Origin of the sequence: Bacillus sp. A260, from assembly GCF_009861435.1 — a bacterium.
In the GTDB taxonomy this organism is placed as follows: domain Bacteria; phylum Bacillota; class Bacilli; order Bacillales; family Bacillaceae_G; genus Bacillus_A; species Bacillus_A cereus.
Genome location: NZ_CP046398.1, coordinates 4,131,396 through 4,189,066 on the forward strand (window position 1 = coordinate 4,131,396; position 57,671 = coordinate 4,189,066).

The window sequence follows — 57,671 nt, forward strand, 5'->3', positions numbered from 1 at the left end:
TAATCTCTTCTTCTGTTACACGACTTCGCTGACGCTCGTCTAATTCTTTATCATCAATTTTTTTATCTTTAAACTCTTGACGATCTTTATTCGTAATTTTTTCTTTAGCTTCCTCTTTATGCATAGCAAGCCAATAATCTTTTTTATCGCGATCTGTTAATTTATCTGTCGGTACTTCAATCAAATCTGCTAGCTTTTTCGCTGTTTCTAAGCGATCTTCTGCAGTTGATCCTTTCATTTTTGTAAATGTAATAGTACGAACGGCTGCATTATCTACTACAGGTCGCCCATAACGGTCAAATATTTTCCCACGCGGTACAGGATTACTTATCGTTGAGTTTTCTTTCTTCTCCACTTCATTCTTATATTCTTCACCGCGAACAATTTGTACATATCCGAGCCTTACAATAACCGCGGAGAACATTAAAAACACGCAGAAAAACAGCACGTTTAACCGAAAAGGAACGTGGGTCTTTTTCTTATTTTGCTTCTGCTTCTTGCTCATACAAACCCCCTCTACCAACAGCTATGTAATGTGAAAGGGACACCTTCATACAGGTGTCCTCACTGCTGTCTTACATCTTTTTCTATTCTAGCATAAAACAAACGAGAAGTTAACCTTCTGGTTCAGTTTGATTTTGCGCGTTCCCTTGCGTTACAACACTTGCTTTACTCGCATTTCCCTCATCATATTTGACATTTTTAACTGCAAAATAAATAAGAAAATGTCCAGCACCTAAAATACATAATAAGTAAGGTAAACTTTTTTCAGGTGGAAAGAATAGTACAGCACATAAAAAACTTAAAATGGAACAGATTCTTCCGGCGTTTAACCACAACTCCCGAACAACGACATATTCCACACGCCATTCTCTCGCATTTTTCGCTCTACCAATTACGTCATATGTCATTGATCCGTACGGAACAAGTAAAATAGGATATGCAATTGCAATACATGCCGCATAAATAAGTAATTTCGTGTATGTAACATTGAAAATAACTAAAAAGACGACAGCATATAAAATAATGCCTCCAAGTAAAATTGCTTTTTTTCGCCACTCCTTCTTTAACATACGAGCAACTAAGTAATAACATACAAAGGATACAGCAGAGTTCACTAAACTGTATTTCCCTAATGCAAACTCACTATTAGTTGCTAAATAAACATATACTGAAATGACAAAAATAAACGTTCCTTCTCTCAATCCTTGGAAAAAATGAGCTCGTGTAATCTTTCCCCAATTTTTATCAATCCGTCGTTCTTTCAATACTTGCACGATTTCATAACGCCCTTCACATTCTCTTTTAGATAAAAAGAAGCTTAAGACGACAGCAATTGCAAATAGAACTAATGAAAGAAAGAATATAACAGTATAGCCACTCCATTTCTCCATACGTGAAATTGTGTATCCTGCTGCTATTGGTCCAATCATTCCAGAGAAGGATGTAAGAAGTCCAAGAAACCCATTAAAGAAATCTCTTGTTTCTGGTTCTGTAATTTCAAATGTCAATAAGTTAAAAGCCAACCAGTAAAAACCGTATCCTACTCCTAAAAGAGCCCCCATTAATAAAATATACTGAGAAGCACTTTTCCCTGCTACTAAGACAACAATAAAAAAAATTGCGAGCGTCCCTACTCCTATTCGTAATAAAATCGAGCGATCGATACGTTTCGCTAATTTTCCCCCTACAAGAAATGTGAGAGGCTGTAATACCACGCTGGCTAAATTATACAAGCCAAGATTCACATAATTTTGTGTTTGTTTCCATAAATAAATATTTACAAACGTATTCGATAAAGAAATTGCGAGCGTGTATAAACCTCCTATAAGGAGCAATAACACTAAATCCCGATTCACTTCAACGTCACCAATTATATGTTTCCATTTCATACACAACTCTCCTTTACTTCATGTTCTAGTCTTCCAAAGACAAGCCCAATTATGTAAAAGGAAAGCATAGAAAAAAGCTAGGAGCTCTCCCCTAGCTTTTTCTATATTTATTACGATTATTTTGCTTCTTGGTAACGTTTTTCAGCAGCGTTCCAATCTACAACGTTCCAGAATGCGCCGATGTAGTCTGGACGACGGTTTTGGTAGTTTAAGTAGTAAGCATGCTCCCAAACATCTAAACCGATAACTGGAGTTTTACCTTCAGTTAAAGGAGAATCTTGGTTTGGAGTGCTTGTTACTTCTAACTCACCATTGTTTACTACTAACCAAGCCCAACCAGAACCGAAGCGAGTTGCGCCAGCTTTTGCGAATTCTTCTTTGAATGCATCGAAGCTACCGAATTTTGCTTCAATTGCAGTTGCAAGTTCACCTACAGGTTGTCCTCCGCCGTTTGGAGATAGGATTGTCCAGAAGAATGTATGGTTAGCATGTCCGCCACCATTGTTACGTACTGCTGTACGGATTGCTTCTGGTACTTCGTTTAAGTTTGCAACTAATTCTTCTACGCTTTTGTCAGCTAATTCTGCATGACCTTCTAAAGCAGCGTTTAAGTTTGTAATGTACGTGTTGTGATGTTTTGTATGATGGATGTTCATTGTTTCTTTGTCAAAGTGAGGCTCTAAAGCATCATACGCATAAGGTAAATTTGGTAATTCGTGTTTTGCCATTGTTATATTCCTCCCAGTTTATGTATTGCCACTTAAGTGACATACAACTTCATTCTACCCTAATTGCCATAGGGTGCAAACAAATAAATCACATTGTCTTGCTATCATTAAAGTAGCAAAATTCCCACTTCTTTTCAATTAAAATGCTCATATATTCCGTAAAAAAAGCTTCCTTCTACAAGGAAGCTTCCTGCTAACATAATAAACATGCGAAATGGATATGGACCCTGTAGGACTCGAACCTACGACCGGACGGTTATGAGCCGTCTGCTCTAACCAGCTGAGCTAAGGGTCCACAATTATGTATGTAACAACATATCAAATAGAGGAATTCCTATCGGATATGCTCTTTAAGAAATGTAAGATAAATTTACCATATAGAAAAGAAAAGTGTCAATTGTATTTTTCTTATTTAAAAGAAGAAAGTTAATAAAAGAAATTTAGTTATCTCCACTATATGTAAATATAATATATCTTGAGATTCTCTAGATTCCTACGTTACAATGATTTTATACATACATAAAGGAAGTGAATCTATGTCCATATTTACCCAATTCGTAAAAAGCATATACTCGCCTAAAGATATGGCGCTATTCCGTTTTCAAAAAATCGGTAAAACCATTTTGTATATTATGCTACTTTGCTTAATTACTACTATTCCAAGAACTTTTTTGTACGGTAGTTTTATCCAGGATGGTGTTGGCATGGTAAATCAAGTCATCGATAAAGATTTACCTGATTTTAAAATCGAAAATGGCGAACTAAAAGCCGATATTGATCAACCTATTGAAAAAGAAGAAGGAAATACACTTTTCGTATTTGATCCAAATTCAACAGACCTAGAAAAATATCAAAATAAAACAGGTTTATTTGTTTTAAAAGATAAAGTAGTCTCTATGGGAAATGGTCAAACACAAACGTATTCTTATAACGATTTGTTAGGTGCATCTCTTGAGAAAAAAGATCTACAAGAATTTATTTCTTTATTCGATAATATTTATCCAATTTTATTATTTGTTATTGGATTCTTAGTGTATCTATTCCAATTATTCATAACTTTTGTAGGCGTGACTTTACTTGCGTTCATCGGTTCTGCTATGAGCGGTCAACGTAAACTATCCTATAAACAAGTTTGGACACTAACTGCATACAGCTACACGATCCCAACCATTTTCTTCATGATTATGGATTTATTCAAAATCGTCGTACCTGGAGCAACGTTCATTTATATCGCTGTTGTTTTAATCGTTCTATACTTAACGATTAAAGAGGTACCCAAACCGAAAGAAAAATAAAAAATGCCTAAATAGGCATTTTTTTTTTGGACAAGCATATATTCCTAGCAAAGGAGTGAAGAATATGAAGAGATTAGGTATATTCCTATTCGTGCTTGTTCTCGGTTATATATTTTATTACGATATAAAAATCGGTACTTTACCGATGTTAAGTTCATATAAAAAAACAACTGCTGCTCAAACAATTAAAAAAGAAAACACAGACAGTCAACAAAATAAAGCGAACAAAACAGAAAAAGAAACGGATGTATCTTATAAAACAATTGAAGTAAAAACTGGTGAGACAGTTCTTTCTATTACAGAACAAATTAACAAGAAAAAAATTCCTTCCATAGAAAAAGTCATTGACGACTTTAAACAATTAAACAAAAGTACATCTGCTACAAAAATACAAATTGGAAAGTCTTATAAATTCCCGTTATATCAATAAGCTATCACTTAATCCTTGTCAATTACATAAAGGCGCTGATACAATAGTAAAAGTGAAACCGAGTACTTCGGTTTCTATAGCCCTATATCACGTATACTATCATTGATATGAGGGACTAAATAAGAAACTTCTTTTATAAGGAGAGCGATCTATTCGTGAATGAAATGACTCATCGTACAAAAACACGTCCAGTTAAAGTCGGTAATTTAACAATCGGCGGTAATAATGAATTAATTATACAAAGTATGACAACAACAAAAACACATGATGTTGAAGCAACAGTTGCTGAAATCAAGCGTTTAGAAGAAGCCGGCTGTCAAGTCGTCCGCGTTGCCGTTCCAGATGAACGCGCAGCAGATGCTATTGCTGATATAAAAAAACAAATCAACATTCCACTTGTTGCTGATATTCATTTTGATTATCGCCTTGCTTTAAAAGCAATTGAAGGTGGCATCGATAAAGTACGTATCAATCCAGGTAATATTGGTCGTCGCCATAAAGTAGAAGCTGTTGTAAATGCAGCAAAAGAGCGCGGTATTCCAATCCGTATCGGTGTAAACGCTGGTTCATTAGAGCGACACATTTTAGAAAAGTACGGGTACCCAACTGCAGATGGTATGGTTGAGAGCGCGCTACATCATATTAAAATTTTAGAGGACTTAGATTTCCACGATATTATCGTATCTATGAAAGCCTCTGATGTTAACTTAGCAATCGAAGCATACGAGAAAGCTGCTCGTGCTTTTGATTATCCATTACATTTAGGTATTACAGAATCTGGAACATTGTTTGCCGGAACTGTAAAAAGTGCTGCTGGTCTTGGAGCAATCTTAAATAAAGGCATCGGAAATACACTACGTATTTCATTAAGTGCTGATCCAGTTGAAGAAGTAAAAGTTGCTCGCGAATTATTAAAATCATTCGGTCTTGCGTCTAATGCAGCAACACTTATCTCTTGTCCAACTTGTGGTCGTATTGAAATCGATTTGATTAGCATTGCTAACGAAGTGGAAGAATACATCTCTACACTTCAAGTACCAATTAAAGTTGCAGTACTTGGTTGCGCTGTAAATGGCCCTGGTGAAGCTCGTGAAGCTGATATCGGTATTGCCGGTGCACGTGGAGAGGGATTATTATTCCGTAAAGGGCAAGTCGTTCGTAAAGTACCAGAAGAAACAATGGTAGAAGAACTGAAAAAAGAAATCGACGTAATTGCTGCTGAAATGGCTGCTGAACGAGAAAAAGAAAAAGAGACACAAGAACAATAAAAAGAAGGTTGCCACAATATTTGTGAGCAACCTTCTTTTCTACGTAAAAAAGCTCGTCAGTTACATAACCGACGAGCTTTTACTTTGCACATTTTGGACAACGACCATATATTTCAAACTTATGACCCGTTACTTCATAACCAGTAAAATCTTTATTCATAAAATCCATTGGGCAGGAAGTAATCTCTTTCGTCCCCCCACAATCCAAACAAATAAAATGATGATGATGTTCCATAATAGAACAAGTAAAACGAAAATGTTTTTCGCCATTTAATTCCGTTTGTTCTAAAACACCAATCTCAGCAAAAACTGTTAAGTTACGATAAATCGTATCAAAACTAAGCCCTGGATAATCGTCTTTCATATGTTCTAAAACGTCTTTCGCAGTTAAATAACGATTATGTGCTGCAAATAATCTGAGCATCTCTTCTCTTTTTCCAGTATGTTTATATCCTTTTTCTTTCATTAGGCGTAAAGCTTCTGTTAGATTCATACCTATCCCTACTTTATGCAGTTTTTTTCTTCTTCCATAAAATCGCACCGATTAAAATAAGAACTGCTATCATAACAATTGTACCACCTGGCGCTAGATCAAGTTGATACGAAGCAAACATTCCACCAATTACTGCAATTTCACCAAATAAAATGGAAAAGAAAATTGTTTGTTTAAATCCTTTAGCAATACGAATACTTGCTGCAACTGGTAATGTCATTAATGATGATACGAGAAGAACCCCCACTACACGCATTGATACTGCAATGACAAGAGCAACTAATATAATGAAAATAAAGTGAATCCATTTCGCTCTTAAACCAGTTGATACTGCGTATTCCTCATCAAATGATAATAGAAACAGCTCTTTATATAATAAAATAATTGTCGCAACAACAACAATTGCTACAATCCCAATAATAATTAAATCTGTACTTGTTACAGCACTGACACTACCAAATAAATAACTAAATAAGTCTGTGTTAAATCCATTTGCAAGTGAAATGAAAATAACTCCAACCCCCATCCCTGCCGAAAGGATAATTGGAATTGCTAATTCTTGATAGTGCTTATATACAGTTCGTAACTTTTCGATTAGTAGCGCTCCACCAATCGAGAAAATCATCCCCATATATAAGGGGTTTAAAAATCCACCTGTAAAAATGGTTTTTTCAAGTAATAAACTTGCTGCAATACCCGATAACGTCACGTGACTTAATGCATCCGCAATAAGAGATAAACGACGAATAACAACAAACACACCAATTAGCGGTGCAACAAGTCCAATTAAAATACCTGCGTATAAAGAATTACGTAAAAAGTCATATTGTAAAAAATCTTGTATCATTATATCCTCCCGTGATGCTCATGTTCGTGTTCTAAACGATGAACATGATGTCCATATAAGACGGACATTTCTGCATCTTCTAACTCTCGGAACTTCTCTACATTTCCATGGAAATGTAGATGTTGGTTCAGGCATGCAACATGTGTTACTTTTTCAGTAACAGCTCCCATATCATGAGTAACAAGAATTAATGTGATCCCGAGCCTTTTGTTTAAATCCTCTAATATTTCGTAAAAACTTTCCACATTTTTCACATCGATTCCAACAGTAGGCTCGTCCAAAATAAGCAATTCAGGATCACTAACGAGCGCACGAGCAATAAATACACGCTGTTGCTGTCCACCAGAAAGCTCTCCAATGTTACGACCTTGAAACTCACTCATCCCTACATCAGCAATTGCTTTTTCTACCTTTTTTTTATCCTCTTTTGTAAAAAAGCGAAAAAGCCCTTTTTTCGAAACAAGTCCCATTGAGACAACTTCAGAAACAGTTGCTGGAAAACCAGAATTGAAACTATTTGCCTTTTGGGATACATAACCAACTTTGTTCCATTCCTTAAACCTCTTACTATCAACGCCAAACACGCGTATACTTCCTTCTTTTGGCTTTAAAACGCCTAATAAACACTTAAGTAAAGTTGATTTACCTGAACCATTCGGTCCCACTAAACCTAAAAAAGCTCCCTTCGGAACTTGCAAATTAATATTTTCTAACACATTCCGATCTTCATATCGGAATGTTAAACCTTCAATTTCTAATATATTATTCATAGCATCTCACCTATTTTAATTCAGAATGATTCCGATTTATATCTATTTGAATTATAGTACAGCTTATTATAGTTGTAAACCAATCTGCCTAAAATATATCTATTTTTTCAAGAAACCTTACTATTATAACAAAAAGCAGAGAAAAATTCTCTGCTTTCAAAAAATATTCCTATAAACTTTTAGTGAATAGCCGATTTAAACTTACCACCATTTGTCTCTTGCGTGCTCATAATCGTAACAAACGCATTTTCATCAATTTCATGCACAATTGACTTTAATTTCGTCACTTCTAGACGCGTTACAACTGCATAAATAACTTCTTTTTCTTTATCCGTGTAACCACCTTTTGCTACAAGCTTTGTCGTTCCACGGCCAAGACGATGCAAAATCGCGTTTGATACTTCCTCATATTGATCAGATACAATTAAAACCGCCTTCGTTTCATCTAGCCCTTGAATTACTGTATCGATTGTTTTAAATGCGATATAGTACGTCATAACAGAATACATCGCTTGTTCCACACCAAACACAAATGCTGCCCATGCAAAAATAAATAAGTTCACAAACATTACGAATTCACCAACAGAGAACGGTAGTTTCTTCGTTAATAAAATCCCCATAATTTCAGTTCCATCTAACGACCCACCATGACGAATTACAAGTCCTACACCAAGACCTAAAATAAGCCCACCAAACACTGTCGCTAAAATAGGTTCTGTTGTAAATGGTGGCACCGCATGTAACGTTGACTCAATGAAAGCTAACGCTACAATACCAAATGTCGAAGATAACATAAATGTTTTTCCAATTTGCTTATAACCGGAATACATAAATGGGATATTGAGAACAACGACTAAAGTAGAAAAACTTAACCACCAAATGTTAGGAGTAAGATAATCTAATATAAGAGAAATACCAATAATTCCACCATCAATAATTTTATTTGGCATTAAAAATAGTTCAATCGCCACCGCCGCGCATGCTGCTCCAAAAATAATCATAACTAAACGATAAATAAGATGAATAACACTTTCTTTTCGATGTTGCTTTTGCTCCATAAGCCCTCCCTGTACTCTTTTTCTGTAGTTTCGTCCTTATATTATAACATACGCTTCTTTTCCTCATGAAAAAAGAAACTCCATACGAATATGTACAAGCTACATGCTCATATATTTCGATAGAAGAACGCGTGAAGGAGGATAATAAGATGAACCTCATTAAACAAATTGTTAATAAAAAATTAAATCATATTTCTACAAAAGAGTTATTAAAATATAGCAAAGAATACGAAGTTCCTATTACAGCCGCACAAGCTGACCAAATCGTTTTACTTATGAAGGGTAAAAATATTAATATTTACGATAACAACGAGCGACTAGAGCTCTTAAAACAGATCGCAAAAGTAACTTCCCCTGCCACTGCCCAACAAGTAAATACATTATTTCAGCAACTACTAAAATAAGGAGGGGATTTCCCCTCCTTATTGCGCTTTAATTTTTTCAAGAAGCCCTTCATCAAAAGTGCCGTTTTTCAGCATTTCGATTTCCAATTTATATGGTGGCTTCTTATCTTTTTTATCTTCCCCTACATACGGTGTTTCAAGAATTTTTGGTACATGCATTAACTGTGGATGATGTACAATGTGATGCAATGCTTTATACCCAATGTGACCAAATCCAATGTTTTCATGACGGTCTTTTCCTGCTCCGCGTACATTTTTACTATCATTAATATGAAGTACTTGTAAACGATCTATACCAACGATCTTATCAAATTCGTTTAATACGCCGTCAAAGTCATTTACAATATCATATCCTGCATCGTGCGTATGACACGTATCAAAGCATACGGATAGCTTTTCATTATATTTTACACCATCAATAATCTTTGCAATTTCTTCAAAGCTACGACCGCATTCTGTTCCTTTTCCTGCCATCGTCTCTAACGCAATGTTAACCGTCTGTTCTGGCGTTAACACTTCATTAAGCCCTTTAATAATTTGTTGAATACCAGCATCTGCTCCAGCACCAACGTGCGCTCCTGGGTGAAGAACAATTTGTTTCGCTACACCTAATGCCGATGTTCTTTCAATTTCCATGCGAAGAAAGTCTACGCCTAATTGGAATGTTTCTGGCTTCGTCGTATTCCCAACATTAATAATATACGGCGCATGGACGATAATTTCCTCAATTCCGTTCAGCTCCATATGTTTTCTTCCTGCTTCTATGTTCAATTCTTCAATTGGTTTTCTTCGTGTATTTTGCGGTGCACCTGTATAAATCATAAACGTTGTTGCACCGTATGAAACAGCCTCTTCACTTGCTGCTAATAACATTTTCTTACCACTCATAGAAACATGAGATCCAATCTTTAACATACAATCACCTCTTCAATATACAATAGATATAATGATAGCATAATTTGTAGAAATATGTAGTGAATTGTTTGTTCACAAAAGACGCACTACACAAATTCATATGACTATTTAGACAGACTATACTCTTCATTTAAATTAGCGGGATTAAAAAAAGATAAGGGAAACCCCTTATCTTTTTTTATTGCTATATTTTCTCTTCACTTTGTCACGTTCTGTTGCAAGTTTACGTTTATAGTTTGGTTTTACTTTTTTCGGTTTTTTAATAACTTTCGTTGCCATAACATCAAGTTCGTCATTTGGTTTTTTACGGCTCTTACGACGACGACGCTCACCTAAATCTGCCCACTCATCTCCACGTAAATCTACATGTTTAAACTCGATATGACGTTGTTTTTCTAAGCTATCTAACGCTTCTTCGTTTGCTGGATCATAAATCGTCACTGCAATACCAGAATGCCCCGCACGTGCTGTTCTTCCAACGCGGTGAACGAAGAAATCTAAATCTGATGGTAGCTCATAGTTAATAACATGGCTAATCCCTTCAATATCAATACCACGTGCTGCTAAATCAGTCGCAACAATATATTGGAATTCAAGGTCACGAATTTGTTTCATCATTTTTTTACGATCACGTGGTGATAAATCCCCGTGAATTCGTCCAACTTTTAAGCCACGTTCCATTAATCCATCAGCAACTTGGTCTGCCATCTTTTTCGTATTCGTGAAAACAACTGCTAAATACGGTTTAAATTGAAGTAGCATTTTATGCACTAAATCAATTTTATTACGATGTTTAGAAGGCACTAAATAGTGTTCAATGTTTCCAGCTGCAACTTGTTTTGGATTGATATGAATATGCTCTGGATTCTCCATATATTTCTTCAGAAACGGTTTTAGTTTTTGAGGAATTGTTGCAGAGAAAACTAACATTTGCAAGTTTTTAGGCATGCGTGCTGCAATTTTGTCTACATCATGAATGAATCCCATATCAAGCATTAAGTCTGCTTCATCGACAATAATCGTATTTGCTTTATGAACAAATAATGCTTGTTCTTCAACTAAGTCTTTAATACGTCCTGGTGTCCCAACTACGATATGAGGTTGTTTTTTCAATTTCTCAATTGAACGTTGTTTATCAGTTCCACCAATTAAACAACGTGCTGTAATCATTTGGTCTTCCGCACAAAACTTTGTTAATTTCACGATTTCTTCGTAAATTTGTTGTGCTAACTCACGAGTAGGCGCTGTAATAACAAGTTGTACTTCTTCACGACTTGCATTAATTCTGTTTAATGTAGGAAGTAAGTATGCATGTGTTTTCCCAGAACCTGTTTGGGATTGTCCAATTACACTTACACCTTTTTTCACGACTGGGAAAATTTTCTGCTGAATTCCTGTCGGCTCTGTAAAGCGTAGTTCACGAACTGCATCTATTAAAAATGGTTTAAAATCATACTGTGTAAAAGTTTGTTGTGTCATAAGTTACACCTTCTTTCTAAAATTTCTACTGCGCGCACAAATCAGTCAAGTCTACATTATATCGAAATCTACAAGTAAAATCCATCTTTAGTTTAGGTTTTCACTTCAAAAACTAACCTTCTTCCCTTTTATTGCATATTGTATGTGTATATACCTAACTGAAGAAAGGAGGATTTCTCACATGTTTCCGAAATCCCCTACAAGGCAAATGTATCCGAATCCAGGGCAGCAACCTTATACACCATATCCAATTCCACAACTACCACCAATGGCACAAAAAAAGAAAGGTTTTCTTGCTAAGCTTTTTAAAAAACACGATCCAACCGAGCCTTTTATGCAAATGGTTCCACCTTACCGACAAATGGAAGGGCAACCGATGATGCATCAGCAACCACCACCGCCCCAATATCAACAGCAATATCCGCAGCAATATCAACAACAATATCCGCAGCAACATCCACAATATCAACCATACATGCAGCAATATCCTGAGCAAATGATACCGCCTCAAATGTATGAATCAACTGAAACGCGCGGGGGCACAACTACAGCTGCGGCAACAGCAAGCAGTGGCATCGGCAGTTTTTTTTCGAACTTAATTTCAAATCCAACTAATATGATAAATAACATCGAAAAAGTATCCCAAGTCGTTCAATCTGTAGGTCCTGTCGTCGAACAGTACGGTCCTATTATGCGTAGTCTACCAAGCATTGTTAAAATCCTCACCTCTGGAAAAAGCACGGAAGAAAATCAAACGGAAAATGTAACAGAGCCAGTTGAAGTAGAAAGTCCGCCTCCTGCACCTCAAAAAAAGAAACGAAAACGAAAGAAAATAGTGATTGAACCTGTAATAGAAAAAGAGTTACCGAAAGAACCAGTTCAACAAACAGCAACAAAACCAAAACTATATGTGTAACAATCCTTTGTTTTCTATCCACTCCTCCTTTATAATGTAAAAGACTATGCACAAAAGTATCCCTTGTTTAGAAGGAGAGGATTACTCATATGAAAATTGTTAAAATTTCCCCTCGTGGTTATTGCTACGGTGTTGTCGATGCAATGGTAATTGCACGTAATGCCGCATTAGATAAATCATTGCCGAGACCCATTTATATTTTAGGTATGATTGTTCACAATAAACATGTTACAGACGCTTTTGAAGAAGATGGAATCATCACATTAGACGGTCCAAGTCGCTTAGAAATTTTAGATAAAATTGATTCTGGTACTGTTATTTTCACTGCACACGGTGTTTCTCCAGAAGTTAAACAACGCGCAAAAGAAAAAGGTTTAACGACAATCGATGCTACTTGCCCAGATGTTACCAAGACGCATGACCTTATCGAAGCTAAGAAAGCGGAAGGGTATCATGTCATTTATATCGGTAAAAAAAATCATCCAGAGCCAGAAGGCGCAGTTGGTATTGCACCTGACATCGTTCACCTTATCGAAAGAGCCGATGATTTAAAAACATTAGAAATCCCAACAGATAAAATTTTAGTAACAAATCAAACAACGATGAGTCAATGGGATGTTCAACATTTAATGGAGGACATTCAAAAAAAATTCCCAACAGCAGAATTCCATAAAGAAATTTGTTTAGCAACTCAAGTTCGCCAAGAAGCTGTCGCTAAACAAGCTGATGTTGCAGACTTAACAATTGTTGTTGGTGATCCGAAAAGTAACAATTCAAATCGCTTAGCACAAGTATCACAAGAAATCGCGGGTACAAAAGCATATCGAGTTGCTGATGTAAGCGAAATTCAATTAGAGTGGCTACAAGGTGTAGAAAACGTAGCTGTTACAGCAGGTGCTTCTACTCCAACGCCAATTACGAAAGAAGTTATCGCTTTCTTAGAGCAATATAACCCAATGAATCCCGCTACATGGGAAAGAGTTCGAAAAGTACCGTTACAAAAAATATTACCTCGCGTGAAAGTGAAAAAAGAACAATAATAAAAACCGTTGCTTGCATGAGCAACGGTTTTTATTTTTCTTATACAAATATAAATGGATCTGTATGTAACTGCGAAGCATGAATGTGTACATTGAGTTTCTTTGCATCCACTTTTTCTTGTAATTGCTTTTGTACACCTTGTTTCATTACTTTTTCAACATTATGTCCTGGGTCAACTATATTTAAACCGAGCATCATCGCATCATGAGCAACATGATAGTACATGTCACCAGTTACATATACATCTGCTCCTTTAAATTTCGCTTGGTTTATATATTTATTACCATCTCCACCAAGTACAGCTACTTTACGCACTTTATCGTCTAACTTACCGACAACTCTTGCGCCCTTCACGTCTAATGATTGTTTCACATGTTCTGCAAATTGACCAAGCGTCATTTCTTCTTGTAAGTATCCTATTTTTCCTAGGCCTAACGTTTCACCTTTATTATCAAGCGGATACACATCGTATGCTACTTCTTCATAAGGGTGCGCCGTTACCATTGCTTTAATCACTTTCCGCTGTAATGAAACTGGAATAATCGTTTCGATTCGCACTTCTTTTACACGTTCTAACTGTCCAGTTTCCCCGATATAAGGATTTGTCCCCTCTTGAGGTACAAATGTGCCTGTACCCTCGCTACTAAACGTACAGTGGCTATAATTGCCGATATGACCAGCACCTGCGTCTCCTAATGCATTCCTTACTTCTTCTGCATGAGTGACTGGCACAAACACAACAACTTTTTTCATTTCTTCTGCATATGTCGGTGCCAAAACTTCTGTATTTTGCAATCCTAACGCCTCAGCAAGTAAATCATTTACCCCGCCCTTAGCAACATCCACATTTGTATGCGCTGCATAGATTGCAATATCATTTTTAATACACTTTTCAATAATTTTCCCATACGCCTTATCTGTATGAATCGCTTTTAACGGGTTAAAAATTAAAGGATGATGAGCAATAATGACATTTGCCCCTAATTGAATTGCTTCATCCACAACTTCTTCCGTTACATCTAACGCAATCAATACGTGCCGCACCGGTTTATTAAGCGCTCCAATCTGCAGGCCAATCTTATCTCCTTCCATCGCCAAATGCTTCGGATACATACTTTCAAATAAAGAAATAATTTCATGGCCATTTGGAATTTTACTCATGATAAAACCTCCCCTATCATTTTCATTTTCGCTTCTACTTCCCCACGCTTCGCTTTTGTTTCTTCAGAATCAGCTGCACGTTCTAACTGTTTTAAAATATTTTGGAAGTTTTTTAATTCTCCTTCCCATTTTTCAACGAAGGCTTCACTTTTTTCTGTTATTAAAAATGGTCCCATAAACAATTCAGCTTGTTTATTTTCAGAGTAAGGCGCTGCAACATTTCCTCGCTCCCCTACTAAAATTTCGTAAATTTTCCCATCTTCTTTTACGATTTTTTCATGGATAAGCTCCCAACCATTCTCAATAAACCATTCACGAATATGATGCGCTGCAATATTAGGCTGTAAAATTAAACGTGTTACACCTTCTAATTTTTCTTTACCACTTTCTAAAATGTCACGAATTAACGCTCCGCCCATTCCGGCAACTGTAATTACATCTACTTCTCCTGGTGCGATAACAGCTAATCCATTCCCTTTACGCACATCTACTTTATCTTGTAAACCACTTTCAGCTACAGTTGCTTGCGCAGAGCGAAATGGTCCATCTACGACCTCTCCTGCAACTGCTTTTGTAGCAATATTATTTATAATTGTATAACACGGTAAATACGCATGATCCGATCCAATATCAGCGACTGTAGATCCTACTGGTATTTCACGTACAACTTCTTCTAATCGTTTTGAAAGCTTTACTTCATTCATGTATTTCCATTACTCCTTCTCTTGTCAGTCTGTCTCCATGATAATGAATTTATAGTAGTTGTTGCAAGCCCATAACAACAATTCACTGCTCTATCATTCATCGTATTTTAGAAAATATAGAAAAACAAGCCCTTTGCATAAGCAAAAGGCTTGTCATACGGAACTTTATTTTTTCTTCGATAACCAATCAGCTACTTTAGCGGCTTGATCAGCTGGAACTATATTGGCAGGCATATTGCCTTTTCCTTTCGAAAGAATTTCTTTAATTTCATCCTTTGAAAGTTTCCCACCAATTTTTTGCAAGTTAGGTCCAACTGCCCCTTGTAACTGATCACCATGGCAGCTCGTACAGCTTTGCTTCACAATATCTTCTGGTTTTGATGCCGTTTGTGCTGGCTTCCCGCCATTTTTTGCATCAGCTAACTCTTTAGATTTATTTAGCCCCTGAAATGAAAATACAAACATAACGATAATACCCAATGCTGCAATAAGAGCGAACGGAATCAGCGGATTACGTTTCATATCTCTTCTCCCCCCTCTATACCCCTAAATAGTTAGATGATTCAGTCATTTCCATTGTACTTGAAAACGCTCTATCAGAAAAGAGTAAACTACCACTTGTTAAAAATATTCCATAAATTCAGTTTATTGTTTTTTATTGTCATATCGCTTATTATTTCGATAATTATTAACGTTTCTCATCATATTTTTCGCTTTTCTACATATATTTTTGTATAGAATAAACAAAATTAATCGAAAAATCGAAAAATGAGCATTTGCAAATCAAAAGACAATTCTGTAAAATAAATTACAAGAAATTGTAATCGTTGCCGATAGCTAAATTTTAACAAAAATTAACAAAATAAAAAAGTTTACTTCACAATGGTGAAGTAAACTTAAAAAATAACCTATTCTAAGAAATCCTTAAGACGCTTACTACGGCTTGGATGTCTTAATTTGCGAAGTGCTTTTGCTTCAATTTGACGGATACGCTCTCTCGTTACGCCAAATACTTTCCCAACTTCTTCAAGCGTACGAGTTCGTCCATCATCTAAACCGAAACGAAGACGTAGAACATTTTCTTCACGATCTGTTAGCGTATCTAACACATCTTCTAATTGTTCTTTTAGCAATTCATAGGCTGCATGGTCCGCAGGCGATGTTGCTTCTTGGTCTTCAATAAAGTCACCTAAATGGGAGTCATCTTCTTCACCAATTGGTGTTTCAAGAGAAACTGGCTCCTGTGCAATTTTTAAGATTTCACGTACTTTTTCTGGAGCAAGATCCATTTCTTCACCAATCTCTTCAGGAGACGGTTCACGACCTAAATCTTGTAATAATTGGCGTTGTACACGAATTAACTTGTTAATCGTTTCAACCATATGGACTGGAATACGAATTGTTCGCGCTTGGTCTGCAATGGCACGTGTAATAGCTTGGCGAATCCACCAAGTTGCATACGTACTAAATTTGAAACCTTTACGATAATCGAACTTTTCAACAGCTTTAATTAGACCCATATTACCTTCTTGAATTAAGTCTAAGAAAAGCATACCACGGCCTACATAGCGCTTTGCAATACTTACTACAAGACGTAAGTTTGCTTCTGCAAGACGACGTTTCGCTTCTTCATCGCCTTCTTCAATACGCGTTGCAAGTCGAATTTCTTCTTCTGCAGATAGTAAGTCTACACGACCAATTTCTTTTAAATACATACGAACAGGATCGTTGATTTTAACCCCTGGTGGTACACTTAAATCATTGAGGTCAAACTCTTCTTCTGTTTTTGAAATTTGGCGATTATTAGGGCCTTCTTCGTTGTCATTATCACCAACTAAGTCAATGCCTTGTTCACCTAAATATTCATAGTATTCATCCATTTGATCGGATTCAATTTCAAATCCATTCATGCGTTCTGCAATCTCTTCATATGTAAGAACGCCACGTTTTTTTCCGAGCTCAGTGAGTTGTTCTTTCACTTGCTCAAGGGTCATTTCAGTTTCAATTTGTTTAGAACGAGCTGGTTTGTCAGCCATCTGTTCCCCTCCTTACGCGAGATACAAACATTCATTATACTAAAACTTTATCAAAAAAGCTATTTTCTCGCTTTTTGATTTTGTAAATATGCTACATAATATTTAGCAGCCTCTACAGGATCTGTTTTTTCCATTTGTTTCACTTTAAAGATGATCTCCATCTTTTCAAGTTTTTCCTGATGCCGCCTAAGCGTCTCCAAATGGCCTTGCAACACTTCTTCTGTGTATTCTGGATTAATAAATTCATCCGTCGAAATATCAGTGATAATATTTTTCAACTTTTCATCAGAGAGCCAACTTAAAAATGTTCCGACTGAAGGTTCATTTCCCTTTTCATAATATGCGTATAGTTCATATAAAATCCCTTTATGTTCTTCTGTATGAAAATCTTCTATATGGGATTCCATACGAACAGCTACTTCTGCACTTTGCAACATATGGTAAATAATTTCTCTTTCCGCTCTTTCAAAACCTGTTAACTTCGGTTTTGTTTGAACGACTTGAGACGGTTTAGCAACCTGCTTTATTTGTTTTTGCTGTACCTTTTGTTCTTTGCGATATTGGTGCAATTGATTCAAAAGTGTTTCCATTGAATACGAAAATTCTTGCGATAATGACTTCAAATATGACTCTGCCTGCATCGCATCTTGTAACAACGATAACTCTTTTAAAACACTTTTCACATATTCTTCTTTGCCAGACTCATCTTGCAAATTTTTCCCTAAACGCAAATAATTTATTTTAAAACCAACAAAACTCACACTTGATTTCACAAGATTTTCAAAAGCGGTAGTCCCATATTGTTGCACATATTCATCAGGATCAAGCTTATCTGGCAAGGATGTGACTTTCACTTGGCAACCAACTTTTAGCAATAATTGCCCTGCTTTCATCGTCGCTTCTCGCCCTGCTTTATCACCATCATAGCAAAGAACAACAGTTTCAACGTTACGTCGCAGAAGTTTTGCTTGTTCTTCAGTTAAAGCTGTTCCCATTGTCGCAACAGCTTCTTCCACACCACTTTTTACCGCAGCTAGTACATCGGCATATCCTTCAAAAAGAACCACTTGCCCACGCTTTCTAATAAACGGTCTTGCTTGGTGGAAGTTATACAACAATTTACTTTTGTGAAAAATCGGTGTTTCAGGGCTATTTAAATATTTCGGAGTGTCATCCCCTAACGCCCTTCCACTAAACGCTATCACCTTACCTTGTAACGTATAGATCGGGAACATAACTCTTCCACGGAAGCGATCGTAATGACTACCATCCTTCTCACTTCTTATTAGAAGGCCAGCTTGTTCCATACTAGACAGCGATAAACCTCTTTTTTGTAAAATTTTCGTCGCCGCATCCCAAGCAGGTGATGCATAACCAATTTCAAACTTCTCAATCATCTCTTTCGTAATACCACGGTTTAATAAATATGAAAGTGCTTCATTTCCCTCTTCCGTATTTACTAATAAATGATGATAATACTTTTTCAATAATTCATGAGCTTGTTGCATGATGACAGTGTCATCAGATATGTCTTCTTGTTGTCCTTGTCCTGATGTGTACTCTGCAACCGCAATTCCATTTCTTTCGCCTAGCTTTTGAACAGCCTCGGTAAAAGCCAGTCCTTCCATTTTCATTAGAAAGGAAAATACATTTCCACCTTCTCCACATCCGAAGCAATGAAAAATTTGCTTATCAGATGAAACAGAGAATGAAGGAGAATTCTCACCATGAAATGGACAAAGGCCGAAATAGTTACGCCCCTGTTTTCTAAGTTGAACGTATTCACCAATGACTTCTACAATATCGGATGATGTCCGAATCTGTTCAACAACTTCTTCGGGAATTCTGTTCCCCATAACTCCATCTCCGTGTCGTATTTTGTATTCGATATAAATTAAAAAATTCCTTTATAATTCGACAATATTTTTCTAAACTTGTTAGAAAGTGTTGCCGATTACATTGTATAAACGATTTTGAACCTTTCCTATAGGTCCTTTATCTGCATAAATCGCATATACATACTTGCTATATAAAATTGTATACATTTGCTCATCTGTTACAAATGTATCTCTTAGAAACAATACATATACACCTTTTTCCAAGAAGAGTAGCAAGCCACATATACTGTTTGATCTTGAGATCTGTAACTTTTTCATGTTGATCCATATAACAATCAACTCCATTTTGTTCAGTATCTACAATGATCCAATTGCCTTGCTATTTCCTTAAAGGATGAGCATATGATGCGACAAACAAAATTCCGACATGAAATTCCGCTCCAACTTGCACAATTTCAGCCTTCACGGGATATACATCTACACCAACTAATATGTTGTTGATGTTTTGCATATTTCTGTATTCTACATCCCTTCTGTGAATCCTTCCATAATGTGCGTTTTCTTGTATAGATTTTGTCGATTTAACGTAATTACATGTCTTTTTCGTAAATCCTATCCCTAGTTTATTCTGAAAAATTAAAGTCTAAACGTAAAATATAGGTTTTTATCACAATTTTTTATTATAATATATTTTCTTCAACTACGCTACATATCCCTTTATTTTTTCATCTTACATTTCAGGATGACAAACTCACACCTTGAATATACTAAAAGACAAAGGAGTATAAGTATAACCATTACACTACAATCTATTACAAAATCCATAGGTATCATATTTCACACGAGCGAAAAAAGCACATTCACCTTTGGTAAATGTGCTAAAACATTTTTTGGTTTTGCACTGCATTCACAATAATATTTGCTGTTTCTTCAATCGCTTTATTCGATACATCGATTACTTGGCAATTTATTTTACTAATTACTTCCTCAAAGTGATCAATTTCTTCTTGAATACGATTAATATTTGCATATGTTGCTCCATCACTTAATCCAAGTGATTTTAATCGTTCTTTTCGAATATGATTTAACTTATCTGGCGTAATTTTCAAACCGAAACATTTTTCTTTTGCCACTTGATATAGTTCTTCAGGTGGGTCAACTTCTGGCACGAGTGGTACATTCGCAACTTTCAAGCGTTTGTTATGAGCTAAATATTGGGAAAGTGGTGTTTTTGATGTACGCGAAACACCAATCAACACGATATCTGCTTTTAAAATACCTCGTGCATCTCTGCCGTCATCATACTTCACAGCAAACTCAATCGCTTCAATCTTTTTAAAGTATTCTTCATCTAACCTACGGACAACACCTGGCTCATATCTCGGCACTTGCCCCGTAATTTCTTCAATTTGATCAATAAGAGGGCCGATAATATCGTATGCCTCTACCCCTTCTTTTGCAGCCTCTGTTACTAAATACTGGCGCATATCAGGCTTAACTAACGTAAAACATATAAGTGCTTGATTACTCTTAGCAATCGAAATCACTTCTTTTAATGTCCCTGTATCTTCTACATACGGTACACGTCTAATATCAGGAGCAAACGGGAATTGCCCCATTGCTGCTCGAACAACCAAATCAGCCGTTTCCCCTACAGAGTCAGATACGACATATACGATTTTATTATCCATTACATTACCTCACTTTAAACAAATTACACTTATTCGTTATTTACTAAATTTACAAACGCACGTGTAATATTTGTTTTTGTAATTCGCCCAATCACTTCTAAACCTTGTTTCGTATCTTTTACAACTGGCATTGCATCAATCTGTCTTTCTATTAATTCCATCGCAATATCATATAAAGAATCCTCTCTACGACACATCGCAATGTTTGGCATCCTTGTCATGATAATATTAACCGGAAGAGAGGTTAAATCCTGCTTTCCTAAGCTCGCTCTTAATAAATCTTTACGAGACACAACACCAACTAATAGAGTCATCTGATCTACAACGAACAATGTACCAACGTCCTCTAAAAACATCGTACAAATTGCATCGTATACGGAAACATTTTTATCAATTACAACCGGTCTAGATTGATAATCTTGTACTTTAATTTTCTTAACAGCTTCAGATAATAGCTGCCCCCCAGTTTTACCCGTATAAAAATAACCTACGCGTGGACGTGCTTCTAAATAACCAGCCATCGTTAAAATTGCTAAGTCTGGTCTTAGCGTCGCACGTGTTAGACCCAATTGCGCTGCAATTGATTCCCCTGTAATAGGACCGTGATCTTTTACAATCTGAATGATATGTTCTTGCCGTTTATTCAGCTCTATGATAATCACCACCTTTAATGCACAACGAAAAAAGTTATACTATCTCTTAAATATTATATACTAAATATGCTATTCGAAAAAGAAAGTATGTAAAAAGGACCGTATACGGCCCAAAATTATATTTGAAACTTATCAAGTTGTTCTAAAAAACGTCTTGATTTCAAATAAATTCCGCAATATTCATCATAATATGTATTCAATACTAAACGCATTTGTTTTTTTGTGCTATCCTTTACCGATACATTTCCGAGCCTATGTAAATCGAAATGGAAGAAAAGACGTAATAATTTATGAACAGCTTCTCCTACCGGTATACGATATGGGTCTTGCTCTGCATGACGTGAGCACAGAAAACCGCCTTCCCTGACGGAGAAGGCGACAAAGTCTGTTTCTTGATGACAAATCGCACATGTATCAAAGTACGGGCGCATCCCTAATACCGGAAGCATTTTCGTTTGATAAATTAATGATAATACTTCTGGATCAACACCCTCACACATATAATGCAACGTTTGATATAACATTTCAAATAAATACGGATTATGTTTTTTATCTTCTGTTGCTTTATCAGTTAACTCAACAATAAATGATGCATAAGCAGTTAAAAATATATCCTCGCGAATTTCTTTCATAGTTGAAATAATCTCGCCTTGTTGCAATGTTCCAAGCCCAGATCCCATTTGAATTAGAAAATGGCCATGTGTCATTAATTGCGACACAGATGCTAATCGGCTTTTCGGTTTTTTTGCCCCTCTTGCCATTGCACTTACCTTACCAAGTTCTCTTGAGAATATTGTAACAATTTTGTTCGTTTCTCCGTAATCTGTCGTACGGATAACGATGCCCTCAACTTTTTGAAACATGTTCGTCACCATCCAAGGTTTGAACAAAACGGGTCAAGAAATTGGAGAGTCTAGATGCGCTAGCTCCTCTTCATGTTGATCCATCTCATCGTTTACGTCTTTTTCCATTTCTTTCAAAAGCAAGTACGTTTCAATGCTTCCTGTTTTGGAGAAAAACTTCCAGGTAAAATCTAGCATAAGAATCCACCTTTCTCAATAAGCGTAGCCTATAAACCAATTTCCTTTGTTGTTATTAAATTGACCCATTTTGTCCATTTTCATGTGAGAAAAATTTTTCCTAATTTATCAAAGTTCATAAAAACCAATAATCAGTGGATGAACCAACCATCCACTGATTACAACTTTACTCTATTTTAGTACTCATCCTCGCGGAAACCTAGGTCACGAAGCTGAGACATTTTATTACGCCAATCTTTTTGCACTTTTACCCATACTTCTAAAAATACTTTAGAACCAAGTAGCGCTTCAATATCAAAACGAGCTCGCTTACCAACTTCTTTTAACATTTTTCCTTGTTTTCCGATGATGATTCCTTTTTGTGATGCACGTTCAACAACAATCGTTGCATTTATATAAACTGCCCCGCCCTCACGCTTTTGAATCGCATCGATAACAACAGCCACAGAATGCGGCACTTCTTCACGTGTTAAATGTAGTACTTTCTCACGAATAAGCTCTGCAATAATAAATCTCTCCGGATGATCCGTTACTTGATTCTCTGGATAGTATTGTGGTCCTTCTGGTAAATACTTTTTAATTGTCCCAATTAAAGCGTCCACATTATTACCGTCTAACGCAGAAATTGGTACAATCTCTGCAAACTCATGTAGTTTACGATATTGATCAATTAACTCTAGTAATTGCTCTGGATGAAGTTGGTCAATTTTATTAATGACTAAAAATACTGGTTGTTTTGTTTCTTTTAATTTCTCAATGATGAATTCCTCACCACGACCAAATCCTTCAACTGCATTAACCATAAACAGAACAATATCAACTTCTTTTAATGTCGTTTGCGCCATCTTTACCATGAAGTCGCCTAATTTATGTTTAGGTTTATGTATTCCTGGTGTATCAATGAAAATAACTTGTGCATCATTTTCTGTATATACACCTTGAATTTTATTACGAGTCGTTTGTGGCTTATCACTCATAATAGCAATTTTCTGGCCGATAATACGGTTTAAAAATGTAGATTTTCCAACATTCGGTCTGCCAATAATAGAGACAAAACCTGATTTATAACCTTTTCTATTCATGTAAATCCTCCGCTAAAAATGCTCCTGGTAACAATTCTCCGACTGTCGTCTCTTGAACGTCACCATGTAAGTTTGATAAGTATACTTTCGTATCCTGTTTACATAATTCTACCATAACTTGTCGACATGCTCCACAAGGAGGTACTGGACGCTTTGTATCTGCTACAACCGCAATGGCTACAAATTCGTTATCCCCTTCAGAAACCGCCTTAAATAAAGCTGTTCTTTCAGCACAATTACATAAGCCATATGATGCATTCTCAACATTACATCCACGATACACTTTTCCATCGCGCGTTAATAATGCTGCACCTACTTGAAATTTAGAATATGGTACGTACGCTTGTTTACGCGCTTCGATTGCTTCTAGAATTAATTGTTTACTATTCATATTCCCGCATCCTTCCTGTTCACAGCTATGAAGAGATACACTCTCTCATTAAAGGCCCTTACGGCACTTCCAAAGCTTAATAAAAGCTTCGGAATGCAACTATACCATATACGGTAAAAAGATAATAGCACCAATTATAACAGCTATAATTGCAAACAATAAAACCGCTCCTGCCGCAACATCCTTTGCAATTTTTGCAAACGGATGAATATCGGCAGTCGCTAAATCTACCGTTTTTTCCACAGCCGTATTTACCATCTCTAAACTCATTACACTCCCTATTACAATAAGTAATATCATCCACTCTATTTTCGTAATATGGAAATAAAAGCCGCAGCATATAACAATGACTGCGGCTAAATAATGGATTTTCATATTTCGTTCATGACGAAAACAAAAGAATATACCAGCTATAGCATATCCAAAACTATCTATAAGTTTTCCTTTTTTCATCGTCCTAATCCAAAAGCTTCTAAAATTTCTTTTTGTCTTCCGAACATTTCTTTTTCATCTTCTTCTGTCATGTGATCATAACCAAGTAAATGTAAAAAGCCATGTAACGCCAAAAATCCAAGTTCACGATCGAAAGAATGTCCGTACTCTTCAGCTTGCTCTTTCGCCCTTGGAATAGAGATAATAAGATCCCCTAACATGCGCGGCATCTCTGCACCAACAATCTCCATTTCTCCTTCTCCCATCTCTTCCATGGCAAAGGATATTACATCTGTAGGTTGATCTTTATCTCGGTAATCACGATTAATTTCTCTAATGCGCTCATTATCTACAAATGTCACCGATACCTCCGCACCATCCTCGATATTTTCCATTTGAGCTGCTTTTTCTAACACTTCACGAATTAAACTCATATACTCTTCTTTTACTTCTTCTGTTTCATCAATAAAATCAATTAACAAACTCATTCTTTCTCCTTTTCTTCCGGAGGTTCCGGATATGTAATACGCGAATGGAAAATACCATTTAACGTTTCACACAACGTTTTTCCAACGATTTGTAGTTCCTTAAACGTCAAATCACATTCACTAAATTGACCGTCTTGCAGTCGATCTTTAATAATACTTTGCACCAAATTATTAATTTGTTCTGGCGTTGGGTGATTCATAGAACGTACCGCAGCTTCTACACTATCAGCAATACCAACAATTGCCGATTCTTTCGAAGTTGCTTTTGAACCTGGATAACGGAACATCTCTTCTGTATATTTTTCTTTATCTTCTTTAATAGCTTTATAATAAAAATATTTCAGTAACGTTGTACCGTGATGTTGCCCAGCGATATCAATAATTTCTTGTGGAATATGATATTCTTCGAGCATTCTTACTCCATCCGTTACGTGAGCAATTATAATATCTTTACTCGTTACAGGATCTAATTTATCATGCGGGTTTTTAATTCCCATTTGGTTTTCAATAAAGAATTGCGGTTGTACTGTTTTTCCTACATCATGATAATATGCCCCTACACGCGCTAATACACCATTTGCCCCAACTGCTTCACAAGCAGCCTCAGAAAGATTCGCTACCATTACACTATGATGATATGTCCCTGGCGCTTCTAACAAAATTCTGCGTAAAAGCGGATGATTTGGACTTGATAGTTCCATAAGCTTCATACTTGATACGATTCCAAGTCCACTTTCTAAATATGGTAAAATCCCCATAGCCAAAACGGATGATATAATCCCTGAAAGTGAAGCCATTAATAATTGCGTACCAATTTCAAGAGGCGAAAAATTCCCATTACGTAATAATAAAAGCGCCGCCAATACGACTACATTTAATACAGAAACGAGTATACCAGCTTGTAAAATCATTGTACGACGATTTTTTTCTCGCAAGAAAATACTAACCGATAACGAACTTAACAATACGTAAATCCCTACACTATAATTTAATGTACTCGTTACTCCTTCATTAAACATAATACTTCCGCATACAGAAAAAATCATACTCGTTAAAAAGACAAATCGATCACCAATCATTAGTTTTACAAGTATTGTTCCCATCGCAACTGGGACAACATATGCAATCCCTGCGTATTCAAGTTTTTGAAACAAACTAATGATTTTCATTAAGACGATTGTGATAGACAAAATTGTAATATACGCTAAAACATACGGTCTATCTTCTCTTTTTCTCTTTAAAAATAATTCAAATTGTTTATGCATAAAGTATAGTAACACACCAATGAGTACCGCTAATCCAACATAAGGTTGAAAACCGTTCCCTTTTTCTAACAAACCAACTAATTTCAACTGATTATACACATCACTTGAAATTGTTTCACCTTCTCTAACAAGAACTTGTCCTTGAAGAATATAAACAGGTGGAACTAAATCTTCCTCTGCTTTTCTCTTCTCTTTCGTTAAGATTGGGTCATAAAAATAGTTAGCTGAAATTGCATATCTTCCTAGCGCCTTAATTGATTCTTTTAAACCATTATCAACATTAACACTATTCATCTCACTTACATATCGTTCTTTCGCATCTTTCAATTCGTCCATTTTAATATGCTCAGTCATGATACTATTAATCGCTGTGACCGCAGCATCTTTCGCTAATACTAATTGGCTCGGATCTGCATTAATCAAATTCAGTAAGTTTGAATCAGATAACTCTTTCGTTAAGTCAGCGGGTAGTTTCTTTTTTAACTTGTCCACTTTCTCAGCATCAGTCATCTTTTTTTGATCATCCGGTCCAACAGCTTTAATCTCTTGCACCACTTCATCCACTTTAGCAAAGACGTCATTCACAATATCAACTTTGTTTTGTTTATACTCACTTTTATATGTATATTGATCTTCAACTTTTGTAGCGGCTTCTTTTTTCTTTTTATCCGTTGTAACTTTATCTTCAATTTTTATAGGAGAATGGATTGTCTTTTTCGCAATAGAATACATATTAACATCTAATTGTTCTGGTTTTACATTATTCATAAGCGCAAAAAACAGCACTGCTCCTAACACAACGTAAGAAATCCAACTTAGTTTTTTCGAATGTTGTAAATTACGAAACCACTTAGAAATTTCTTGAGATCTTGACATGATTTCAATACCTTCTCCTCTCCAGAAATAAAGTGAAACTATTTATAGCTTTCATTTCTTCTACCAAACGATACTTTGAGGCAATATTTTATACACTAGTACCAATAGTTTATTTTCCTTATCTTTCATGATAGTAAAAAATATGACGTTCGCCAACCTTATCATACAAAAAGAAATGATCCTGACAAATAGGATCATTCCATTTTATCATATGCCTCAATAATACGTTGCACCAATGGATGTCTCACAACGTCCGTTTGTTCTAATGTAATAAATGACAGACCTGATACACCAGATAAAATATTAGCAGCTATAGATAGCCCTGATTTTACCCCTTTTGGCAAGTCTACTTGTGAAGGGTCCCCTGTAATAACCATTTTAGAACTAAAACCTAATCTTGTTAAAAACATTTTTATTTGAGCACCCGTTGTATTTTGAGCCTCATCTAAAATAACAAATGAATCATCAAGCGTACGCCCCCTCATATAAGCAAGCGGAGCTATTTCAATTACTCCTCGCTCCATCATACGCTGCGTATATTCTTGTCCAAGAATATCATGTAAAGCATCATATAACGGGCGTAAGTATGGATCTACCTTCTCTTTCAAATCCCCTGGTAAAAAACCTAAATTTTCTCCAGCTTCTACAGCAGGTCTTGTTAAAATAATTTTCTTTACATATCCTTGTTTTAAAGCCCTCACAGCCATTACTACAGCTAAATATGTTTTTCCAGTTCCTGCAGGCCCTATCCCAAAGACAATATCATTCTTCTTCATCGCATGAATATATCTTCTTTGCCCCATTGTTTTTACACGAATGGATTTACCTTTTGCAGTCTTGAAAATTTCTTCCTCATATAACTCTTCAAATTGAGCAATTTTCCCTTGTTGTGCAAGCTGAATCGCATACGCAACATCTCTCTCTGAAATTGATATACTTTTACGAATTACAACAAGTAATTGCTGTAAGATTTTTTCTACGAGTGCCACCGTTTCAACTGCCCCAGATACATGAACAGTTTCTCCTCTAGTTACGATCGATACATTCAGTTCTCGTTCAATTACTTTTAAATGCGCATCATTAACTCCAAAAAGAGCGATTGCTTCGTTAGCATTTTCCAATTGTTGGTTCATTTCTACTAATTGTTCTGCCATTACTCAGTCTCCTTGAATATCGGATTCGGATATTGGTTGTGGCTCTGCAATATTTTCAACCACAGTATAATGCAATGTGACTTTTAGTTGATCCGCCTCAACCTCTTTACTCAAAATCTTATCACTTACAATCATAGCATGTTCATCCAATTTTTTCTTTAGTTCTTTTTCGGCCATCTCCTTCGCTACTTTCAGCGCTTGCTTTTCTGTATATTCTCGATTCGCTTCTTCCTCTTCTCTCACAACATCTTTTTCATATGCAATCGGCAGTGTAAAACCAAATAATTTCACATCATGCTTTACACTTTCAGTACGAGAGCGTTTATACTTATCATGCTGAAATCCCCATATTTTTATTTTCGTATCCCCAAATTTAAGAAAATGTTCATTGTATACATTACCAGTATACACTTGGAATTGCGTCTTTAACGGGACATCCACCTTAGATGTATACCACGTTTCGCCATATACAATACCTTTCGCTGAAACAATCGTCGGACTTTCCTCATTACCATATATTCCCGATACGAGAATCTGTCCTTTTTCTACATGATCATTTTTCAGTACAACCGGCTTTCCAACTTCTACAAACGTTTTTGTAATAATCGCTTCTTTTTTTGCTACTAAATTTTGCGGCCTTTGTTCCTTTTCTTTCTTCGGTTCGTTTTTTTCAACAATTTTAAAATGATAAGTCGTTCCCCTTACTTCTAGTCCCGCCCAAGTAATGGCATTAATATTATCTGTCAAATGGCGTTGTACATCTTCTACATTCGGCATTTGAAATTGTAGTTTCCCTTTTTTAATACCCATTTTATCCAATTCTTTCATCAATATATATTCTGTTTCAGGTTTAGCTCCTGTAATTTCAATTTTCCAAACCATATTTGACATTGCAATCACACCAAAAAAGAAAATTAAAAAACCAATTAAAAATCCACTGTTTTTAATTAAACGTTTATTCCAAAAAGGAAAACCATAACGTCCAATAAAATATAATTTACATTCATTTTTTCTATAAATTGGTTTTATTTTTTTCACATCGCGTAACAACATACAAAAAACTAACGTTTCATCAGCTATCTTTTTAACATCCCAAACTAATAAATTCCTCCGTACACATTCATTAACAAACCGTTCCGCTCCTCTACCTTCAATTCGCACTTTTACATATCCAAGCCACTTTATAAACCATTTATTTTTCATTTACCACCTTCACTACCTTTCTAAAAGTAGATATACTACTTTTTATTTGAAGCATTAAAATAGCTCGTACTAAAATAAAACAGAGTAAAACTGTAATCAGTCTCTATCAACGGAACTTTTACAGGATAAAGAAGAAAAACTTCACAAATGGAAGTTTCACTTCAATCACCTTTTTTTTCATTTTCTAAAAATGTTACTTGCTCAATTATCCCCTCGAGTAAAAGCTCTTCTGGAAGAATCGTTTTAATAACAAAGGATTGTCCTTTAATTAATAATTGACCGTGTTTTAAAAGCAATCGCACTTCTTTATCTGAAAACACTAATAACCCCCGATGATTTTCTATATAAATATGTATTTGCCCAACAAGAGTAATCCGAGGTAGATCCATTAATACATCCACTGGTAGGTCTACTTGTTTTGTCAACCAATTTTTCATTTGTTCTAATTTCTTCATCTCGAAAGACCCCCTCTCATCCCATATATATGTATTTCTTCACAAGTGCCTATCGTGTTATAACGACTTCACTAACATAACTATATTCTGCAAGAGTTCATATCATGTTAATTAAAACAGTCGCTATATGAAATCATATTTGTCAGGACAATGATGGATCAGAGGATGTTACCTTTAATAATAGAAGTATTAATACAAGAATATGCGCCCCTACAGGATATCAGTACAAGTTACATTAAGAAATTGAGCCTAGCGAGAAGTGGGAAACTTGAAAAAACCTGTTACAATTCGTTCTGGACGTGACATACTGACCATAGAATAAGTAGTTGTCATTTATTGGACAACTGAGATAAAGTAAAACTATAATCAATCCTCACCAATCGGGCTACCCGTTAATGCGGGATAAAATCAAAAAAAAAGAAAATTTCTTCACTCTGAATGTTACGTTGTAAGTAAGAATATTTTATAGATGGTTGTTATATGAATTTCAAAAAATATTAGGGTTCATTAAAAAATGAATTAATAAATGAGGAAATACGAAAGGAAATCGGCTTTGGTCAAGAAGTTTTGAATGTTATAAAACAAGTTACCGACAGTAATATCCAGCCATTTTATGCAACTGATGCAAAATCTAAAATAGTTAGAATCTCTTTCGTTACCTTTGAGGATTATGCTGAAGAGCAAGCTATAAAACTTCAATCTGAGTTTCAGAAGGCTCGGTACTTAGCTTTTATTCGCGAAAGAAGTTTTAGTCAAGGAAGTAAGAATAGGTGTAGAATCGGAATTATACAAGGAAATAATAAATTGAAACTTTAACTAGAGGGGTTTTTATCACTTACAGAAACGCTTTTTAAGCAATATAGCGTTTCTCCTTAATCAGAACAATAAAAAAACGTCTCATACGAAATGAGACGTTTTTTTATGCTAATAGCTGGATAACCAGCTTATTCACAAGTGATCCGTCTGTTTTACCTTTTACTTTCGGCATAACAGCAGTCATCACCTTACCCATATCTGCTTTAGAAGTCGCACCAACTTCAGAAATAACTTGCTTGATTACATCAACTAGTTCTTCTTCAGTTAATTGCTCTGGCAAATATGCGCTTAAAATCTGAATTTCACTTTGCAGTTTATTAACAAGGTCTTCACGACCAGCTTTTTTAAATTCAAGGAGGGAGTCCTTATACTGTTTTACTTCACGAGCTAAAACTGTTATTTCCTCTTCTTCAGTAAGAGTATGTTGCAGTTTAATACCTTCATTTTGTAAAGCAGCCTTAACCATACGAATAACGGTTAATTTTTCTTTTTGTTTATTCTTCATCGCTTGTTTCATATCATCGTTTAAACGACCGAGAAGACTCATAACTTACACCCTCTCTTAGAATTTACGCTTTCTTGCCGCTTCAGATTTCTTCTTACGTTTTACACTTGGTTTTTCATAAAACTCGCGCTTTCTTGCTTCAGCAAGTGTACCAGTTTTAGAAACCGATCTTTTAAAACGGCGAAGTGCATCCTCCAAAGACTCGTTTTTACGAACGACTGTTTTTGACATTCTCTTTCCCTCCCTCCGAAACATCACACTTACATACTAACTTCAGCATGCAAAAAGAAACACTTCTTCAGCATGTCTTTTACGATTATAATACATTTTATCACTTCAGGTCAACTATTTGGCAGAATAAAAGAAGAATAGAAGCATTTCCTTTTCAAAAGTTATGCAAATAACTAGTATCCTTCACTGATGAAGACAACTATATTTTTATCATTTCATCTTTTTTCATACAGGGATGCATGAAACGCCTCCCCACCTTCTATTACTTAACCGCTTCAAATAAAGAAAGCATGCAAACCGTTTCCGGTTGCACGCTCTTTTTATGCGCTAGCTGATTCTTTTTTCACATCATCTTCAAGAACACGAACAAATTGCGCTTCGTTATATGGATAACCAGCTTTCGTAATTTTCACTTTCACTAGCTTACCAATTAATTCTTCTGATCCTTCAAATACAATTTTCAAGTAGTTATCTGTATAACCTACATATAACCCTTCACGGTCGCCCTCTTTAAATTGCTCTTCCGGAATGATTTCAAGCACTTCACCTTCAAACGCTGATGCGTACTCTTTCGCTAATTGATTAGATAGCTCAATTAAACGATGAACACGATCGTTCTTCACATCTTCAGGAACTTGATCTTCCATGCGCGCTGCAGGTGTTCCTGTACGTTTTGAGTAAGGGAACACATGTAACTCAGAGAAGCGGTTCTCTTTAATGAAATTGTATGTTTCCATGAATTCTTCTTCTGTTTCACCTGGGAAACCAACGATTACGTCAGATGTAATCGCAAGGCCTGGTAACACTTCTTTCAAACGATCTAAACGCTCTTGGAAGAATTCCATCGTATATTTACGACGCATACGTTTTAATACAGTATTAGAGCCAGATTGCAACGGAATATGCAAGTGGCGTACAACTACTTCAGATTTATCTAACACTTCAATTACTTCATCTGAAATTTGACTCGCTTCAATAGAAGAAATACGAAGACGTTTTAATCCGCCTACTTCCGCTTCCATATCACGAAGTAATCCAGCTAAGTTATAATCTTTTATGTCTTCGCCGTATCCACCTGTATGAATACCCGTTAATACGATTTCTTTATAGCCTGCATCCACTAATTGTTGCGCTTGTTTAATAACTTCTTTTCCATCACGAGAACGCATTAAACCGCGCGCCCAAGGAATGATACAGAATGTACAGAAGTTATTGCAACCCTCTTGTATTTTTAAAGACGCACGTGTACGATCCGTGAAATAAGGTACATCAAGTTCTTCGTACACACGTGTTTTCATAATATTGCGGACAGCATTAATTGGTTGACGCTCTTTACGGAATTCTTCGATGTAACCTAACATCTTTTCACGATCCTGTGTACCAACTACAATATCCACACCCGGGATCGCCATAATTTCAGCTGGAGATGTTTGTGCATAACATCCCGTTACACAAATAACTGCATCTGGATTTTGACGCACAGCACGTCTGATTACTTGACGGCTTTTTTTGTCCCCAGTATTCGTTACTGTACATGTGTTAATAACATATACATCAGCTTTCTTTTCATATTCTGTTCTTTCATAACCACCTTGTTTAAACAATTGCCAAATGGCTTCTGTTTCATAGTGGTTTACTTTACAACCTAACGTATGGAACGCAACAGTTGACATTGATCATCACCCCATCAATTCAAAATGATACGAAGCAGCACTTAACGCGTATAACGGCGCCGTTTCTGTTCTTAAAATTCTTGGTCCTAAACTACATGGTACAAATTTATGTTCACGAAGCGCTGTAATCTCTTCCTCAGCTAAACCGCCTTCTGGGCCAAATACAATCAATAGCTTTTGACCTGGTTTCATTGTCGTTAAAGCTTTCGCAAAATTAGATTTCTCGCCTTGTTTTGCTTCCTCTTCGTAAGCAACAAGACAAGCATCATACTCACCACTCATTGAAAGCAATTGCTTAAATGATGCTGGAGCATGTACTTCTGGAATTTCACTTCTATGTGATTGTTCCGCAGCTTCTTTCACAATTTTTCTTAAACGCTCAACTTTTTTATCAGCTTTTTTCGCATCCCATTTTACGATAGAGCGAGATGCTTGAAATGGTAAGAATGCAGCTGCCCCAAGCTCAGTTCCTTTTTGAAAAATTAACTCTAGCTTGTCTCCTTTTGGCAGTCCACTTGCAATCGTCACGAAAACAGGAAGTTCACTTGACGCCTCTACCCATTCTACAATAGCCGTATTAATAAATTCACTGGTAATTTCATCAATTGAACATACTGCTGTTTTTCCATTTACACAGCAATAAATATGATCACCAGCTGACATACGCATCACTCTTGCGATATGATGTACGTCATCACCTACAATGCGAATACTTGTCTCATTTACATATTTCTCTTCTACAAAATAACGTTGCATATAATCACCTTAGTAGAGTTTCGTTCCTTTCGTAAGTCAACACTTACGAAAAGAACGAAACGTTATCATTTTTCATATAACAAACGGCAAGTCCCTCACCTTATAGTGAGAGACTCCCCTTTTCATTATAGACTAAAATCTATATTACGCATTTCGTGCAATAATTGCTACCCAATCTTCCATTCGTAACACTTCTTCAATTGTAAATCCAGCTTTTTCTAGCGCCTCAGAAATTACTTTTTCCTTCGCAGCAATAATGCCCGATGTAATAAATAATCCACCTGACTTCACAACTCTTGCTGCATCTTCAGGGAATAATAGAATAATTTCTGCTAATAAGTTAGCTACGATTAAATCAACAGGACCTTCAATACCTTCTAAAAGACTATTTTGTCCAACAGACACGATATCATCTGTTGTATTTAAACGTACATTCATTTCTGCACTTTCAACCGCAACCGGATCTAAATCATACGCTTGAACAGAAGACGCACCTAATTTTGCTGCTGCAATACTAAGTACACCAGAACCTGTTCCTACATCAATAATAGCGTCACCTGGCTGTACTGTTTTTTCTAAAGCACGGATACACATCGTTGTTGTTGGATGAGTTCCTGTACCAAACGCCATACCCGGGTCTAATTCAATGATTTTTTCATCAGGAGAAGATGGTGTATATTCTTCCCAAGTCGGTACGATTGTGAATGTATCAGAAATTTGTACTGGATGGTAATATTTTTTCCAAGCAGTAGCCCAATCTTCTTCATTGACTTCGTTAACGGTAATATTTCCAGTACCAATTTCGATGTCGTAAGATGGAAGCACATCAATAGATGATTTTACACCTGCAATCGTTTCATGTAAAGAATCGGTTTGCGGGAAATATGCTTTTATTAATACACCTTCCGCCGGATATTCATCTGGATTCAATGCATAAATTTCACCATATTGTTGCTCGCGCTCTTTCGTTAACTCCGCTGGATCCTCAATCGCAACTCCGCTAGCACCAGCTTCATGTAAAATATGAGAGACAGCTTCTACTGCTTCTTCTGTTGTATGAATACTAATTTCTGACCATTTCACAATTTACCAACTCCATTTTTTATTTCCATTATTCCCCTTTGAAAGCACGTTTAAGCTTTCCGAATAAACTATCATCCTGCTCTTCTTGTCCTGCAAATTCACGTAATAAATCTTTTTGCTGTGAAGTTAATTTCGTCGGTACAACAACACGAACGACTACATATTGATCTCCTTGACCGTATCCACGTACGTTCGGAGCACCTTTTCCTTTTAAGCGGAACTCTGTTCCAGTTTGTGTTCCTGCTGGGATTTTCAGCTTCACTTTACCATGAACAGTAGGGACTTCCACTTCAGCACCAAGTGCCATTTGTGCAAATGTTAATGGCATTTCGCAAATAATGTGGTCTCCTTCACGCTCGAAGAATTCATGATTTCTTACATGAACAACAACATATAAGTCTCCTGCTGGTCCGCCATTTACGCCGGCTTCACCTTTTCCAGACACACGAATTTGTTGACCATTATCAATACCCGCTGGAATTTTAACATTAATTTTTTTACGTTTACGAACTTTACCTGAACCGTGACATGTCGTACATTTTTCTTTAATAATTTGTCCAGTTCCTGAACAATGACCACAAGCTTGACGGTTTACGATACGACCAAACGGTGTGTTTTGTTCAACACTCACTTGACCAGAACCTGAACAATGTTTACATGTTTCTTTTGAAGTTCCTGGTTTTGCTCCACTACCTTTACAAGTATCACATGGATCTTCTACTGGAATTTCCACATTTAATTCCTTACCAAAAATAGCTTCTTCAAAATCTAAAGTGACTTGATATTGTAAGTCAGCGCCTTGGCGCGGAGCATTTGGATCACGACGTCTGCCGCCGCCACCGCCAAAGAAAGAACTAAATATATCTTCAAAACCGAAGCCACCGCCGAAGTCTCCTCCGCCGCCAAATCCACCGAATCCTTGATTTGCACCAGCATGACCAAATTGATCGTACTGCGCACGCTTTTGATCATCACTTAACACTTCGTATGCTTCTTGTACTTCTTTAAACTTTTCAATTGCATTTTCTTCTTTGCTTACGTCTGGATGGTATTTTTTAGCCAAACGACGATACGCTTTTTTTATTTCATCTGTTGAAGCGCCCTTGCTAAGTCCAAGGACCTCATAATAGTCTCGTTTACTCATAAATTTACAACCCCCGAATCTTTCACATAAACGTAATTTTAACACCGAAAGAAAGTGCTTTGCAACAAAGTTTCCTCACTTACAGTATGCAAAGCGAAAAACTTAAGATCCTCACACATCGCTTCTCATTCGTGAAAAAAGCCAAAGTCAAGGCACGCTTGACTTTGACTTTTTGTCATCTTACTTATTATGTTTACAGTTGAATTACTTGTCTTCTTTTACTTCTTCAAACTCAGCGTCAACTACATTGTCTTTCTTCGCGCCAGCGTCTTGTGCACCTTGCGCACCTTCTGCTTGACCAGCAGCTGCTTGAGCTTGCTCGTATAATTTAACAGTTAATTGTTGTACGATTTCTTGTAAAGCATCTTTTTTCGCACGAATTTCTTCAAGCTCGTTTTTCTCGATTGCAGCTTGTAATGCTTCTTTCGCTTCTGTTGCTTTTGCAACTTCAGCTGCATCTACTTTACCTTCTAAATCTTTTACAACTTTGTCTGTTTGGAATACAAGTTGGTCAGCTTCATTACGAAGTTCAACTTCTTCCTTACGTTTTTGGTCAGCGTCAGCATTTGCTTCCGCTTCTTGTACCATACGTTCTACTTCTTCATCAGAAAGACCTGAAGAAGATTGGATTGTAATAGCTTGCTCTTTGCTTGTTCCTAAGTCTTTCGCACGTACGTTAACGATACCGTTCGCATCAATATCGAATGTTACTTCGATTTGTGGAATACCACGTGGTGCTGGTGGAAGGTCAGTTAATTGGAAACGACCTAACGTTTTGTTGTCAGCTGACATCGGACGCTCACCTTGTAATACGTGAATGTCTACTGCTGGTTGATTATCAGCAGCTGTCGAGAATACTTGTGACTTACTTGTTGGAATTGTAGTGTTACGCTCGATTAATTTCGTGAACACGCCACCCATAGTTTCAATACCTAAAGAAAGTGGAGTTACGTCTAATAATAGAACACCTTCTACATCACCAGTAAGTACGCCACCTTGAACTGCAGCACCTAATGCTACAACTTCATCAGGGTTTACACCTTTATATGGCTCTTTACCAGTTTCACGTTTAATAGCTTCTTGTACAGCTGGGATACGAGTAGATCCACCAACAAGAATAACTTTATCTAATTCGCTTGGAGCAAAACCAGCGTCTTTTAATGCACGACGAGTTGGCTCTAATGTTCTTTCAACAAGACCTGCTGAAAGCTCTTCGAATTTCGCTCTTGTTAACGTTAATTCTAAGTGTAATGGACCAGCAGCTCCAGCACTAATGAATGGTAATGAAATTTGAGTTTGTGTTACACCAGAAAGATCTTTTTTCGCTTTTTCAGCTGCATCTTTCAAGCGTTGAAGCGCCATTTTATCTTGGCTTAAATCAATGTTATTTTCTTTTTTGAACTCAGCTACTAAGTGATCGATGATAACTTGGTCAAAGTCATCGCCACCAAGACGGTTGTCACCAGCAGTTGAAATAACTTCGAATGTGCCGTCTGCTAACTCAAGGATAGATACGTCAAATGTACCGCCACCTAAGTCATATACTAAGATTTTTTGTTCTTCGTCTTGTTTTTCTAAACCGTAAGCAAGTGCTGCTGCTGTTGGCTCGTTAATGATACGCTCAACTTCTAAACCAGCGATACGACCAGCATCTTTCGTTGCTTGACGCTCTGCATCGTTGAAGTATGCAGGTACTGTAATAACAGCTTTCGTTACTGTTTCACCTAAGTATGCTTCAGCAGAAGCTTTTAAATTTTGTAAAATGATTGCAGAAATTTCTTGAGGTGTATAATCTTTACCTTCAACTTCTACTTTGTAGTCTGTACCCATATGACGTTTAACAGACATGATTGTATTTGGGTTTGTAATTGCTTGGCGCTTTGCAACTTCCCCAACTTGACGTTCTTCATTTTTGAAAGCTACAACAGAAGGTGTTGTACGGTTCCCTTCTGGATTTGGGATAACCTTTGGTTCTCCACCTTCCATAACAGCTACACAAGAGTTTGTTGTACCTAAGTCAATACCGATAATTTTACTCATGGCGAATCCTCCTAGTTTTATGTAAATTATTGATTTACTTTTACCATTGATGGGCGAATCACACGGTCTTTTAATTTATAACCTTTTTGGAATTCTTCCACAACCGCGTTTGATTCAAATTCACTATCTTCCACTTGCATAATAGCTTGGTGTTCATTAGGATCAAACTGTTTACCAACAGCTTCAATCACTTCCACACCTTCTTTAGTCAGCGCTTCTAACAATTGACGATGCACCATCTCCATACCTTGTAACAATGATTTCGTTTGCTCATCAGTCGCTTCCACTTGCATTGCTCTTTCAAAATTATCAAGAGCTGGCAAGATGTCTGAAACTAGACTTTGTGCTCTATATTTTTCAGCAGCCTGTTTATCCATTTGGACACGGCGCTTATAATTTTCAAAATCAGCTTGTAGACGTAATGTGCGACCTTCCGTTTCCGTTAGTTTCGCTTGTAACTCATCTACTTTTTCTTGTAAAAGAGCAGCCTCACTTTTTTCTTCTACAGTTTCTTCACTGTTTTCTGGCGTGACAGCTTCTTCAACTTGCGCTTCTTTTACTTCTTCTACCACTTGTTCGTTACGCTCTTCCACAATATTCACCTCCTTAAAAGGTATTAGGTATCATGCATAGCATGATTACCTAATCATTATATATTACACACAGCAATGAAAATTTCATCACTTGAGCGAATGTATTACTCTCATTTACTTTTTAAGCCCATCAGTAAATTGTCTCGTAAATAACTGTAACAAACTAATTACACGAGAATATTGCATTCTCGTAGGACCTAAAATAGCAATTGTTCCAAGTTGCTCTTCGCCGATCGAATATGTTGCAGAAATTAAACTACAATCCTCCATAGCCGTCGAAGAGTTTTCCCTACCAATTTTCACTTGAATCCCGACTTGTTTATGACGCAAAATGTCATAAAATTCGGCTTCATTATCAATCATGGTAAGTAAAGATCTAACCTTTTGAATGTCATGGAACTCTGGCTGCGAAAGCATATTTGCTTTTCCTCCAAAGTATATCTTTTCCGATAACGGAACTTGAAATGTACCATCCAACATTTTTATTGCACTATCGTAATTATGAACATACCCACGTAAAACTGTAACAATTTCCTTAAAGATTTTATTATGAAGTTCTTCCATCGGTACGCCAGATAGCTTTTCATTTAAAATATTAACCATTTTTTCTAAATCTGATAAATCAACAGATTCCGGAACGGTAATCGTTTTACTTTGTACATGCCCTGTATCGGTTACAATAATAGCGACTGCAGTTTGACGATCAAGCGGCACAATTTGTACATTTTTAAGTTTATTTGTACTTAACTTCGGTCCAAGAACAATTGCCGTATAATTCGTAAGTTCTGATAAAATTTGAGCAGATTGCTGTGCAATTTTTTCCGCTTCAAAAATTCTTTCAGCAAATAAATCTTTAATTTGTACAATTTCAGCGTTCGGTAAGTTTTGCGGCGCTAAAAGATGGTCTACATAAAATCGGTAGCCTTTCTCAGAAGGAACACGTCCAGAAGAACTGTGCGTTTTTTCAATAAAACCTAATTCTTCTAAGTCCGCCATTTCATTTCGAATAGTAGCTGAACTAAATGTGATTTCATCTTTTTTAGCCAACGTTCTAGACCCAACGGGCTGCGCTGATCCAATAAAGTCATCAATAATTGTTTGTAAAATTAAGAGCTGACGTTCCGTAAGCATCTCATCATCACCTCTGTTAGCACTCTTTGTCTTTGAGTGCTAAATCTATTAATAACTTACCAAAATTGACATTCAATTGTCAACGGAAACGTCACGAAATAATGAAACTTTTTCACGCCTATGGAACATTTAATTAGTCAATCAAAAATGATTGGAATACTTCATTCCCTAATAATTTTCCTTTTCGCGTTAAACGCACATGTCCATCTTCCTCTTCAAGCAATCCCTGCTCTTGGTTGCTTTGTAACTGCTTTGCGAAAACTTGATCCATCTCTATATTAAATTTATTGTGGAACGCCGTTTTAGAAACACCTTTTGTTTTTCGAAGCCCTAAGAACAGCTCTTCTTCCATTCTTTCTTTCTCCGTCACTTTGTGAACATCTAAATACGGAAATCCTGTTTCATCAATTTTATTAAAATATTGCTTCAGAGGACCAACATTTTGAATACGTTCTCCGTTCACATAACTATGAGCTCCAGCTCCAAATCCATAATACTCTTCATTATTCCAGTATGTGAGATTATGTCTACTTTTATTGTCACCTTTTGAGAAATTACTAATTTCATACTGGTTATAACCGTGTTTCTCCATTTCATCCATTACTATTTCATACATTTTCGCTTCATGGTCTTCACCCGGAAGACGTAATTTTCCTTTGTTCATTAAGTTATAAAACACTGTTTTTGGCTCCACAATTAATGAATATGCCGAGAAATGTTGTACACCAAGCGTAAAAGCAATATCTAATGTTTCTTTTACATCTTCTATCGTCTGTCCTGGCAAAGCATAAATAATATCTACATTAATATTTTTAAAGCCTACTTCCTGTGCCTCTCGAATCGCGAGGAATGCATCTTCCCTCGTATGCTTGCGCCCGATCTTCTCAAGAAGTTCATCACGGAACGTTTGCACACCAAAACTAATTCGATTTACTCCACCTTCTAGCAGTACATTTAGCTTCTCTTTCGGTAAATCTCCTGGATTCGCTTCAAATGTTAATTCACAATTCGGGGCGAACGGACGCAAATGACGATTAATAATCTCGAGTAAATTTTTTGTCTGTTCCATATTTAACGCTGTCGGAGTTCCCCCACCCACAAAAATCGTTTTCATACTATCAAATGGAACTTTTTGAACCGTATTTATTATTTCCTTCTCTAAATAATCTAAATATTGATCAACCGGTTGGCGTTCAATAAACACTTTATTAAAATCACAATAGTGACAAATGTGCTGACAAAACGGAATATGAATGTATGCAGCTTGTACCAAATATAACTCCTACCTTTCTAAAAAGAAAACCTCCGCACTCCGGAGGGTTCTCTACTTCTCTAACGTATTACGAATTTGTTCCATTCGCATTTTTCCCCAATCATACATCATTTCAACGATCGGTAAAAGTGACATGCCTAGTTCCGTCATATAATACTCAACGCGAGGAGGAATTTCAGGATATACTGTCCGATCAACAATCCCATCTTCCATTAACTCTTTTAATTGGTTCGACAAAACTTTATGAGAAATGCTTGGGAATAACCGTTGTAATTCACTGAAACGATGCGGCCCTTCCACACCAAGATGCCACAGTATCACAACTTTCCACTTTCCACTAATAATAGAAAGCGTCAATTCCTTTTCACAATTAAAATTACCATTTTGTATTTTATCTTGAATATCTTTTCGAATATTTTCGGACATTAACAATCTCCTAACTCTATATGAACTAAAAAGCTCTCTCATTATTGTAAATGAGAGCTGCTCAGATGTCTAAAAAGTAATTATACAGAAAAAAGAAGCCGCACAAACGACTTCTTTTTTATTTCAAATATTAGTTGTCATCCATTTTCAGTACAGCCATGAATGCCTCTTGCGGTACTTCTACAGAGCCAACAGACTTCATACGTTTTTTACCTTCTTTTTGCTTATCAAGAAGTTTACGCTTACGAGAAATGTCACCGCCGTAACATTTTGCAAGTACGTTTTTACGCATCGCTTTAATTGTAGAACGTGCTACAACTTTATTTCCGATAGTCGCCTGAATTGGCACTTCGAACTGTTGTCTCGGAATTAATTCTTTTAATTTCTCTACGATTACTTTACCACGGTCATACGCTGAATCACGGTGTACGATAAATGATAAAGCATCCACTTGTTCATTATTTAAAAGAATATCCATTTTCACAAGTTTAGATGGCTTATAGCCAATTAACTCGTAGTCAAATGATGCATACCCTTTCGTATTTGATTTCAATTGATCGAAGAAGTCATATACGATTTCTGATAACGGGATTTCATATGTTAATGTAACACGCGTTTCATCTAAATATTGCATATCAATAAACGTTCCACGTTTACCTTGGCAAATCTCCATTACAGCTCCAACATAGTCATTCGGAACCATAATTGAAGCCTTCACAAACGGCTCTTCTACACGATCGATAGACTGTGGATCTGGCATATTAGATGGGTTATCAACAATAACATCTTCACCGTTAGTTAAATAAACTTTATAAATAACGCTTGGCGCTGTTGTAATTAAGTCAATCTTAAATTCACGTTCAATACGTTCTTGAATGATTTCCATGTGAAGAAGCCCTAAGAAACCACAACGGAAACCAAATCCTAGCGCTTGAGATGTTTCTGGTTCAAACTCAAGAGCAGAATCGTTTAACTCTAATTTTTCTAATGCATCACGTAAATCGTTATAACGAGCAGAGTCAATTGGATACAGACCACAGAATACCATCGGGTTTAACTTACGGTAACCTGCTAACGGCTCTGCAGCTGGACGTTTCGCATGTGTAATCGTATCACCAACACGTGTGTCACCAACATTTTTAATCGATGCTGCTAAGAAACCTACATCACCTACTGTTAACTCGTCACGTTGCGTAGTTTTCGGTGTAAATACACCTACTTCTGTTACTTCAAATTCTTTACCCGTTGCCATCATACGTACTTTATCGCCAACTTTTACTGTTCCATTTACAACACGGATATAAGCAATTACACCGCGGTACGGATCATATAAAGAGTCGAAAATCATACATTGTAATGGCTCTTCTGAATCACCCGACGGAGCTGGTACTTTTTCAACAATTTGTTCTAAAATTTCTTCAATACCAATTCCAGCTTTCGCAGAAGCAAGTACCGCTTCTGATGCATCTAAACCAATTACATCTTCTACCTCTTGACGTACACGTTCTGGATCCGCACTCGGTAAGTCGATTTTATTAATAACTGGTAAAATTTCCAAATTATTATCAAGCGCTAAGTATACGTTTGCTAACGTTTGCGCTTCAATACCTTGCGCTGCATCTACTACAAGAATCGCGCCTTCACAAGCCGCTAAACTACGAGATACTTCGTACGTAAAGTCGACGTGTCCTGGTGTATCAATTAAATGAAGAATATACTCTTCACCATCTTTTGCTTTATAGTTTAATTGTACTGCGTTTAATTTGATTGTAATACCACGCTCACGCTCTAAATCCATAGAGTCAAGCAACTGAGCTTTCATTTCACGTTGTGTTAACGCGTTTGTTTTCTCTAAAATACGGTCTGCTAACGTTGATTTTCCGTGGTCAATATGAGCAATAATAGAGAAATTACGAATTTTGGACTGTCTTTTTGCTCTTTCTTCTTTATTCATCTATGTTCTCAACTCCTAATAGTCTCGCCAATATACACTAGCACTGATTATATCAATAGAGCAACAAAGATTCAATGAAAACTCGTGCTGCTTACGATACAAATCATTCTATCTATATCTTATGCGAATAAACCATAAGAGACAAACCCTTTTCAAATTTTAAAACGGCTGTCTTACAAACCAGTAAAACAACCGCCTCCCATGTTACTCTTAGCTAAAAATTCCTTTTATTTTCCCAACAACGATATCCGTTCCGAACTTCGTCATTTCATAAGCTACACTAGCTACTGCCATCCCAATTCCTTCTACAACATTAAAACTTCTTAAACGTTCTAACTGTTGTTGTTTTTCTGAGGCCGAAAACGAGCTACCCAAAATTTCTGATTCAGCACCTGTACTTTCTGTCCCTGTCATATGAGCTATTTGTTCATATGACAGTTGCTGATAGCCTTTCATACTTTTCAAACCATGATTAGCAAGTGCCACTCCTGCTATCATCATAAGTAAACATAAAGCCACACTACATATACACAAAAGCGTAAAGCGACTCAAACGATAATCATCTGTTCCCCTCAATGTGTATATGCTCCCGTATTATCTTGATCAATTTGATGATGCAGCGCCGCATTTAAACCACTCGCTATTACATTCGCCATATCCTCAATAAAAGTATCTACTTCTTTTGGGGTTACCATTAAATTATGACCAAGAGGAGATAGCACTTCATAAATCAGCCTTCTTTTTTCTTCTTCTTCCAACGTACCAACAGCACCTAAAAACATATTTCTGCTCTTTTCATCCGGCATATCTTCTTCCGTTAATTTTTTCTTTTCTCCAAATGAAAATCCCGCTGGTAACAAAGAGCGTGAAGGTTTATTTCCTTCTTTCATCTCTCGGCCGAAATGTTTCAAAATAAAATCAATCGTATCACTTGTAATCGAAACAGCATCGACCACAGTCGGAACACCAATCGCGATTACAGGGATACCTAATGTGTCTTTACTTAGTTCTTTACGTTTATTCCCAACCCCCGATCCGGGATGAATTCCAGTATCAGAAATTTGTATCGTGCTATTTACTCGTTCAATAGAACGGGCAGCTAATGCGTCAATCGCAATTACAAAGTCCGGGTTCGTCTTCTCAATAATCCCATAAATAACATCGCTCGTTTCGATTCCTGTAATTCCCATTACCCCCGGCCGAATTGCACTAACAGGCCTAAACCCTTCTTCTACACTTTCAGGCTGTAATTGAAACAAATGTCTCGTTACTAATACATTTTCTACAACTATCGGTCCAAGAGCATCTGGTGTTACATTCCAATTCCCAAGACCTACAATTAAACAGCTTGCTTCTTTTGTAACGCCAACCTCTTCTAAGAAATTAGAAAATTCTTTTGCAAAAATACGCTCCACTTTTTGTTGAAGTTCTGTATCTTGCTGACGTATACCTTGAACTTCAAGCGTTAAATAATTTCCAGGCTTTTTACCCATCGCTTCAGAGGCAGCTTCATCAATTGTTACTTTTGTAATTATAGTCCCCTCTTCTTCTCTCTCTTTTACAATAACTCCCTGTATCCCTTTTTGTTCCTCTTGGCTTTCTTGCAACATTTGATGGGCTTCTACAGCAAGGTCAGTTCTAATGCTATATTTACTTAAATCTAATGGTTCTTTCATCGTATCTCCTCCGTAATTCATAGTAAATATCGTTAGATTTCCCAAAGTTATATAAGGTCATTCTTTCCTTTACGTGAAATTTCATGGATATACTATTGCAATTCTCTTCACCGTTTGATAGAATATCACTTGTTCTATGTAAGAATCGAGTCATTCGATTGCACCAGGGAGGTGAAAAGTATGGCAAACATCAAATCTGCTATCAAACGCGCTAAACTTAGCGAAGAGCGTCGTGCACATAACGCTTCTATCAAGTCTGACATGCGTTCTGCTGTTAAAACTGTAGAAGCTTTAGTTACTAATAACGATCTTGAAAATGCTAAAGAAGCTTTCAAAACTGCTTCTAAAAAACTTGACAAAGCAGCTCGTAAAGGTCTTATCCACCAAAACGCTGCAGCTCGTCAAAAATCTCGCTTAGCGAAACAAGTAAACGCGTAAGGCGTTTAAAAAACGATCCATTTGGATCGTTTTTTTATATACAAAAAAGTTCATGTACTTAGTACATGAACTTTTTTGTGTCATCACATATGATTTAATCGCATTAAGAAAAACTCGAGCACAAGTTTCTTATCCATCTTTCCCGTCTTCATACTATAATCAGCTTCCGCTAATTCTATAATCACTTTTTTTAATTCTTCAAAAGAGAAAAACTTCGTTTGATTCATTGCCAACTTCACGCGATACGGATGTACACCAATATGAGACGCAATTTGATTTTGTCCATAACCACGTTGCTGTAGCTCTTTCACTTGATACAACAAGCGGAATTGACTCACTAATAACGCAAGCAATTTAATCGGCTCTTCCTGCTGCGTAAATAATCCATCCAAAATTTGCATTGCACCTGCAATATCTTTTTTCACCACTTTTTCTGTCAAAGCGAATACATTTTGCTCAACGGATTTTGGTACAAGCTCTGCAACAAGTTTCGTCGTAATCTCTCCGCCCATACCGACGTATAACGTTAACTTGTCCATTTCCTTCGCCAACATTGTTACATTACTTCCCACAAGCTCTAGCAACAAACTAACAGCCGCGTTATCAATATGCACATGCACTTCATCTGCACGAGCAACAATCCACTTCTGAACATCCTGTATTTGCATCGCATTTGCTTCTACTACATCTGCTGTTTTCTTTAATAGTTTTGTAATTTTTTTTCGCTCATCAAGTTTTTCGTAAGGCGCAACAAAAACAAGAATAGAAAATGGAGAAGGTTCACCAATGTATTCTTCTAAAATTTTTATATTTTGCTCTAACTTTTCTTTTTGCGAAGTCAAAAATAGCGGTGATTTTATTAACAGTACTTTCCGTTCTCCGAAGAAAGGAAGCGTACGCGCATCCTCAACCACATCTTCTAAATACGCTTCTTCTAAATCGTATGTCACAACATTAAACTCTCGATCTTCTTCTTCAAGTGCTTCTGTCGTAATAAGCTTTATCGTTTCATTTATAAAAAAAGCTTCCGTTCCATATAGTAAATATAACGGAGCAAACTGTTTCTTTTTAATTTTTTTATGTATATCACTCATACTTTTTCCTACTCCCTAACTTGGCAATATATATTTATACTAATGCCCTAGCTTTTGTTTTACAAGTACAAAGGAACAGGCTTTATAACCCGTCCCTTTATTTATATTAAACGCCACGCAATAAGCCCCGGGTTTCTTATTGGTGTGCGGTAATCACCTTCCCTTTATTATTCGCAATAAAAATTTGAGTATAAGTGCCAACTGTTAACATGCTTGGAAACGAAAAACTCACATTACTTCATGATTTAAAAGTAGCAAAAAAGCTCGTTTTCTCTTCATATGGAAATTGTAGATTTTTTTCTGACAATATTTTATACTAAAGTGGAATGTTGGGGAGGGATTCTAAATGAATGATTTTGAACAAAACGTTCAAAGTAAACGCAATGACGCTATTGATTCAGGGGTAGGATTTATCGTCTCATTTGGTTTTTTCGCAACACTTTTCATCATTGCAACTGTTATTAAATTTATCGGTTCTTAAAGACTGCCACTTCATGGCAGTCTTCTCTTTTTCATCTATTATGTGTTTTATCATATGTGATTTTACTTTTAAAGGTTCCATTTTCCCCTTTAAAAACATAGGAAATAGCACCTTGCTTGTCCGTGCGCCATATCGCACTCCCCATCTTCTCAAAACGCTCTATCACTTCTTTATGCGGGTGTCCATACCTATTCTGCTTACCAACAGATATAATCGCTACACGAGGCTGTATGACGTTCAAAAAAGGCTCTATAGATGACGTATTACTCCCATGATGAGCAACTTTTAAAACATCCACTTGTAAATCTGGATATGCCTCTACTAAAATCTTTTCCCCTTCTTCTTCCAAATCGCCTGTAAATAGCCACTTCAACCCTCCAAATTTTGCCCATATTACAATTGAAGCGTTATTTTCGCTTTTTTCTTTTCCTTTTGGAGCTAAAACGAAAAATTCCGCTTCATTTACACTCCAACTCGCCCCTTCCCCCACTTCAGTTATTTTCATTTCCTTTTCTAATGCCTGTTTCTTGACTACTTTTTCTAATACTGCATCTTTTCCCTTTCGGCCAAATACCACTTCTTTTACAGGTATATATGATAATAATTCTTGCGCAGCACCTATATGATCTGCATCTCCATGCGTTACGATTAATTTATCAATTGTTTTAATACCTTCTTTTTGTAAAAAGGGTATTAAAACATCATTCCCAACAGAAAATTCATGCTTTTTTTGTTGCCATTCTTCCTTATTCACACGAAGCGTTCCACCTGTATCAATAAGATAAATCCCTTTATCATACGGAAGGCGAATTAATATTGCATCACCTTGTCCAACATCAATAAATGTTACACTTCCGCTTCCTCTAAAATATGGATATACATAATGACATGTGCTAATAAAAATAAATACACTCGCAACTATACAAACCATTTTTTTCGGCGCTCTTCTTTCCCAAACCATCAATATACTGACAATACTCGCGCAATATACAGCTACAAGATTGAAGGGCGTTTCCCCGAAGATAAGCTGGGTAAATGGTAAACTTTCACAATAACTTAGAAAATCATTAGACATACTCAAGCCTATTGATAATACATCCGCAAATCCTTTTGCAAGAAACGGGACAATTGGCATACACAGTAAAATAATAATGCTACATGGTAATACAATGATAGATAAAAACGGAACGTATAAGAGATTGAGGAGAATGCTATATGGAGAAAAATAACCAAAGTGATATAACAAAATCGGAGTACTAACGAGCTGTGAAATGATAGAAATATAAATAGAATTTCGGATTACTCCGTTGCTACTCCCTAACAATAACGGAGCAGACAAAAGTAAAGCGAAGCTACCTACAAAAGAAAACTGAAATCCAATATTAAAAACAAGATAAGGGTCATATATAAGCATACATATAGCTGTTACACTTAAAGCATCTAAACTAGATAAACGAATCGAGCACATAAAAGCAATCAACATCAAAACCCCTGTTATAGAAGCTCTTATAACAGAGGGTGAAGCCCCTGCTAAAACCATATACAAAGGAATACAAATGATAAGGCAAATTGTTGCTACCTCCCTCGTCGCACCGCTTCTTAGCAAAATAAAATATACTATCACCATCAACAATACAATGTGTGAACCTGAAATTGCTAACAAATGTACAAGACCAAATTGTTGATATTGCTCTTCCACTTCAAACGTCATTTGTTGTCTATCACCAAAGAGTAATGCATTCATAAAAGCACCTGATTGCTCTGGAAACATTTCTGTAACTTTCGAGATTGCTTGTTGCCTTAAAAGAAGAATCCATTGCGTGAGCGACAGTGATGTTTTATAGCATTCAGAAATATATGTAGCCTCAAATGTGAAATGAATATGTTGCTTGTATAAATAATCACGGTAATTAAAACCATGAAAATTCCGAGCTGTTTCCGGTTCTTTCCTCTCACCCTCGAATACACATGATATCCCTGCGTATAATTGTTGCATTTTTTTCTTTTCCAAAGCTGATTTTATTCTATAACTTAACTGCACTATATTTTTATTCTGATCTTCAAATTGAAAAGATAGGCGATCCCCATTAACAAGCGGTGTGTTTTGTATAACCCCTCTTGTAACTGCATAGGGCTTCCCTAGAGGCTTATTCCATACTTGAACATAGGAAGTGTATATAACGCTACTAAAGCACGCTACAATACAAAAAATGAAGGTTTTACGCGAAGTGCGATATAAACAGAAGAAAACATTTAAAAAGAGGCAAAAAACTATCAATAAAAGTGACGAGGAAAAGGCAATTGCAATCCCTATTATAAACGAGATTGCAACATACCCCCATTGTTCTTGCAACTTATACTCACTCCTTATAGCATCATTTTTGCTTTCGTGAATACATGCTGTAATTCTTCCATTGATAAATTATCTTTTTCTAAAGACACAAATAATTCTTTCAACTCTGTATAACGTTTTTGATCCTCTAATGCAGCAATATCATATTCTAGCGGAACGTGTTTCACTGTTACATTCGCTTGTTCAAATAACTCTATGGCGTATGGATGATTTTTATAATCCTGCGCATAATAAACCGCTGTAATACCACTTTGAATAATTGCCTTACAACATTGTAAACAAGGGAAATGCGTAACGTAAATTTCTGCTTCCTCTGTTTTCGCACCAAACTTGGCACATTGTAATAAAGCATTCATTTCGGCATGAATTGTCCGAACACAATGATTATCGATTACGTAACAACCATCATCTATACAATGTACGCCACCTTTAATTGAACCATTATATCCACCAGCAATAATTCGTTTATCGCGAACGATTGTCGCTCCTACCGCAAGCCTTGTACATGTACTACGCAAAGATAGTAGATGGCTTTGCGTCATAAAATATTGATCCCATGAAATTCGTTCCATATTTTTCACCTACTTTTTTGTCTACTTGTAGTGTAGCGAAAGAAGAAAAACTTCGTCAATCTTTTACGGAATAATAATTTGATCTTTTATCTTTTCAAGAGACTTCGCACCAATCCCATCAATCTCTAATAAATCTTCTATTTTCTGAAACGGACCATGTTCTTCTCGATATTTCAAAATACTTTCTGCCTTTCGAGAGCCAATCCCTGTAATTTTTTCTAGTTGTTCTTTCGCCGCTGTATTTATTCGAATCTTGCCATCTTCCTTAGAAGAAGTAAGCACCCCTTGTTCTGATTCATTTTTACTCGGTATATAAAGAAGCATTTGATCTTGTACAATTTGTGCTAAATTCACTTTTTTCATATCTACTTCTGATAAAAAACCACCAGCCTTTTGAACCGCATCCTTTACGCGATCTCCTTCCTTCATTTCATATACCCCTTCTTTACTAACCGCTCCTTTCACATCAATTATAATTGTTCTTTTCTGTTCCTTTGTATCCGATATTTTCGGTTTACCCTTTTTTTCGATCTCCTTCTCTTGTACATTCATTGTAATAGGCATTCGTTCTACACTCTGATTCGTTTTCCAAAAAACAAGAAAAAGTAAAGTTCCAATAATAGCTACTAAACCTAACCACTTTTTCGGAAAATCCCACATCATTTTACACCTCTAATCATAAATTTATAACATCATTCATATTGTTTAGGAGAAAGCTGTTACGAAGGAGGGATGAAACTTTGAACATAGGAATTATAGGGACAGGAAACATGGGGAATATACTAATCGATGCATTTTTAGAAACCCGTGCTGTCAAACCTTCGTGCCTTACAATCATTAATCGGACGCCTGCAAAAGCATATCATATAAAAGAAAAATACCCTTCTGTTCATATAGCAAAAACAATCCCGGAAGTAATCGAACAATCACAACTTATTTTTATTTGTGTCAAGCCGATAGATATATACCCTATCCTAAAAAAATACGCTGAACATTTTTCTGATGAAACGTGCTTAGTTTCTATTACAAGTCCAATATCTCCATCACAATTAGAGACTCTCGTACCTTGCCACGTCGCGCGTATCATTCCAAGTATCACAAATCGCGCGCTCTCTGGCGCCTCACTATTTACATTTGGAGATAATTGCTCTGAAGAATGGCAACAAAAACTACTTCGTCTATTCAAAAACATTTCTACACCTCTTGTAATAGAAGAAGATATAACGCGCGTTTCATCTGATATAGCAAGTTGCGGTCCTGCTTTCTTTAGTTATTTACTACAATGCTTCATTAACGCTGCTGTAGATAAAACAAATATTACACACGAAGAGGCTACTACTTTAGTAAGTGAAATGGTCGTGGGGATGGGGAAATTACTTGAAAAAGAAATCTTCACATTACCTACCTTACAAGAAAAGGTTTGCGTGAAAGGCGGCGTTACTGGGGAAGGCATTCGGGTTTTAGAAGAGCACGTTGGAGATATGTTCCATAAGTTAATCGAGCGAACACATGAAAAATTTGATGAAGATTTAGAATGCGTTGATCAGCAATTCAATAAACACACATAATAAATACGTCATTTTCATTCCAAATCCTTTTTATAAATACTTACTTTTTTACAATACATTTTCACTTCAACTACTATTCCCACACTTTACGCATACAATCTTCAGATTATGCTAGAACTAAAAATACATCTTCTTTATAAAACAAAAGCAACCTTCTCGGTTGCTTTTGTTTTATCCATTTTTCTTCGCCATGAAGAAAATACGCTCTGTTTGTTCTGTAACTTCAAGTCGCTCAAAATCACCTGTTACACGAAGCACTGTAAAACCTGCTTCTTCAAGCCATTTCGTTAACTCTTCCACTTGATATGCACGTTGCACGTGACATTCGTCAAACCGATGGTACACATCTTCTTCCGGATCTTGAACAAAGAATGTTAAATCATGCTCTACACTATTTGATTCTTCACCAGGGAAGCAATTCCAAATAAGAGATATTTCTTCTCCATTCACTGTATACGTTTCATTTTGAAATACATGATGTATTTTATATAAAGAATGTACATCAAATAAAAACAAACCATCTTGACGTAAATGATGAAATACTCTTCTAAATGTTTCTTGTACTCCATCTTCTTGCAATACATAATTTAATGAATCACAAAAGATGGTTACACAATCAAACTCACCTGGAACATCAAGCTCTCGCATGTCTTGTTGATAAAAAGGAATAAAGTATCCCTCTCCTCCTAGTTTTTGCTGAGCGACTGTTAACATTTCTTCTGAAAGATCGACACCTATTAAATCGTAACCCTTTTGCACAAGCGGCAGGGTTACATTACCTGTACCGCATGCTACATCAAGAATTTTTGCCTCTTTCATATCTGCCTGCTGTAAACTTTCCTCTGTAAATTCCACCCATTTATCATAAGGGACATCATTCATTAGTTCGTCGTACAACAATGCAAATTGTTCGTATTTCATTGGCCTAACTCTTCTGTAATATCTTCACGTGGCACATCGCCCCATAGACGCTCTAAATTATAGTGATTACGCTCATCTTTATGGAATACATGAGCAACTACATCTCCAAGATCAACTAATACCCAACGTGCTTCGTCAAACCCTTCCATACGTTGTACGTCGATTTGGAACTCATGTGCTTTTGATTTAATTTCACGTGCAATTGCTTGCACTTGTTTATCTGAATTTCCGTGACAAATAATGAAATAATCTGCAATTGGTGAAATACCTTGCATATTTAGGACAACCATATCTTCTGCTCTCTTATCATCAGCTGCTTTTGCCGCTAATACTAATAAATCTTTATCGTTCATTTACTCATTTCCTCCTTGATAACTGCATTGTATGTTTGGAATGTTAATGGATAAATCGTCTGATCTTTTTCCATTAAAAATTGAATTGTTCTCTTTAACGCAAATAATAAAGCTTGATTTATATCCGTATATGCGAGTTTACGAGCCTCTTCCACTCCTGGAAACTTTCGCCCAGGTTCAATGTAATCCGCTACATAAATCACTTTATCTAACATCGTCATATTCTCATGACCACTTGTATGATATGTAATAGCTTGCAAAATTTCAGAATCCGTAATGCCTACTTCTTTTTCTACTAAGTATGCCCCAACAGGTGCATGCCATAACTCTTTGTTATAGCAAAGTAAATCTTTCGGCAAATCTTCACGTTTAATAATCTCTTCCATCTCTGAAATTGCTCTACATTTCGCATAATCATGGAATATAGCTGCCATCTCTGCTTTTTTTTCGTCCACACCGTATAACTTAGCAAGCTCAATCGCTGTCTCCATTACACCAATTGTGTGTATATAACGTTTTTCATGCATTTGTTGTTTGACAATATGCAGTGCATTTTCACGATTCATACAACCCATTCCTCTCGATATATACCTGTACTTTTTCGGGAAGTAAATATTTACACGTTTTCTTCTCCTTATATCTCTCACGTAATAAGGATGAAGAAACTGCAAATTCCGGAATTTCCACTGTAGTAATCTTATATGGTGTATGCAATGTATACCCAGGTCTTGCAACTCCAACAAACGTTACAAGATTAAGTAAAGCTTCAATGTTATACCACTTCGGTAAATACTCAACCATATCCCCACCAATAATAAAGTGAAACTGCACATCCGGATACTTCTTCGTCAATTGTAACATAGTGTCATACGTATAAGATGGGCCCTTCCTACTTAGCTCTTCTAAACAAATAGAAAAGTGCTCTTCTGCCTCAGTCGCGAGCTCTAACATATGTAAACGACTTTCTACACTTGTAATATTCCGCCCTTGTTTATGTGGCGGAATCTGGTTTGGCAAGAACCATACTTCTTCCAAGTTCAAAGCGTGATATACTTCATTTGCAATTAGCAAATGTCCATAGTGAGGCGGATCAAATGTACCGCCAATGATGCCAATTTTTCTCAAAAGAAACGCCCCTTCCTTTTACATACAGCAACTCTCCTCGGTTAGGAATGAAGAGAGTTGCTATTAATAAAAGTTCAATCGGTTTCGCTCTCTACATCATTACGCATAAACGATAAAAATAGCGCATGCTAGTCTTTTTATCGAGGAAGCTTAATTTGTTTATTTTCTCTTGATTCTTTGTATAAAACGATTGTGCTTCCAATTACTTGAACGATTTCAGCACGTGCACCTTTTGCAAGTTCTTCCGCAACCTCACGGCGATCAAATTCACAGTTTTGTAATACACTTACTTTAAATAACTCACGAGCTTCTAAAGTATCTGCGATTTGTTTAATCATATTTTCATTTACTCCGCCTTTTCCTACTTGAAAAATTGGTGTTAAATGATGTGCTTGTGCACGTAAAAATCTTTTTTGTTTTCCTGTTAACATGTATGTTAGCCTCCAAGCTTTTCTATAACTAATTGTTTCATTCTCTCGATATTTGGCGTGCGTCCTGTCCACATTTCAAATGCAAGTGCTCCTTGATAAACAAACATATCAATACCATTTTGAATGATTGCACCTTGCTCTTTTGCCTCACATAAAATTTTCGTTTCAAATGGATTATAAATTATATCTGATACAATCGTTCCTTTTTTTAACGAACAAATTTGTAATGGCGTATGTTCTACGTGTGGATGCATACCTATCGTTGTCGTCTGAATGATAATATCATAATTTCCTTGTTCTTCTGTCGCTTTTTCTAACGACAAAGCAACAGAATTAACATCGGCCGTACGTGCAGCAATAAGTTCCTTTGCCTTATCTACTGTACGATTGGCTACATCAATCTCTTTTACACCTACATCAGCAAGAGAAAAATAAATAGCTCGGCTAGCACCACCTGAACCAAGTAACAAAATACGTTTCCCTTGAAGTGGTTCATTACTAATTGACTGCAGCGCTCGAACAAAACCAATCCCGTCTGTGTTATAGCCAATTAATCTTCCATCCTTATGAACCACTGTATTTACTGCACCGATTTTCCTTGCCAATGGGTCAATCTCATCCAAATACTCCATAATAGCAACCTTGTGCGGAGTTGTTACATTAAATCCTGAAATACCTAATGCTTTTAAACCTCTTACTGCTTCCCCTAGCAATTCCTCTTCAACAAGGAACGCATGATAATGGGCATCCATATTCAAGTGTTCAAATGCATCGTTATGCATAACGGGTGATAATGAATGTCCAATTGGATTTCCGATTACACCATATAATTGTTTCATAAATCCCTCTCCATATTAAATTAAAGATTTACGTAGTGAAACACTTACTCCTTTTGGTACGTGTGCAACAATTTTTGCTCCTGGTTCGTTCACAGTAACCCATCCTAATCCAGAGAATACAACATCCGTTTTAGGTTCACGAATATTAAATTCGTATTTCACTAGCTCAGGCATATTTGCTAATTCTTCTGGCGTTGGTGGGCTTAGTAAATCCCCGGCATGATTTTTATATAATTCATCTGCTTTCTCAAGCTTTGTACGATGGATTGTTAAGCGATTCGAGAAGTGACAAGTAAATGCACGACGACCACCACTTACATAATCAAAACGTGCCAATCCACTAAAGAATAACGTTTGTTCTTCATTTAATTGGAATACCATCGGCTTAATTTCTTTTGTTGGTGTAATAAGCTTTAAGCTTTGCTTTCCAACATAATGAGCCATTTGGTGGTGGTTAATAATACCTGGCGTATCATATAAAGAAGACTCTTCGTCCAATGGAATATCAATTAAATCAAGTGTTGTTCCTGGGAAATGAGATGTTGTAATTACATTTTCAGTCTCATCACTAAATTCTTTAATCATACGATTAATAAATGTCGATTTCCCTACATTCGTACATCCAACAACATAAACATCTTTGCCGCCGCGATAATACTCAATAGCATCTGCTAGTTCAGCGATTCCTTGTCCCTTCGCTGCACTAATTAAAAAGACATCTTCTGGTTTTAATCCTAGCTGCTTTGCACTATAGCGCATCCAATGTTTTACTTTATCATGTTTTACTGACTTTGGAATTAAATCAGCTTTATTTCCAACAAGTAATACTTTATTATTCCCTACGAAACGATGTAAGCCAGGTAACCAGCTACCATTAAAATCAAAAATATCTACAATTTTGACTACTAATGCATCTGATTTTCCAATTCCATTTAAAATGCGTAGGAAGTCATCATCTGTTAACGATACATCTTGAATTTCATTGTAATGCTTCAAGCGAAAACAACGTTGACAAATAACTTGTTCTTTCTCTAAAGATGAGGCAGGAGCATACCCCACTTCGTTTTTATTTTCTGTTTGAATTTCTACACCGCAACCAATACATTTAATTGTTTCAGTCAAACTTTATTCCTCCCAGTTAATTAAACCTTTTTTCTTCATATTTTTCATAATTCTTCGTTCAATTTTTCGATTAAAGCGCGTTACTAATCCGTCCGTTTGTGCTACCGGTACAACTAAAATTGTATGAAGGCCTACTCGGTTGCCACCAAGCACGTCCGTCAGTAACTGATCTCCAATTACTACAACTTCATCTGGCTGCAAACGCATCTCTTGTATCGCACGCTTAAATGCGCGAACAAATGGTTTACGTGCACTATGAATAAATGGAATACCTAATGGATCAGCAAAATCTTTTACACGTTGCTCATTATTATTTGAAACGACCGTTACTTGAATGCCTTGCTCTTTCATTTCCAAGAACCATTTTTCAAGTTGCGGTGTTGCATTGGGACGATCCCATTCAATTAAAGTGTTATCTAAGTCAGTAATAACGCCTTTAATCCCACGTTTTTTTAAATCTTCTGGTTGAACATGATATACATTTTTCACATATTCATTTGGTAAAAATAGTTTCAATTTCTTTCACCTCTTTGAGGATTTTTCATAAAATTTTTCGACAACATTTTTCGATATATAACCTGTGGATAAAATTGTACACATTTTCCACATTAATTTTTCAGTTAATTTGGAATTTACTAACAAACTATACACACTTTATCCACCTAGGTATGTGGATAACCACTCGTTTGTGACTGTCATATTTTTTTGGTACATTAAATGCATCAACGAATCAATCCTTATATTATTAGGAGGTGACTCACCTTGAAAACAAAACATATGGAACAGTTATCCACTGAGTTACTCACTGAGTCTTATTATAAAGCAAAAGAACTAAAATTAAATCCCGACTTCATTTTACTTATAAAACAAGAAATCATTAGACGCTCATTAGAGGACAAGCTTGTCAAATCATCTTGATTACATATAAAGTGAAAGTTTAATCAGCCCTTACCAATTAAACAGTTAAAGGATAATTTATTGGATGCCCTGTAAAAAGAGCCATCCTACGATGGCTCTCGAATAAACAAGTACTCCCATCTAGGGGATTTCATCATTAAGTATCTTTGC

Annotated in this window: 63 protein-coding genes and 1 tRNA gene (1 of these 64 only partly in view); 10 read left to right on the forward strand and 54 right to left on the reverse strand. The window is 36.3% G+C overall.

The annotated features are described in order from the left end of the window. From GD442_RS20960 to GD442_RS20975, 4 genes are all read right to left on the reverse strand, one after another. On the reverse strand, positions 1 to 505 hold the 5' portion of the coding sequence (locus GD442_RS20960) for a peptidoglycan D,D-transpeptidase FtsI family protein (RefSeq protein WP_000038992.1). The gene continues 1,622 nt to the left of window position 1, outside the view; only the first 505 of its 2,127 coding nucleotides appear in the window; its start codon is at positions 503 to 505; its stop codon lies beyond the left edge, outside the window. A 109-nt stretch (positions 506 to 614) separates the two neighbouring features. Next, on the reverse strand, positions 615 to 1,892 hold the full coding sequence (locus tag GD442_RS20965) for an MFS transporter (protein WP_000871384.1): 1,278 nt from the start codon (positions 1,890 to 1,892) through the stop codon (positions 615 to 617). 116 nt (positions 1,893 to 2,008) lie between these two features. Next, on the reverse strand, positions 2,009 to 2,620 hold the full coding sequence (sodA, locus tag GD442_RS20970; protein WP_001052031.1) for a superoxide dismutase [Mn]: 612 nt from the start codon (positions 2,618 to 2,620) through the stop codon (positions 2,009 to 2,011). A 221-nt stretch (positions 2,621 to 2,841) separates the two neighbouring features. Further along, positions 2,842 to 2,915: transfer RNA gene (locus tag GD442_RS20975), tRNA-Ile, on the reverse strand. Positions 2,916 to 3,156: 241 nt separating this feature from the next. Here GD442_RS20975 and yqgB point away from each other — a divergent pair. The 3 genes from yqgB to ispG all read left to right on the forward strand — a co-directional run bounded on the left by yqgB (position 3,157) and on the right by ispG (position 5,613). Further along, complete coding sequence (yqgB, locus tag GD442_RS20980) at positions 3,157 to 3,915, forward strand: protein YqgB (RefSeq protein WP_000021898.1); 759 nt, start codon at positions 3,157 to 3,159, stop codon at positions 3,913 to 3,915. A gap of 64 nt (positions 3,916 to 3,979) precedes the next feature. Then, complete coding sequence (gene yqfZ / locus GD442_RS20985; RefSeq protein WP_000825414.1) at positions 3,980 to 4,345, forward strand: protein YqfZ; 366 nt, start codon at positions 3,980 to 3,982, stop codon at positions 4,343 to 4,345. A 164-nt stretch (positions 4,346 to 4,509) separates the two neighbouring features. Continuing rightward, on the forward strand, positions 4,510 to 5,613 hold the full coding sequence (gene ispG, locus GD442_RS20990; RefSeq protein ID WP_153577907.1) for a flavodoxin-dependent (E)-4-hydroxy-3-methylbut-2-enyl-diphosphate synthase: 1,104 nt from the start codon (positions 4,510 to 4,512) through the stop codon (positions 5,611 to 5,613). Positions 5,614 to 5,692: 79 nt separating this feature from the next. Here ispG and GD442_RS20995 read toward each other — a convergent pair whose 3' ends face one another. The 4 genes from GD442_RS20995 to GD442_RS21010 all read right to left on the reverse strand — a co-directional run bounded on the left by GD442_RS20995 (position 5,693) and on the right by GD442_RS21010 (position 8,781). Continuing rightward, the gene (locus GD442_RS20995; RefSeq protein ID WP_001054516.1) at positions 5,693 to 6,106 is read right to left on the reverse strand and encodes a Fur family transcriptional regulator; all 414 of its coding nucleotides are present in this window, start codon (positions 6,104 to 6,106) and stop codon (positions 5,693 to 5,695) included. A 13-nt stretch (positions 6,107 to 6,119) separates the two neighbouring features. After that, the gene (locus GD442_RS21000) at positions 6,120 to 6,953 is read right to left on the reverse strand and encodes a metal ABC transporter permease (RefSeq protein WP_000613815.1); all 834 of its coding nucleotides are present in this window, start codon (positions 6,951 to 6,953) and stop codon (positions 6,120 to 6,122) included. Further along, positions 6,953 to 7,723: a metal ABC transporter ATP-binding protein gene (locus GD442_RS21005; protein ID WP_001059663.1), complete on the reverse strand. Its 771-nt coding sequence runs from the start codon at positions 7,721 to 7,723 to the stop codon at positions 6,953 to 6,955. The genes GD442_RS21000 and GD442_RS21005 overlap by 1 nt, the downstream gene beginning before the upstream one ends. 179 nt (positions 7,724 to 7,902) lie before the next feature. Next, entirely contained in the window at positions 7,903 to 8,781 is an 879-nt protein-coding gene (locus tag GD442_RS21010) for a YitT family protein (protein ID WP_000435963.1), read from the reverse strand. A 149-nt stretch (positions 8,782 to 8,930) separates the two neighbouring features. Between GD442_RS21010 and GD442_RS21015 the strand changes: the two genes are divergently transcribed. Continuing rightward, the gene (locus GD442_RS21015; RefSeq protein ID WP_001048954.1) at positions 8,931 to 9,185 is read left to right on the forward strand and encodes a DUF2624 domain-containing protein; all 255 of its coding nucleotides are present in this window, start codon (positions 8,931 to 8,933) and stop codon (positions 9,183 to 9,185) included. An 18-nt stretch (positions 9,186 to 9,203) separates the two neighbouring features. Here GD442_RS21015 and GD442_RS21020 read toward each other — a convergent pair whose 3' ends face one another. Further along, positions 9,204 to 10,100: a deoxyribonuclease IV gene (locus GD442_RS21020; protein ID WP_000912460.1), complete on the reverse strand. Its 897-nt coding sequence runs from the start codon at positions 10,098 to 10,100 to the stop codon at positions 9,204 to 9,206. Positions 10,101 to 10,268: 168 nt separating this feature from the next. After that, complete coding sequence (locus GD442_RS21025) at positions 10,269 to 11,579, reverse strand: DEAD/DEAH box helicase (protein WP_000194017.1); 1,311 nt, start codon at positions 11,577 to 11,579, stop codon at positions 10,269 to 10,271. 181 nt (positions 11,580 to 11,760) lie between these two features. Between GD442_RS21025 and GD442_RS21030 the strand changes: the two genes are divergently transcribed. Together GD442_RS21030 and GD442_RS21035 are read left to right on the forward strand one after the other, a co-directional pair. After that, complete coding sequence (locus GD442_RS21030) at positions 11,761 to 12,495, forward strand: YqfQ family protein (protein ID WP_000484167.1); 735 nt, start codon at positions 11,761 to 11,763, stop codon at positions 12,493 to 12,495. Between the two features lie 89 nt (positions 12,496 to 12,584). Continuing rightward, a complete protein-coding gene (locus GD442_RS21035) occupies positions 12,585 to 13,535 on the forward strand; it encodes a 4-hydroxy-3-methylbut-2-enyl diphosphate reductase (RefSeq protein WP_000706662.1) in 951 nt (316 codons plus the stop codon). A 40-nt stretch (positions 13,536 to 13,575) separates the two neighbouring features. Here the strand turns inward: GD442_RS21035 and GD442_RS21040 are convergent, their stop codons facing one another. From GD442_RS21040 to gpr, 32 genes are all read right to left on the reverse strand, one after another. Continuing rightward, positions 13,576 to 14,697 carry a Nif3-like dinuclear metal center hexameric protein gene (locus tag GD442_RS21040; RefSeq protein ID WP_000036244.1) on the reverse strand — a complete coding sequence of 374 codons (1,122 nt, stop codon included), beginning with the start codon at positions 14,695 to 14,697 and terminating at the stop codon, positions 13,576 to 13,578. Further along, positions 14,694 to 15,401 (reverse strand): tRNA (adenine(22)-N(1))-methyltransferase, encoded by a 708-nt coding sequence (locus GD442_RS21045; RefSeq protein ID WP_001006542.1) that lies wholly within the window; start codon positions 15,399 to 15,401, stop codon positions 14,694 to 14,696. Before GD442_RS21045 ends, GD442_RS21040 begins: the two co-directional genes overlap by 4 nt. A gap of 165 nt (positions 15,402 to 15,566) precedes the next feature. Further along, positions 15,567 to 15,923, reverse strand: coding sequence for a cytochrome c550 (cccA, locus tag GD442_RS21050; RefSeq protein ID WP_000828141.1), 357 nt, complete (start codon positions 15,921 to 15,923; stop codon positions 15,567 to 15,569). 386 nt (positions 15,924 to 16,309) lie between these two features. Further along, the gene (gene rpoD / locus GD442_RS21055; RefSeq protein WP_000764065.1) at positions 16,310 to 17,437 is read right to left on the reverse strand and encodes an RNA polymerase sigma factor RpoD; all 1,128 of its coding nucleotides are present in this window, start codon (positions 17,435 to 17,437) and stop codon (positions 16,310 to 16,312) included. Positions 17,438 to 17,496: 59 nt separating this feature from the next. After that, a complete protein-coding gene (gene dnaG / locus GD442_RS21060; RefSeq protein ID WP_000528221.1) occupies positions 17,497 to 19,293 on the reverse strand; it encodes a DNA primase in 1,797 nt (598 codons plus the stop codon). An 81-nt stretch (positions 19,294 to 19,374) separates the two neighbouring features. Beyond that, positions 19,375 to 19,518 carry a hypothetical protein gene (locus GD442_RS27865; RefSeq protein WP_000479733.1) on the reverse strand — a complete coding sequence of 48 codons (144 nt, stop codon included), beginning with the start codon at positions 19,516 to 19,518 and terminating at the stop codon, positions 19,375 to 19,377. Positions 19,519 to 20,153: 635 nt separating this feature from the next. Next, complete coding sequence (locus GD442_RS21065) at positions 20,154 to 20,966, reverse strand: pyruvate, water dikinase regulatory protein (protein WP_000368944.1); 813 nt, start codon at positions 20,964 to 20,966, stop codon at positions 20,154 to 20,156. Between the two features lie 29 nt (positions 20,967 to 20,995). Further along, positions 20,996 to 21,628: a transcriptional regulator CcpN gene (gene ccpN, locus GD442_RS21070; protein ID WP_000583756.1), complete on the reverse strand. Its 633-nt coding sequence runs from the start codon at positions 21,626 to 21,628 to the stop codon at positions 20,996 to 20,998. A gap of 107 nt (positions 21,629 to 21,735) precedes the next feature. Further along, a complete protein-coding gene (recO, locus tag GD442_RS21075; RefSeq protein WP_000487009.1) occupies positions 21,736 to 22,482 on the reverse strand; it encodes a DNA repair protein RecO in 747 nt (248 codons plus the stop codon). Between the two features lie 33 nt (positions 22,483 to 22,515). Further along, positions 22,516 to 22,659: a YqzL family protein gene (locus tag GD442_RS21080; RefSeq protein ID WP_000883924.1), complete on the reverse strand. Its 144-nt coding sequence runs from the start codon at positions 22,657 to 22,659 to the stop codon at positions 22,516 to 22,518. 176 nt (positions 22,660 to 22,835) lie between these two features. Continuing rightward, a complete protein-coding gene (gene era / locus GD442_RS21085) occupies positions 22,836 to 23,741 on the reverse strand; it encodes a GTPase Era (protein ID WP_001080230.1) in 906 nt (301 codons plus the stop codon). Further along, complete coding sequence (locus GD442_RS21090) at positions 23,734 to 24,132, reverse strand: cytidine deaminase (RefSeq protein ID WP_001086283.1); 399 nt, start codon at positions 24,130 to 24,132, stop codon at positions 23,734 to 23,736. Before GD442_RS21090 ends, era begins: the two co-directional genes overlap by 8 nt. Before the next feature lie 99 nt (positions 24,133 to 24,231). After that, entirely contained in the window at positions 24,232 to 24,585 is a 354-nt protein-coding gene (locus GD442_RS21095; protein WP_000715464.1) for a diacylglycerol kinase family protein, read from the reverse strand. Then, positions 24,582 to 25,052, reverse strand: coding sequence for an rRNA maturation RNase YbeY (gene ybeY, locus GD442_RS21100; RefSeq protein ID WP_000054684.1), 471 nt, complete (start codon positions 25,050 to 25,052; stop codon positions 24,582 to 24,584). The genes GD442_RS21095 and ybeY overlap by 4 nt, the downstream gene beginning before the upstream one ends. After that, complete coding sequence (locus GD442_RS21105) at positions 25,049 to 27,193, reverse strand: HD family phosphohydrolase (RefSeq protein WP_000091510.1); 2,145 nt, start codon at positions 27,191 to 27,193, stop codon at positions 25,049 to 25,051. The genes ybeY and GD442_RS21105 overlap by 4 nt, the downstream gene beginning before the upstream one ends. 194 nt (positions 27,194 to 27,387) lie before the next feature. Then, positions 27,388 to 28,347 carry a PhoH family protein gene (locus tag GD442_RS21110; protein WP_000840501.1) on the reverse strand — a complete coding sequence of 320 codons (960 nt, stop codon included), beginning with the start codon at positions 28,345 to 28,347 and terminating at the stop codon, positions 27,388 to 27,390. Positions 28,348 to 28,350: 3 nt separating this feature from the next. Then, on the reverse strand, positions 28,351 to 29,550 hold the full coding sequence (yqfD, locus tag GD442_RS21115; RefSeq protein WP_000792498.1) for a sporulation protein YqfD: 1,200 nt from the start codon (positions 29,548 to 29,550) through the stop codon (positions 28,351 to 28,353). A 161-nt stretch (positions 29,551 to 29,711) separates the two neighbouring features. Then, the gene (gene yqfC / locus GD442_RS21120) at positions 29,712 to 30,005 is read right to left on the reverse strand and encodes a sporulation protein YqfC (protein WP_000732269.1); all 294 of its coding nucleotides are present in this window, start codon (positions 30,003 to 30,005) and stop codon (positions 29,712 to 29,714) included. Positions 30,006 to 30,924: 919 nt separating this feature from the next. Further along, positions 30,925 to 31,368 (reverse strand): GatB/YqeY domain-containing protein, encoded by a 444-nt coding sequence (locus GD442_RS21125; protein ID WP_000054562.1) that lies wholly within the window; start codon positions 31,366 to 31,368, stop codon positions 30,925 to 30,927. Between the two features lie 15 nt (positions 31,369 to 31,383). Next, on the reverse strand, positions 31,384 to 31,557 hold the full coding sequence (gene rpsU / locus GD442_RS21130) for a 30S ribosomal protein S21 (RefSeq protein WP_000048061.1): 174 nt from the start codon (positions 31,555 to 31,557) through the stop codon (positions 31,384 to 31,386). 320 nt (positions 31,558 to 31,877) lie between these two features. After that, entirely contained in the window at positions 31,878 to 33,230 is a 1,353-nt protein-coding gene (gene mtaB / locus GD442_RS21135) for a tRNA (N(6)-L-threonylcarbamoyladenosine(37)-C(2))-methylthiotransferase MtaB (RefSeq protein ID WP_000108689.1), read from the reverse strand. A gap of 6 nt (positions 33,231 to 33,236) precedes the next feature. Then, complete coding sequence (locus tag GD442_RS21140; protein ID WP_001190154.1) at positions 33,237 to 33,986, reverse strand: 16S rRNA (uracil(1498)-N(3))-methyltransferase; 750 nt, start codon at positions 33,984 to 33,986, stop codon at positions 33,237 to 33,239. Between the two features lie 144 nt (positions 33,987 to 34,130). Next, positions 34,131 to 35,069, reverse strand: coding sequence for a 50S ribosomal protein L11 methyltransferase (gene prmA, locus GD442_RS21145; RefSeq protein WP_000872099.1), 939 nt, complete (start codon positions 35,067 to 35,069; stop codon positions 34,131 to 34,133). A gap of 28 nt (positions 35,070 to 35,097) precedes the next feature. Next, entirely contained in the window at positions 35,098 to 36,213 is a 1,116-nt protein-coding gene (gene dnaJ, locus GD442_RS21150; protein WP_000043946.1) for a chaperone protein DnaJ, read from the reverse strand. A 204-nt stretch (positions 36,214 to 36,417) separates the two neighbouring features. Next, positions 36,418 to 38,253 carry a chaperone protein DnaK gene (dnaK, locus tag GD442_RS21155; RefSeq protein ID WP_000034700.1) on the reverse strand — a complete coding sequence of 612 codons (1,836 nt, stop codon included), beginning with the start codon at positions 38,251 to 38,253 and terminating at the stop codon, positions 36,418 to 36,420. Positions 38,254 to 38,279: 26 nt separating this feature from the next. Beyond that, on the reverse strand, positions 38,280 to 38,846 hold the full coding sequence (gene grpE, locus GD442_RS21160) for a nucleotide exchange factor GrpE (RefSeq protein WP_000392711.1): 567 nt from the start codon (positions 38,844 to 38,846) through the stop codon (positions 38,280 to 38,282). 114 nt (positions 38,847 to 38,960) lie between these two features. Continuing rightward, a complete protein-coding gene (hrcA, locus tag GD442_RS21165) occupies positions 38,961 to 39,977 on the reverse strand; it encodes a heat-inducible transcriptional repressor HrcA (RefSeq protein WP_000954941.1) in 1,017 nt (338 codons plus the stop codon). A gap of 133 nt (positions 39,978 to 40,110) precedes the next feature. Then, on the reverse strand, positions 40,111 to 41,250 hold the full coding sequence (gene hemW, locus GD442_RS21170) for a radical SAM family heme chaperone HemW (protein WP_000249438.1): 1,140 nt from the start codon (positions 41,248 to 41,250) through the stop codon (positions 40,111 to 40,113). Between the two features lie 51 nt (positions 41,251 to 41,301). After that, on the reverse strand, positions 41,302 to 41,676 hold the full coding sequence (locus tag GD442_RS21175) for a winged helix-turn-helix transcriptional regulator (RefSeq protein WP_001293539.1): 375 nt from the start codon (positions 41,674 to 41,676) through the stop codon (positions 41,302 to 41,304). A 130-nt stretch (positions 41,677 to 41,806) separates the two neighbouring features. Continuing rightward, complete coding sequence (lepA, locus tag GD442_RS21180; protein ID WP_001030951.1) at positions 41,807 to 43,630, reverse strand: elongation factor 4; 1,824 nt, start codon at positions 43,628 to 43,630, stop codon at positions 41,807 to 41,809. Positions 43,631 to 43,840: 210 nt separating this feature from the next. After that, positions 43,841 to 44,206, reverse strand: coding sequence for a YqxA family protein (locus GD442_RS21185; protein ID WP_001215037.1), 366 nt, complete (start codon positions 44,204 to 44,206; stop codon positions 43,841 to 43,843). After that, the gene (gene gpr, locus GD442_RS21190; RefSeq protein ID WP_000662618.1) at positions 44,203 to 45,306 is read right to left on the reverse strand and encodes a GPR endopeptidase; all 1,104 of its coding nucleotides are present in this window, start codon (positions 45,304 to 45,306) and stop codon (positions 44,203 to 44,205) included. The genes GD442_RS21185 and gpr overlap by 4 nt, the downstream gene beginning before the upstream one ends. A gap of 180 nt (positions 45,307 to 45,486) precedes the next feature. Between gpr and rpsT the strand changes: the two genes are divergently transcribed. Continuing rightward, positions 45,487 to 45,744, forward strand: a complete 258-nt coding sequence (gene rpsT / locus GD442_RS21195; protein WP_001274011.1) for a 30S ribosomal protein S20 — start codon at positions 45,487 to 45,489, stop codon at positions 45,742 to 45,744. An 83-nt stretch (positions 45,745 to 45,827) separates the two neighbouring features. On the opposite strand, the gene holA is transcribed toward rpsT, so the two are convergent. Then, complete coding sequence (holA, locus tag GD442_RS21200; RefSeq protein WP_001279916.1) at positions 45,828 to 46,838, reverse strand: DNA polymerase III subunit delta; 1,011 nt, start codon at positions 46,836 to 46,838, stop codon at positions 45,828 to 45,830. Between the two features lie 346 nt (positions 46,839 to 47,184). On the opposite strand from holA, the gene GD442_RS21205 reads away from it, so the two are divergent. After that, positions 47,185 to 47,319 (forward strand): YqzM family protein, encoded by a 135-nt coding sequence (locus GD442_RS21205; RefSeq protein WP_000997609.1) that lies wholly within the window; start codon positions 47,185 to 47,187, stop codon positions 47,317 to 47,319. 31 nt (positions 47,320 to 47,350) lie between these two features. On the opposite strand, the gene GD442_RS21210 is transcribed toward GD442_RS21205, so the two are convergent. From GD442_RS21210 to GD442_RS21220, 3 genes are all read right to left on the reverse strand, one after another. Then, positions 47,351 to 49,672: a DNA internalization-related competence protein ComEC/Rec2 gene (locus GD442_RS21210; RefSeq protein ID WP_001157837.1), complete on the reverse strand. Its 2,322-nt coding sequence runs from the start codon at positions 49,670 to 49,672 to the stop codon at positions 47,351 to 47,353. 14 nt (positions 49,673 to 49,686) lie between these two features. Further along, complete coding sequence (locus GD442_RS21215) at positions 49,687 to 50,244, reverse strand: ComE operon protein 2 (protein WP_000439770.1); 558 nt, start codon at positions 50,242 to 50,244, stop codon at positions 49,687 to 49,689. 63 nt (positions 50,245 to 50,307) lie between these two features. Further along, positions 50,308 to 50,907: a helix-hairpin-helix domain-containing protein gene (locus tag GD442_RS21220; protein ID WP_000989932.1), complete on the reverse strand. Its 600-nt coding sequence runs from the start codon at positions 50,905 to 50,907 to the stop codon at positions 50,308 to 50,310. 77 nt (positions 50,908 to 50,984) lie between these two features. Between GD442_RS21220 and comER the strand changes: the two genes are divergently transcribed. Continuing rightward, positions 50,985 to 51,812, forward strand: coding sequence for a late competence protein ComER (gene comER, locus GD442_RS21225; RefSeq protein WP_001020554.1), 828 nt, complete (start codon positions 50,985 to 50,987; stop codon positions 51,810 to 51,812). 171 nt (positions 51,813 to 51,983) lie between these two features. On the opposite strand, the gene GD442_RS21230 is transcribed toward comER, so the two are convergent. From GD442_RS21230 to GD442_RS21265, 8 genes are all read right to left on the reverse strand, one after another. Beyond that, positions 51,984 to 52,733: a class I SAM-dependent methyltransferase gene (locus GD442_RS21230; protein ID WP_000873069.1), complete on the reverse strand. Its 750-nt coding sequence runs from the start codon at positions 52,731 to 52,733 to the stop codon at positions 51,984 to 51,986. Then, entirely contained in the window at positions 52,730 to 53,086 is a 357-nt protein-coding gene (rsfS, locus tag GD442_RS21235) for a ribosome silencing factor (RefSeq protein ID WP_000998173.1), read from the reverse strand. Before rsfS ends, GD442_RS21230 begins: the two co-directional genes overlap by 4 nt. Then, positions 53,083 to 53,652, reverse strand: a complete 570-nt coding sequence (gene yqeK, locus GD442_RS21240) for a bis(5'-nucleosyl)-tetraphosphatase (symmetrical) YqeK (protein WP_001078477.1) — start codon at positions 53,650 to 53,652, stop codon at positions 53,083 to 53,085. Before yqeK ends, rsfS begins: the two co-directional genes overlap by 4 nt. Beyond that, a complete protein-coding gene (gene nadD, locus GD442_RS21245; RefSeq protein WP_001226048.1) occupies positions 53,642 to 54,211 on the reverse strand; it encodes a nicotinate-nucleotide adenylyltransferase in 570 nt (189 codons plus the stop codon). Before nadD ends, yqeK begins: the two co-directional genes overlap by 11 nt. 137 nt (positions 54,212 to 54,348) lie before the next feature. Then, on the reverse strand, positions 54,349 to 54,642 hold the full coding sequence (gene yhbY, locus GD442_RS21250; RefSeq protein WP_000955224.1) for a ribosome assembly RNA-binding protein YhbY: 294 nt from the start codon (positions 54,640 to 54,642) through the stop codon (positions 54,349 to 54,351). 5 nt (positions 54,643 to 54,647) lie between these two features. Continuing rightward, positions 54,648 to 55,481, reverse strand: coding sequence for a shikimate dehydrogenase (gene aroE, locus GD442_RS21255; protein ID WP_000812076.1), 834 nt, complete (start codon positions 55,479 to 55,481; stop codon positions 54,648 to 54,650). Between the two features lie 15 nt (positions 55,482 to 55,496). Then, positions 55,497 to 56,603, reverse strand: coding sequence for a ribosome biogenesis GTPase YqeH (gene yqeH / locus GD442_RS21260; RefSeq protein WP_000140799.1), 1,107 nt, complete (start codon positions 56,601 to 56,603; stop codon positions 55,497 to 55,499). A gap of 3 nt (positions 56,604 to 56,606) precedes the next feature. Continuing rightward, positions 56,607 to 57,119, reverse strand: coding sequence for a YqeG family HAD IIIA-type phosphatase (locus GD442_RS21265; RefSeq protein ID WP_000765314.1), 513 nt, complete (start codon positions 57,117 to 57,119; stop codon positions 56,607 to 56,609). Between the two features lie 246 nt (positions 57,120 to 57,365). Between GD442_RS21265 and sda the strand changes: the two genes are divergently transcribed. Beyond that, positions 57,366 to 57,521, forward strand: a complete 156-nt coding sequence (gene sda, locus GD442_RS21270) for a sporulation histidine kinase inhibitor Sda (protein ID WP_000850094.1) — start codon at positions 57,366 to 57,368, stop codon at positions 57,519 to 57,521. Positions 57,522 to 57,671: the final 150 nt, after the last annotated feature.

Excerpts from the sequence above, each read along its gene's own strand:
- GD442_RS21140 (WP_001190154.1), bottom strand. The coding sequence starts at position 33,986 with ATGCAACGTTATTTTGTAGAAGAGAAATATGTAAATGAGACAAGTATT.
- GD442_RS21020 (WP_000912460.1), bottom strand. The coding sequence starts at position 10,100 with ATGTTAAAGATTGGATCTCATGTTTCTATGAGTGGTAAGAAAATGTTA.
- sodA (WP_001052031.1), bottom strand. The coding sequence starts at position 2,620 with ATGGCAAAACACGAATTACCAAATTTACCTTATGCGTATGATGCTTTA.
- dnaJ (WP_000043946.1), bottom strand. The coding sequence starts at position 36,213 with ATGAGTAAACGAGACTATTATGAGGTCCTTGGACTTAGCAAGGGCGCT.
- rsfS (WP_000998173.1), bottom strand. The coding sequence starts at position 53,086 with ATGAACGATAAAGATTTATTAGTATTAGCGGCAAAAGCAGCTGATGAT.
- GD442_RS21035 (WP_000706662.1), top strand. The coding sequence starts at position 12,585 with ATGAAAATTGTTAAAATTTCCCCTCGTGGTTATTGCTACGGTGTTGTC.
- yhbY (WP_000955224.1), bottom strand. The coding sequence starts at position 54,642 with ATGTTAACAGGAAAACAAAAAAGATTTTTACGTGCACAAGCACATCAT.
- GD442_RS21005 (WP_001059663.1), bottom strand. The coding sequence starts at position 7,723 with ATGAATAATATATTAGAAATTGAAGGTTTAACATTCCGATATGAAGAT.
- mtaB (WP_000108689.1), bottom strand. The coding sequence starts at position 33,230 with ATGTCAACTGTTGCGTTCCATACGTTAGGTTGTAAAGTAAACCACTAT.
- GD442_RS21095 (WP_000715464.1), bottom strand. The coding sequence starts at position 24,585 with ATGAAAAAAGGAAAACTTATAGATAGTTTTGGATATGCTATAGCTGGT.
- rpsT (WP_001274011.1), top strand. The coding sequence starts at position 45,487 with ATGGCAAACATCAAATCTGCTATCAAACGCGCTAAACTTAGCGAAGAG.
- recO (WP_000487009.1), bottom strand. The coding sequence starts at position 22,482 with ATGTTTCAAAAAGTTGAGGGCATCGTTATCCGTACGACAGATTACGGA.
- GD442_RS21015 (WP_001048954.1), top strand. The coding sequence starts at position 8,931 with ATGAACCTCATTAAACAAATTGTTAATAAAAAATTAAATCATATTTCT.
- rpoD (WP_000764065.1), bottom strand. The coding sequence starts at position 17,437 with ATGGCTGACAAACCAGCTCGTTCTAAACAAATTGAAACTGAAATGACC.
- GD442_RS21110 (WP_000840501.1), bottom strand. The coding sequence starts at position 28,347 with ATGGCAGAACAATTAGTAGAAATGAACCAACAATTGGAAAATGCTAAC.
- GD442_RS21040 (WP_000036244.1), bottom strand. The coding sequence starts at position 14,697 with ATGAGTAAAATTCCAAATGGCCATGAAATTATTTCTTTATTTGAAAGT.
- yqfC (WP_000732269.1), bottom strand. The coding sequence starts at position 30,005 with ATGAAGAAATTAGAACAAATGAAAAATTGGTTGACAAAACAAGTAGAC.
- GD442_RS21080 (WP_000883924.1), bottom strand. The coding sequence starts at position 22,659 with ATGCTAGATTTTACCTGGAAGTTTTTCTCCAAAACAGGAAGCATTGAA.
- yqeK (WP_001078477.1), bottom strand. The coding sequence starts at position 53,652 with ATGAATCGTGAAAATGCACTGCATATTGTCAAACAACAAATGCATGAA.
- dnaG (WP_000528221.1), bottom strand. The coding sequence starts at position 19,293 with ATGGGGAACAGAATTCCCGAAGAAGTTGTTGAACAGATTCGGACATCA.
- GD442_RS21030 (WP_000484167.1), top strand. The coding sequence starts at position 11,761 with ATGTTTCCGAAATCCCCTACAAGGCAAATGTATCCGAATCCAGGGCAG.
- GD442_RS21215 (WP_000439770.1), bottom strand. The coding sequence starts at position 50,244 with ATGGAACGAATTTCATGGGATCAATATTTTATGACGCAAAGCCATCTA.
- ispG (WP_153577907.1), top strand. The coding sequence starts at position 4,510 with ATGACTCATCGTACAAAAACACGTCCAGTTAAAGTCGGTAATTTAACA.
- GD442_RS21090 (WP_001086283.1), bottom strand. The coding sequence starts at position 24,132 with ATGAATAGTAAACAATTAATTCTAGAAGCAATCGAAGCGCGTAAACAA.
- GD442_RS20965 (WP_000871384.1), bottom strand. The coding sequence starts at position 1,892 with ATGAAATGGAAACATATAATTGGTGACGTTGAAGTGAATCGGGATTTA.
- GD442_RS20995 (WP_001054516.1), bottom strand. The coding sequence starts at position 6,106 with ATGAATCTAACAGAAGCTTTACGCCTAATGAAAGAAAAAGGATATAAA.
- GD442_RS21205 (WP_000997609.1), top strand. The coding sequence starts at position 47,185 with ATGAATGATTTTGAACAAAACGTTCAAAGTAAACGCAATGACGCTATT.
- GD442_RS21125 (WP_000054562.1), bottom strand. The coding sequence starts at position 31,368 with ATGAGTCTTCTCGGTCGTTTAAACGATGATATGAAACAAGCGATGAAG.
- rpsU (WP_000048061.1), bottom strand. The coding sequence starts at position 31,557 with ATGTCAAAAACAGTCGTTCGTAAAAACGAGTCTTTGGAGGATGCACTT.
- holA (WP_001279916.1), bottom strand. The coding sequence starts at position 46,838 with ATGAGTGATATACATAAAAAAATTAAAAAGAAACAGTTTGCTCCGTTA.
- hrcA (WP_000954941.1), bottom strand. The coding sequence starts at position 39,977 with ATGCTTACGGAACGTCAGCTCTTAATTTTACAAACAATTATTGATGAC.
- GD442_RS21025 (WP_000194017.1), bottom strand. The coding sequence starts at position 11,579 with ATGACACAACAAACTTTTACACAGTATGATTTTAAACCATTTTTAATA.
- era (WP_001080230.1), bottom strand. The coding sequence starts at position 23,741 with ATGAATAGAAAAGGTTATAAATCAGGTTTTGTCTCTATTATTGGCAGA.
- aroE (WP_000812076.1), bottom strand. The coding sequence starts at position 55,481 with ATGAAACAATTATATGGTGTAATCGGAAATCCAATTGGACATTCATTA.
- GD442_RS21175 (WP_001293539.1), bottom strand. The coding sequence starts at position 41,676 with ATGTCCGAAAATATTCGAAAAGATATTCAAGATAAAATACAAAATGGT.
- cccA (WP_000828141.1), bottom strand. The coding sequence starts at position 15,923 with ATGAAACGTAATCCGCTGATTCCGTTCGCTCTTATTGCAGCATTGGGT.
- GD442_RS21105 (WP_000091510.1), bottom strand. The coding sequence starts at position 27,193 with ATGTCAAGATCTCAAGAAATTTCTAAGTGGTTTCGTAATTTACAACAT.
- dnaK (WP_000034700.1), bottom strand. The coding sequence starts at position 38,253 with ATGAGTAAAATTATCGGTATTGACTTAGGTACAACAAACTCTTGTGTA.
- ybeY (WP_000054684.1), bottom strand. The coding sequence starts at position 25,052 with ATGAGTTTGTTAATTGATTTTATTGATGAAACAGAAGAAGTAAAAGAA.
- yqfZ (WP_000825414.1), top strand. The coding sequence starts at position 3,980 with ATGAAGAGATTAGGTATATTCCTATTCGTGCTTGTTCTCGGTTATATA.
- GD442_RS21000 (WP_000613815.1), bottom strand. The coding sequence starts at position 6,953 with ATGATACAAGATTTTTTACAATATGACTTTTTACGTAATTCTTTATAC.
- yqfD (WP_000792498.1), bottom strand. The coding sequence starts at position 29,550 with ATGAAAAATAAATGGTTTATAAAGTGGCTTGGATATGTAAAAGTGCGA.
- GD442_RS21065 (WP_000368944.1), bottom strand. The coding sequence starts at position 20,966 with ATGGATAATAAAATCGTATATGTCGTATCTGACTCTGTAGGGGAAACG.
- GD442_RS21220 (WP_000989932.1), bottom strand. The coding sequence starts at position 50,907 with ATGATGTGGGATTTTCCGAAAAAGTGGTTAGGTTTAGTAGCTATTATT.
- yqgB (WP_000021898.1), top strand. The coding sequence starts at position 3,157 with ATGTCCATATTTACCCAATTCGTAAAAAGCATATACTCGCCTAAAGAT.
- lepA (WP_001030951.1), bottom strand. The coding sequence starts at position 43,630 with ATGAATAAAGAAGAAAGAGCAAAAAGACAGTCCAAAATTCGTAATTTC.
- GD442_RS21045 (WP_001006542.1), bottom strand. The coding sequence starts at position 15,401 with ATGAATGAAGTAAAGCTTTCAAAACGATTAGAAGAAGTTGTACGTGAA.
- GD442_RS21230 (WP_000873069.1), bottom strand. The coding sequence starts at position 52,733 with ATGAAATACGAACAATTTGCATTGTTGTACGACGAACTAATGAATGAT.
- gpr (WP_000662618.1), bottom strand. The coding sequence starts at position 45,306 with ATGAAAGAACCATTAGATTTAAGTAAATATAGCATTAGAACTGACCTT.
- GD442_RS21010 (WP_000435963.1), bottom strand. The coding sequence starts at position 8,781 with ATGGAGCAAAAGCAACATCGAAAAGAAAGTGTTATTCATCTTATTTAT.